This window comes from Psychrobacillus sp. FSL K6-1464 (assembly GCF_038003145.1).
Classification (GTDB): domain Bacteria; phylum Bacillota; class Bacilli; order Bacillales_A; family Planococcaceae; genus Psychrobacillus; species Psychrobacillus psychrotolerans.
In genome coordinates, this window is the sequence record NZ_JBBOOP010000001.1 from 1,153,430 (window position 1) to 1,211,100 (window position 57,671).

General features: G+C 36.8%; 54 protein-coding genes and 1 other annotated feature (2 of these 55 running past the window's edge). Of the genes, 51 read left to right on the forward strand and 3 right to left on the reverse strand.

The window, feature by feature from the left end:
• The 45 genes from MKX39_RS05490 to hprK form a co-directional block, all read left to right on the forward strand.
• On the forward strand, positions 1–748 hold the 3' portion of the coding sequence (locus tag MKX39_RS05490) for an enoyl-CoA hydratase/isomerase family protein (protein ID WP_340768680.1). The gene continues 14 nt to the left of window position 1, outside the view; the window shows 748 of its 762 coding nt (coding positions 15–762); its start codon lies beyond the left edge, outside the window; the stop codon is at positions 746–748.
• A gap of 60 nt (positions 749–808) precedes the next feature.
• Positions 809–1,207: a hypothetical protein gene (locus MKX39_RS05495; protein WP_093535342.1), complete on the forward strand. Its 399-nt coding sequence runs from the start codon at positions 809–811 to the stop codon at positions 1,205–1,207.
• 129 nt (positions 1,208–1,336) lie between these two features.
• Entirely contained in the window at positions 1,337–2,698 is a 1,362-nt protein-coding gene (locus tag MKX39_RS05500) for an acetyl-CoA carboxylase biotin carboxylase subunit (protein WP_340768681.1), read from the forward strand.
• Positions 2,695–2,907: an acetyl-CoA carboxylase biotin carboxyl carrier protein subunit gene (locus MKX39_RS05505; RefSeq protein WP_340761865.1), complete on the forward strand. Its 213-nt coding sequence runs from the start codon at positions 2,695–2,697 to the stop codon at positions 2,905–2,907. Before MKX39_RS05500 ends, MKX39_RS05505 begins: the two co-directional genes overlap by 4 nt.
• A 15-nt stretch (positions 2,908–2,922) precedes the next feature.
• Positions 2,923–4,464, forward strand: coding sequence for an acyl-CoA carboxylase subunit beta (locus MKX39_RS05510; protein WP_340768682.1), 1,542 nt, complete (start codon positions 2,923–2,925; stop codon positions 4,462–4,464).
• Between the two features lie 212 nt (positions 4,465–4,676).
• Positions 4,677–5,567, forward strand: coding sequence for a 2-dehydropantoate 2-reductase (locus tag MKX39_RS05515; RefSeq protein WP_340768683.1), 891 nt, complete (start codon positions 4,677–4,679; stop codon positions 5,565–5,567).
• Positions 5,551–5,937, forward strand: coding sequence for a DUF3397 domain-containing protein (locus MKX39_RS22315; protein ID WP_445678017.1), 387 nt, complete (start codon positions 5,551–5,553; stop codon positions 5,935–5,937). The genes MKX39_RS05515 and MKX39_RS22315 overlap by 17 nt, the downstream gene beginning before the upstream one ends.
• Before the next feature lie 108 nt (positions 5,938–6,045).
• Positions 6,046–7,662, forward strand: a complete 1,617-nt coding sequence (gene bshC, locus MKX39_RS05520; protein ID WP_340768684.1) for a bacillithiol biosynthesis cysteine-adding enzyme BshC — start codon at positions 6,046–6,048, stop codon at positions 7,660–7,662.
• Between the two features lie 399 nt (positions 7,663–8,061).
• Positions 8,062–8,493: a division/cell wall cluster transcriptional repressor MraZ gene (gene mraZ, locus MKX39_RS05525; RefSeq protein WP_093535328.1), complete on the forward strand. Its 432-nt coding sequence runs from the start codon at positions 8,062–8,064 to the stop codon at positions 8,491–8,493.
• A gap of 126 nt (positions 8,494–8,619) precedes the next feature.
• Positions 8,620–9,570 (forward strand): 16S rRNA (cytosine(1402)-N(4))-methyltransferase RsmH, encoded by a 951-nt coding sequence (rsmH, locus tag MKX39_RS05530; protein ID WP_093535326.1) that lies wholly within the window; start codon positions 8,620–8,622, stop codon positions 9,568–9,570.
• Entirely contained in the window at positions 9,571–9,939 is a 369-nt protein-coding gene (gene ftsL / locus MKX39_RS05535) for a cell division protein FtsL (RefSeq protein WP_340768685.1), read from the forward strand.
• Between the two features lie 35 nt (positions 9,940–9,974).
• A complete protein-coding gene (locus MKX39_RS05540; protein WP_340761870.1) occupies positions 9,975–12,140 on the forward strand; it encodes a penicillin-binding transpeptidase domain-containing protein in 2,166 nt (721 codons plus the stop codon).
• 112 nt (positions 12,141–12,252) lie between these two features.
• The gene (locus MKX39_RS05545) at positions 12,253–14,109 is read left to right on the forward strand and encodes a penicillin-binding transpeptidase domain-containing protein (protein WP_340761871.1); all 1,857 of its coding nucleotides are present in this window, start codon (positions 12,253–12,255) and stop codon (positions 14,107–14,109) included.
• 46 nt (positions 14,110–14,155) lie between these two features.
• On the forward strand, positions 14,156–15,127 hold the full coding sequence (mraY, locus tag MKX39_RS05550) for a phospho-N-acetylmuramoyl-pentapeptide-transferase (RefSeq protein ID WP_093535322.1): 972 nt from the start codon (positions 14,156–14,158) through the stop codon (positions 15,125–15,127).
• Position 15,128: 1 nt separating this feature from the next.
• Complete coding sequence (gene murD, locus MKX39_RS05555) at positions 15,129–16,484, forward strand: UDP-N-acetylmuramoyl-L-alanine--D-glutamate ligase (RefSeq protein WP_340768686.1); 1,356 nt, start codon at positions 15,129–15,131, stop codon at positions 16,482–16,484.
• 55 nt (positions 16,485–16,539) lie between these two features.
• Positions 16,540–17,595 carry an FtsW/RodA/SpoVE family cell cycle protein gene (locus MKX39_RS05560; RefSeq protein WP_322788060.1) on the forward strand — a complete coding sequence of 352 codons (1,056 nt, stop codon included), beginning with the start codon at positions 16,540–16,542 and terminating at the stop codon, positions 17,593–17,595.
• 1 nt (position 17,596) lies between these two features.
• A complete protein-coding gene (locus MKX39_RS05565; protein ID WP_340768688.1) occupies positions 17,597–18,394 on the forward strand; it encodes a cell division protein FtsQ/DivIB in 798 nt (265 codons plus the stop codon).
• A gap of 31 nt (positions 18,395–18,425) precedes the next feature.
• Positions 18,426–19,097, forward strand: a complete 672-nt coding sequence (locus MKX39_RS05570) for a DUF881 domain-containing protein (protein WP_093535741.1) — start codon at positions 18,426–18,428, stop codon at positions 19,095–19,097.
• Positions 19,098–19,178: 81 nt separating this feature from the next.
• Positions 19,179–19,901: a DUF881 domain-containing protein gene (locus tag MKX39_RS05575; protein WP_093535314.1), complete on the forward strand. Its 723-nt coding sequence runs from the start codon at positions 19,179–19,181 to the stop codon at positions 19,899–19,901.
• A 1-nt stretch (position 19,902) separates the two neighbouring features.
• Positions 19,903–20,250, forward strand: a complete 348-nt coding sequence (locus MKX39_RS05580) for a small basic family protein (protein WP_093535312.1) — start codon at positions 19,903–19,905, stop codon at positions 20,248–20,250.
• Between the two features lie 103 nt (positions 20,251–20,353).
• Positions 20,354–21,643 (forward strand): cell division protein FtsA, encoded by a 1,290-nt coding sequence (gene ftsA, locus MKX39_RS05585; protein ID WP_093535310.1) that lies wholly within the window; start codon positions 20,354–20,356, stop codon positions 21,641–21,643.
• 42 nt (positions 21,644–21,685) lie between these two features.
• On the forward strand, positions 21,686–22,846 hold the full coding sequence (ftsZ, locus tag MKX39_RS05590) for a cell division protein FtsZ (protein ID WP_093535308.1): 1,161 nt from the start codon (positions 21,686–21,688) through the stop codon (positions 22,844–22,846).
• Positions 22,847–23,804: 958 nt separating this feature from the next.
• Positions 23,805–24,647 carry a sigma-E processing peptidase SpoIIGA gene (locus tag MKX39_RS05595; RefSeq protein WP_093535306.1) on the forward strand — a complete coding sequence of 281 codons (843 nt, stop codon included), beginning with the start codon at positions 23,805–23,807 and terminating at the stop codon, positions 24,645–24,647.
• A complete protein-coding gene (gene sigE, locus MKX39_RS05600; RefSeq protein WP_093535304.1) occupies positions 24,647–25,354 on the forward strand; it encodes an RNA polymerase sporulation sigma factor SigE in 708 nt (235 codons plus the stop codon). The genes MKX39_RS05595 and sigE overlap by 1 nt, the downstream gene beginning before the upstream one ends.
• Before the next feature lie 89 nt (positions 25,355–25,443).
• The gene (sigG, locus tag MKX39_RS05605; RefSeq protein WP_093535302.1) at positions 25,444–26,223 is read left to right on the forward strand and encodes an RNA polymerase sporulation sigma factor SigG; all 780 of its coding nucleotides are present in this window, start codon (positions 25,444–25,446) and stop codon (positions 26,221–26,223) included.
• Positions 26,224–26,508: 285 nt separating this feature from the next.
• Entirely contained in the window at positions 26,509–26,742 is a 234-nt protein-coding gene (locus tag MKX39_RS05610) for a YlmC/YmxH family sporulation protein (protein WP_093535300.1), read from the forward strand.
• A gap of 80 nt (positions 26,743–26,822) precedes the next feature.
• On the forward strand, positions 26,823–27,515 hold the full coding sequence (locus MKX39_RS05615; RefSeq protein WP_093535298.1) for a YggS family pyridoxal phosphate-dependent enzyme: 693 nt from the start codon (positions 26,823–26,825) through the stop codon (positions 27,513–27,515).
• Between the two features lies 1 nt (position 27,516).
• The gene (locus MKX39_RS05620; RefSeq protein ID WP_340761877.1) at positions 27,517–27,990 is read left to right on the forward strand and encodes a cell division protein SepF; all 474 of its coding nucleotides are present in this window, start codon (positions 27,517–27,519) and stop codon (positions 27,988–27,990) included.
• A gap of 18 nt (positions 27,991–28,008) precedes the next feature.
• The gene (locus MKX39_RS05625; protein ID WP_093535294.1) at positions 28,009–28,272 is read left to right on the forward strand and encodes a YggT family protein; all 264 of its coding nucleotides are present in this window, start codon (positions 28,009–28,011) and stop codon (positions 28,270–28,272) included.
• A 48-nt stretch (positions 28,273–28,320) separates the two neighbouring features.
• Complete coding sequence (locus tag MKX39_RS05630; RefSeq protein ID WP_093535292.1) at positions 28,321–29,109, forward strand: YlmH family RNA-binding protein; 789 nt, start codon at positions 28,321–28,323, stop codon at positions 29,107–29,109.
• A gap of 98 nt (positions 29,110–29,207) precedes the next feature.
• Positions 29,208–29,717, forward strand: coding sequence for a DivIVA domain-containing protein (locus tag MKX39_RS05635; RefSeq protein ID WP_093535290.1), 510 nt, complete (start codon positions 29,208–29,210; stop codon positions 29,715–29,717).
• Positions 29,718–29,766: 49 nt separating this feature from the next.
• Positions 29,767–29,988, forward strand: a binding site (T-box leader).
• A gap of 73 nt (positions 29,989–30,061) precedes the next feature.
• Complete coding sequence (ileS, locus tag MKX39_RS05640; protein WP_340768690.1) at positions 30,062–32,812, forward strand: isoleucine--tRNA ligase; 2,751 nt, start codon at positions 30,062–30,064, stop codon at positions 32,810–32,812.
• Between the two features lie 280 nt (positions 32,813–33,092).
• Positions 33,093–33,569: a signal peptidase II gene (gene lspA, locus MKX39_RS05645; protein ID WP_093535286.1), complete on the forward strand. Its 477-nt coding sequence runs from the start codon at positions 33,093–33,095 to the stop codon at positions 33,567–33,569.
• The gene (locus MKX39_RS05650) at positions 33,569–34,495 is read left to right on the forward strand and encodes an RluA family pseudouridine synthase (protein WP_093535284.1); all 927 of its coding nucleotides are present in this window, start codon (positions 33,569–33,571) and stop codon (positions 34,493–34,495) included. The genes lspA and MKX39_RS05650 overlap by 1 nt, the downstream gene beginning before the upstream one ends.
• 224 nt (positions 34,496–34,719) lie before the next feature.
• Entirely contained in the window at positions 34,720–35,259 is a 540-nt protein-coding gene (gene pyrR, locus MKX39_RS05655) for a bifunctional pyr operon transcriptional regulator/uracil phosphoribosyltransferase PyrR (protein ID WP_093535739.1), read from the forward strand.
• A gap of 28 nt (positions 35,260–35,287) precedes the next feature.
• Positions 35,288–36,607 (forward strand): solute carrier family 23 protein, encoded by a 1,320-nt coding sequence (locus MKX39_RS05660; protein WP_340768692.1) that lies wholly within the window; start codon positions 35,288–35,290, stop codon positions 36,605–36,607.
• A gap of 183 nt (positions 36,608–36,790) precedes the next feature.
• Positions 36,791–37,669: an aspartate carbamoyltransferase catalytic subunit gene (locus tag MKX39_RS05665; RefSeq protein WP_093535280.1), complete on the forward strand. Its 879-nt coding sequence runs from the start codon at positions 36,791–36,793 to the stop codon at positions 37,667–37,669.
• A gap of 1 nt (position 37,670) precedes the next feature.
• Positions 37,671–38,951 (forward strand): dihydroorotase, encoded by a 1,281-nt coding sequence (locus MKX39_RS05670; RefSeq protein WP_340768695.1) that lies wholly within the window; start codon positions 37,671–37,673, stop codon positions 38,949–38,951.
• Positions 38,948–40,048, forward strand: a complete 1,101-nt coding sequence (locus MKX39_RS05675; RefSeq protein WP_340768696.1) for a carbamoyl phosphate synthase small subunit — start codon at positions 38,948–38,950, stop codon at positions 40,046–40,048. Before MKX39_RS05670 ends, MKX39_RS05675 begins: the two co-directional genes overlap by 4 nt.
• The gene (gene carB / locus MKX39_RS05680) at positions 40,041–43,238 is read left to right on the forward strand and encodes a carbamoyl-phosphate synthase large subunit (protein ID WP_340768698.1); all 3,198 of its coding nucleotides are present in this window, start codon (positions 40,041–40,043) and stop codon (positions 43,236–43,238) included. The genes MKX39_RS05675 and carB overlap by 8 nt, the downstream gene beginning before the upstream one ends.
• Positions 43,235–44,011, forward strand: coding sequence for a dihydroorotate dehydrogenase electron transfer subunit (locus MKX39_RS05685; RefSeq protein WP_340761883.1), 777 nt, complete (start codon positions 43,235–43,237; stop codon positions 44,009–44,011). Before carB ends, MKX39_RS05685 begins: the two co-directional genes overlap by 4 nt.
• The gene (locus MKX39_RS05690; RefSeq protein ID WP_340768700.1) at positions 44,008–44,922 is read left to right on the forward strand and encodes a dihydroorotate dehydrogenase; all 915 of its coding nucleotides are present in this window, start codon (positions 44,008–44,010) and stop codon (positions 44,920–44,922) included. Before MKX39_RS05685 ends, MKX39_RS05690 begins: the two co-directional genes overlap by 4 nt.
• Entirely contained in the window at positions 44,919–45,629 is a 711-nt protein-coding gene (pyrF, locus tag MKX39_RS05695) for an orotidine-5'-phosphate decarboxylase (RefSeq protein WP_340768701.1), read from the forward strand. The genes MKX39_RS05690 and pyrF overlap by 4 nt, the downstream gene beginning before the upstream one ends.
• A complete protein-coding gene (gene pyrE, locus MKX39_RS05700; protein ID WP_340768702.1) occupies positions 45,626–46,258 on the forward strand; it encodes an orotate phosphoribosyltransferase in 633 nt (210 codons plus the stop codon). The genes pyrF and pyrE overlap by 4 nt, the downstream gene beginning before the upstream one ends.
• Positions 46,259–46,725: 467 nt before the next feature.
• Positions 46,726–47,649 carry an HPr(Ser) kinase/phosphatase gene (gene hprK / locus MKX39_RS05705; RefSeq protein ID WP_093535262.1) on the forward strand — a complete coding sequence of 308 codons (924 nt, stop codon included), beginning with the start codon at positions 46,726–46,728 and terminating at the stop codon, positions 47,647–47,649.
• Positions 47,650–47,790: 141 nt separating this feature from the next.
• On the opposite strand, the gene MKX39_RS05710 is transcribed toward hprK, so the two are convergent.
• Together MKX39_RS05710 and MKX39_RS05715 are read right to left on the reverse strand one after the other, a co-directional pair.
• Complete coding sequence (locus MKX39_RS05710) at positions 47,791–48,588, reverse strand: hypothetical protein (protein ID WP_340768703.1); 798 nt, start codon at positions 48,586–48,588, stop codon at positions 47,791–47,793.
• 154 nt (positions 48,589–48,742) lie between these two features.
• On the reverse strand, positions 48,743–49,015 hold the full coding sequence (locus MKX39_RS05715; protein WP_093535258.1) for an alpha/beta-type small acid-soluble spore protein: 273 nt from the start codon (positions 49,013–49,015) through the stop codon (positions 48,743–48,745).
• A 259-nt stretch (positions 49,016–49,274) separates the two neighbouring features.
• On the opposite strand from MKX39_RS05715, the gene MKX39_RS05720 reads away from it, so the two are divergent.
• Positions 49,275–50,177, forward strand: a complete 903-nt coding sequence (locus tag MKX39_RS05720) for a LysR family transcriptional regulator (protein ID WP_093535256.1) — start codon at positions 49,275–49,277, stop codon at positions 50,175–50,177.
• A 99-nt stretch (positions 50,178–50,276) separates the two neighbouring features.
• Positions 50,277–51,113 (forward strand): YitT family protein, encoded by an 837-nt coding sequence (locus MKX39_RS05725; protein ID WP_093535254.1) that lies wholly within the window; start codon positions 50,277–50,279, stop codon positions 51,111–51,113.
• 718 nt (positions 51,114–51,831) lie between these two features.
• Here the strand turns inward: MKX39_RS05725 and MKX39_RS05730 are convergent.
• Positions 51,832–53,517, reverse strand: coding sequence for an Rqc2 family fibronectin-binding protein (locus tag MKX39_RS05730; protein WP_340768705.1), 1,686 nt, complete (start codon positions 53,515–53,517; stop codon positions 51,832–51,834).
• Between the two features lie 283 nt (positions 53,518–53,800).
• On the opposite strand from MKX39_RS05730, the gene gmk reads away from it, so the two are divergent.
• The 4 genes from gmk to priA form a co-directional block, all read left to right on the forward strand.
• Complete coding sequence (gene gmk / locus MKX39_RS05735; protein WP_340764399.1) at positions 53,801–54,421, forward strand: guanylate kinase; 621 nt, start codon at positions 53,801–53,803, stop codon at positions 54,419–54,421.
• 1 nt (position 54,422) lies between these two features.
• Complete coding sequence (gene rpoZ / locus MKX39_RS05740) at positions 54,423–54,647, forward strand: DNA-directed RNA polymerase subunit omega (protein WP_093535248.1); 225 nt, start codon at positions 54,423–54,425, stop codon at positions 54,645–54,647.
• Positions 54,648–54,723: 76 nt separating this feature from the next.
• Positions 54,724–55,929, forward strand: coding sequence for a bifunctional phosphopantothenoylcysteine decarboxylase/phosphopantothenate--cysteine ligase CoaBC (gene coaBC / locus MKX39_RS05745; RefSeq protein ID WP_340768706.1), 1,206 nt, complete (start codon positions 54,724–54,726; stop codon positions 55,927–55,929).
• On the forward strand, positions 55,926–57,671 hold the 5' portion of the coding sequence (gene priA / locus MKX39_RS05750; protein WP_340761894.1) for a primosomal protein N'. The gene runs 666 nt beyond the window's last position; the window shows 1,746 of its 2,412 coding nt (coding positions 1–1,746); its start codon is at positions 55,926–55,928; its stop codon lies off the right edge, out of view. The genes coaBC and priA overlap by 4 nt, the downstream gene beginning before the upstream one ends.

Below are 57,671 nucleotides of genomic sequence, written 5' to 3' on the forward strand. Positions count from 1 at the left end.
AGTAAAAAAAGATGAAATTATCATTTTTGAAATAAATAGACCTGCCATTCATAATGCGATAAATATGGAAGTCTTAGCAGGTTTTAAAGAATTAGTACATACAGTGAAAAATGATAGTTCCATCAAACTAGCAGTAATTACTGGAGCAGGTGATAAGTCTTTTTGTTCTGGTGGTGATTTATCTGTTCTTCACAAGTTAAAAACAGAGCAAGAATCATTTGAAATGTTAAGTGAGGCGGCAACTATTTTGTATGACGTCGCTACAATGACTATTCCAACATTAGCATTAGTTAACGGAACTGCAGTTGGTGGAGGCTGTGAGATTGCAACCTTATGTGATTATCGTTTAGTAAAGAAAGACGCAAGATGTGGATTCATACAAGGTCAGTTGGCCATTACTTCTGGATGGGGTGGTGGAACCTATTTATGGGAAAAAGGAATGCGTCAGGATCACACTCTCCAAATGCTTACTGAAGCGGTACCTTACTCATCTGACAAACTTCAAACTATTGGGTGGGCAACGGAAATTTTTGAAGGACATAAATATACAGCACTTGAAGCTTTTGTGCAAAGAATGATTGTGCCTCATGAGACTGTATTAAGAGCATACAAAATGCAATTAATACGTAAGTGGGAGCAGTCAAAATTATACGAAAGAATTATGGAAGAGGTAAGAACTTGTTCTGTTCTTTGGGAGCAGGAAGTACATCACGATGCGGTCAATTCATTTTTATCTAAAAAGAAATAATATGAGAGTCTATTTGCACCCACTTTGCATATATTAATAAAAAAGCAAAGGGTGATCCAGATGAATGTGAAATTGAGAAAAGATAGTTGGACTGAGGAAGAAGATAATCTTCTAAAAGAAATAATTTTGAACAAAATTAATCAAGGTCACACGCAAATTTCTGGTTTTCAAGAAGCAAGTGTATTACTTGGTAGATCTAAGCAAGCTTGTGCATTCCGGTGGAACAAAAATCTACGCCCTCAAATTATGAAAAAAGAACATAAACCAACTTCTTATTCTACTAAAGAGGCAGCAGATTCCTCCTCCCTTCAAAACCATTTGCAACTGGCGATGGAAAGTTACGATGAGATGAAGCATTCTTATAATGAAATTTCAAGTGCATACAATTTGTTGAAAAATGATTATGAACAGCTTTTAAACTGGGTTAAACAAGGTATTACGCATATTGAACGCAAGTAAAAGAAGCCTTTTTATAGGGCTTCTTTTGTTGTTCCTGGGGAGACAAAGCAGAATTTAGTTGAAATCGCTTTCAACAATCGTATAGACTAATATAGATGGGGGAAATGTTCAAACGAAGGGGGAAGTAAGATGAAGAAAGTATTAATCGCCAATAGGGGAGAAATCGCAAGACGTATTATTAAAACATGTAAGCGATTAAATATTGAAACAGTAGCAATCTATTCAGAAGCTGATAAAGATTTACCTTATGTGAAAGAAGCGGACTATGCTTTTGAGATTGGCCCGAGTCAAGTTCAGCAATCCTATTTAAAAGTAGATGATATTATCGCTCTTGCAAAAAGAGAAAAAGTGGATGCGATTCATCCGGGATATGGTTTTTTATCAGAGAATGCTGATTTTGCTCGTAAAGCAGAGGCTGAAGGTATAGTTTTTATCGGTCCTAGTCCTGATACAATGGAAAAAATGGGAGATAAAATCGAGTCAAGAATTACAATGATCAATGCAAACGTGCCAGTTGTCCCAGGAACAGAAGCGGGACTTGCTTCTGTAGAAGATGCAATAACGGCAGCTTCTTCGATTGGATATCCAATCATGCTTAAGGCAAGTGCAGGGGGTGGCGGCATAGGGATGATTCGTTGTGACGATGAAGAGACCCTCCTTAAACATTTTGAATCGATTAAAACACGAGCAAAATCGTATTTTGGTAGTGATGTAGTTTTTCTTGAAAAGTTCATTGATTCCTCTAGACATATTGAAGTGCAGATTTTTGGGGATACACATGGTAATATCGTTCATTTATTTGAACGAAATTGTTCGGTTCAGCGTCGTAACCAAAAAGTTCTAGAAGAGGCACCTTCTCCGAACTTCCCACAAGAAGCAAGAGAGAAATTATGGGAAGCTGCTGTGAATGCAGCGAAAGCTGTAAATTATATAAATGCTGGAACGGTAGAATTTATAGTAGATCATAATCATCAGTTTTACTTTTTAGAGATGAATACTCGACTACAAGTAGAGCATCCCATTACCGAAGCTATCACTGGGTTCGATTTAGTGGAATGGCAGTTAAGAGTTGCTGCCGGGGAAGAACTACCTGTGAGAGACCAAGCTTCGATAAAGTCTAATGGACATGCGATAGAGTTTAGAATATATGCAGAGGATCCAAAAACATTTTTCCCATCACCTGGAACTATTACAGTTCAAAATTGGGAAACAGATGAGGATGTCCGGATTGATGCTGGTTATGCGGAAGGTGACAAAGTTACACCATTCTATGATCCGATGATTTCTAAGGTTATTATCCATGCAGAAAATAGAAAATTAGCAATAGAGTCTGCACAAAAAGTATTCTCTTCTGCTAAAATAGAAGGTGTGAAAACAAATATTCCACTATTCCAACAGTTCTTGGATGATGAGAGTTTCATCAGTGGGGAGTATTCAACATCCGTTTTAGGGGAATGGATGAACAAACAAAGGGAGGAAGTTTCAAAATGAAAAATTTAGAATCGACTATGGCAGGTACAGTATTTACCGTAAATGTAGCAATTGGAGAAGAAGTGGCAGCTGGACAAGTAGTAATGGTGTTGGAATCCATGAAAATGGAGATTCCAATTGAAGCAGAAACAGCGGGTAAAATTGCCACAATCAATGCAAATGAAGGCGACTTCGTCAATGAAGGCGATGTATTAGTAACGTTTGAATAAAGGGGGTTTTACAACGTGGGAGAAACAAAAGCGTATAATGATAGATTAGAAGAAAAACTGGCATCTGTTTATTCAGGGGGACAAGCAAAATACCATGAAAAGATGAAAGAGCAAAACAAATTATTTGTACGAGATCGTTTAGCGTTACTTTTTGATAATGGGGAATACATCGAAGATGGTCGCTTTGCGAATGTGGAAGCAGGAGATTTGCCAGCAGATGGTGTTGTGACTGCTACCGGTAAAGTAAATGGGCAAACTGTTTGTGTCATGGCAAATGATTCGACTGTGAAAGCTGGGTCGTGGGGATCACGTACTGTAGAAAAAATAATTCGTATCCAAGAAATAGCAGAAAAAAATAGAGTACCAATGTTGTATCTAGTAGACTCAGCGGGTGCGCGTATTACCGATCAGCTAGATATGTTTCCAAATAGACGAGGAGCAGGAAGGATATTCCATAACCAAGTAAGGCTATCAGGGTTCATTCCACAAATTTGCCTATTATTTGGTCCTTCCGCTGCTGGGGGAGCTTACATCCCTGCTTTTTGTGATATTGTCTTTATGGTTGAAGGCAATGCTTCGATGTATTTAGGCTCACCTCGTATGGCAGAAAAAGTAATCGGTGAAAAAGTGACGCTAGAAGAGATGGGTGGAGCCCGTATGCACTGCACAGTCAGTGGAGTAGGGGACGTTCTTGTTTCAACAGAAGAAGAAGCAATTGCCGAGGCTAAACGCTATTTGGACTTCTTCCCGGCGAATTATACGGAGAAACCAAAACAAGTGGAACCTAAAACCATTAAAGAAGGAAGAACACTAGAAGCAATCATTCCTGAAAATCAAAACGCGCCATTTGATATGTACGAAGCAATTGAAGCCATTATCGATGAAGGTACGTTCTTTGATGTGAAGAAGTTGTTTGCTCCTGAGTTAATTACAGGCTTAGCGCGAATTGATGGCAGAGCAGTAGGAATTATTGCCAATCAACCAAAAGCTAAAGGTGGAGTGCTATTCGTAGATTCAGCGGATAAGGCTACAAAATTCATCTCACTGTGTGATGCGTTTTCAATTCCGCTACTATTCTTAGCGGATGTTCCTGGGTTTATGATAGGAACGAAAGTAGAACGTGCTGGAATTATAAGACATGGGGCGAAGCTTATTGCAGCGATGAGTTCTGCAACAGTTCCCAAAATATCTGTTATAGTACGTAAAGCATACGGAGCAGGTTTATATGCAATGGCTGGTCCTGCATTTGAGCCAGATGTGTGCATTGCCTTGCCTACAGCTCAAATAGCTGTAATGGGCCCAGAAGCGGCAGTAAATGCTGTGTACTCAAACAAAATTGAGGCAATCGAAGATCCAAAAGAACGTCTGAAATTTGTTCAACAAAAACATGCGGAATATAAAGAGGAAATTGATATTTATAAACTTGCTTCTGAAATGATTATCGATGAAATTGTAGCACCAAGCGATTTACGCGCAGAACTAGCAAATCGACTACGTTTTTATGAAGATAAACAAATAGTAAATGCACCTCGAAAACATCCGGTGCTTCCTGTATAATAATGATAAAGCTAAGGTCTACCCCAGAGGTAGACCTTTTTTAAGAGAAAGTATATATAAATTTACCATAACACTGGGTTTATAGAACTTTTAAGAACGGAGCGGAAAGAAACAGCATACCTACGTCTCTGATCTTAGAAGACCAAGAGTCTTTTTTCGGTTTTGCTAGAGTGAAAAAGTACCTGCTTTATTAAAGAACTTGGGGGTGACTTATGAAAATCGGTATTGTTGGTGCAGGAGCGATAGGCCTCCTATTTGGTGCATATTTGTCGGAATCAGATCATGACATTACTTTTTTAGTCAGAAAAACTAGTAAAGTCCATCATTTATACATAGAAAAGAAAACGGAAAATCCGAAACAAATTACTTGTGATATAGTTTCGGACATAACTGATTTAAAACAAATGGATCTTATTATTATTGCAGTGAAGTATCATCATCTTACACATTTAGAAGATCAGCTAAATTCTTTACCAAAGCATATCCCTCTTCTGTTTTTGCAAAATGGTTTATCACACATATCTTTTCTACGGAAGTTACCACAAGAAACTGTCCTTATTGGTTCTGTATTACATGGTGCTACGAAAATAAATAATTCCACGGTTCAACACTTAGGAATAGGTCCAACTTATATCGGGTTTTATAAAGGGCAATGGGCTTCCATTAATAGTTTAATGGGGGGGAATAACGAGGAATTCCCTTTAATCTTTACCGGTGATATCGAACAAATGCTTATGAAAAAAGCTATGTTAAATTGCTTGATTAATCCTTTGACTACTATTGCTCAAGTGACTAATGGAGAGCTAGTTGAAAATGACTCCTATAAAGCTATATTGAGAGGCATGTACGACGAAATGATGTTTGCTTTTGATGACTGGCGAGAAAGGCTTACATGGGAGGAGGTTGTCTCCCTGTGTGAAAATACCAGGGAAAATCGTTCCTCTATGCTCAAGGACTTTGAGAATGGGCGAATGATGGAGTTAGATACCATTGTTGGAGCTATAATAGAAAAAGCCGCTCAAAGAAATAAAACTTTGCCTATTTTACAAGCATTCTATTTATTATTAAGTGAAATAAACAAAGAAGGTGATTACCGTCGTTAATGTTCTTTCGATTTTTGTAATATACCCAGTAGTCGTGTTTTTGCTTACATTTATCATTTGTAAATTTGTTTTACATAAAAGAAAAAAATCAATTGGCATTGCGTCCGATGTTTCGACTTTCTTTTTATACTTTTCTACTGCTAATTTGTTCTCATTCCTTTTCTCGAAAGGGATTGGTTGGTATCTTATTATTTTTTCCATTATATTAGCGACGATTATGACATGTTTAGACTGGCGTTCTAAAAAAGAAATTGAAATAATTCCATTGTTGAGGAAAATTTGGAGAATCCTATTTTTACTATTATGTTGTTTTTATGCATTTTTATGGTTATTCGGAGTTATCCAATATGTTTTAACCTATATAAGCTAATAATTTTTACACATATATAGTAAGTGTTATACTCTTAAAGTATTTAAAATGATAGCTTTGGTGAATTTTCGCCAAAATGAACTTGAAAATAATAGAGGTGGAAAAATAGTGCGATTAGAGCAGTACACACAACCATTCGCTTCCTCATTTTATAAGAAATATTTGGAGGATGTAGCTAATTTATCTTCTTTCTTTCATTATGAATGGAACCAAAAGGCACTTAACAAAAGGGTTAAAGAAGCTAATTTTACTAAACATAAAAGAACTGAGCTTGCTGATGTAATTACTTCTTATATGAGTGAATATGGTATTTCCAAAAAAAGTAGTCAGCATATAAATGAACTTAAAGACAATGGGGTTGTAGTTATAGGCGGGCAGCAAGCAGGGATTCTTTCTGGACCGTTATATTCAATTCATAAAGCAATTTCGGTTATTATATTGGCAAAACAACAAAGAGAAACTCTAGGAGTACCTGTTATACCTGTTTTTTGGATTGCTGGAGAAGATCATGATATCGATGAGATAAATCATGTATACATAGATAGAAGCCGAACACTTCAAAAGCTAGTTTATCCAGAAAAGTCTCGAACGAAAAAAATTGCATCTGAAGCTACTTTTGACCACCAGTTAATAAAAGAGTATTTGGATGAAATTTTCAAAAGTTTACCCGAAACCTTATATACGAAAGATCTTAAATCTAATGTTTTAGAGCTTTTAGATAATAATTTAACGTATACAAGCTTTTTTACAGCCTTAATGAACGAACTATTTCAAGAGGAAGGTTTACTTTTAATAGACGCTGCGTATGAGCCATTAAGAAAATTGGAAAGTGATTATTTTCAACTTCAAATATTACATTCTTCAGAACTAGCTAAAGTAGTATTTGAGCATGAAGAAAAAATAGCACTTGAAGGATTTGGTACACCGATACAAGCAAAAGAGTCAGCGGCTCATTTGTTTTATGTTGAAGCAGGAGAACGTTTCTTATTAGAACGAGTGAACAATCAATTTGTTCATGAGGCAAAGGGAATCTCATTTACATTGGACGAGATGATGGAAATTGCAAGAGAACATCCGGAGAAGTTAAGTAATAATGTGGTAACTAGACCAATCATGCAGGAAATGGTCTTTCCAGTACTAAGCTTTATTGCTGGACCAGGCGAGATTGCATACTGGGGCGCATTAAAAACAGCATTTGAGTTGTTTGACATGAAAATGCCAGTTCTAATGCCCCGTATTAGTATTTCGATAGTCAATGCAAATACGCAATCCTTATTAGAAAAGTTATCCTTTACGATTGAAGATGTGTGGGATGGATCTTTACAAGATGCTAAGTTGCACTATATAAATAGCAATCGTAACGAGGAAGTTCCTCACTTGATAGAGGAAATAAAAGCAGATCTTATAGAAAAGTACGGGAAGTTGGAGCAACTTTTGATGAAAGACGGTTTGAAGTTATCTCCATTAGTACAAAAGAATTTAAAAAATCATGAAAAACAATTGAATTTTATTAATAACGCAATTGAAGATACATTCCTTAGTAAGTTAGATGCGACTACTAATCGTTATGATCGTATTAGTATGAACTTAATGCCTAACGATGGTCTTCAAGAACGAACATATACACCGATTCAATTGATGAATGAGTATGGTCCATCTCTGATTAAACAGCTATTAGAAGTACCATATGAATTTAATGGTAAACATCACGTGATTTATTTATAATTTGTATCCCCACTTTCATTAGTGGGGATTTTTTTCTTGTTTTACAGTTTTCCAACTAGAGAGCCCAAGATTCCAACTAAACGTGCCAAAATCCCAACTAAGGGTACCAATATTCCAACTAACGACTAAATAGAGCTTCCTTCGCTTGGATTCTTGTCACTTGCCCCCACTTTTAAGATAATTCCTTCCTAATTTCACTGGAAATCGCAATAAACACAGGAACTTTTCCAAACTTTTCATGTATCAAAGTTATAGGATTTCTTTGTAGAATTTACTAGAAAACGTGTCTCAACAAGTACTAATTACACATTTTAAAGAAATATCGTCCTGTTTTTAAAAAAACGGTGGAGGAAAGTGGGGCGTTGTGGTATGTTAATGACATAAAGTGGGGTGAGTAGCATGTTCATGGGCGAATATCAACATAACGTTGATGCAAAGGGACGGTTAATAATACCATCCAAATTTCGAGAACACTTAGATGACAGTTTTGTCCTTACACGTGGTCTTGATAATTGCTTATTTGGTTATCCTATGAATGAATGGCGAAAACTCGAAGACAAACTTAAAGAACTTCCTGTAACGAAGAAAGATGCTCGAGCATTTACTCGTTTTTTCTTTTCCGGTGCAACCGAAGTAGAAATAGACAAGCAAGGGCGTATCAACATTCCGAGTAATCTCAGAAGTTATGCGAAGATGGATAAGGAATGTATCGTACTTGGAGTGTCAAATCGGCTTGAAATTTGGGCTAAAGATGCTTGGGAAAATTATTTTGTGGAGTCTGAGGATTCTTTCAATGATATTGCAGAAAATATGATTGGCTTTGATATATAACTCATCTAACTGGGTTTGTCCCGGTGGATTGCATTAAAGTCTAGACAAATGTCTTGGATTTCAGAGTTAAAGTTTAACTAGGAATAAATACGCCAAGATGTATTTTATTAAGAGGAGGAGAAACGCTTGTTTCATCATACGACCGTATTACTAAAAGAAACAGTAGATGGACTAGCTATTCGTCCTGATGGGATCTATGTGGATTGCACGCTAGGCGGAGCTGGCCACAGTGAATACTTAGTACAACAATTAAATGAAAAAGGTAGACTAATTTGCTTTGATCAAGATATGACTGCCATTGAAAATGCAAAGCTAAAACTTGCACCTTATTTAGACAAAGTTACCTTTGTCCATGCAAATTTTCGTTATCTAAAAGATGAACTTAACCAAATTGGTATTGAAAAGGTTGATGGGATTTTATATGACTTAGGTGTATCCTCTCCCCAATTAGACACACCGGAGCGAGGGTTTAGTTATAACTACGATGCCCCGTTAGATATGCGAATGGATCAAACAAGTGAGTTAACTGCTTACCATGTAGTCAATGATTGGCCATATGAAAAATTACTTAAGATATTTTTCCGTTACGGAGAAGAAAAGTTTTCTAAACAAATTGCGCGCAAAATTGAGAAGGCAAGAGAAGTTGAACCAATTGCTACCACTTTCCAACTTGTTGAGCTTATAAAAGAAGGTATTCCAGCTGCTGCTAGAAGAACGGGTGGACATCCTGCTAAACGAATTTTCCAGGCGATCCGAATTGCTGTAAATGATGAATTAGGTGCAGCAGAAGACTCACTAGAAGATGCAATTAAGCTTATAAAAGTAGGAGGAAGAGTAAGTGTTATTACCTTCCATTCCTTAGAAGATAGATTAACTAAAACAATTTTCAAAGAAGCATCTTCTTTACCAGAGTTACCACCAAATTTACCAATGATTCCAGCTGGTATGGAGCCAATGTTAAGAGTGGTTACAAGGAAACCGATAGTCCCTTCGGAAGAAGAGTTGGCAGTAAATAATCGCTCTCGTTCGGCTAAGTTACGTATTGTGGAAAAATTAATCGAAAAGGGAAGTGTCTAAATGGCTTTACGTAAACAGCAATCACAAACATACATACCACGCCCTTCTTACACTGAACAACCACAGGTACAGAAGCAGGCGAAAAAAAATAATAATCTTATTTCTAAAGGAGAAAAAATACTATTAGTCGGGTTGTTAGCAATAGTTACTGCTTTATCTGTCATGATTATTCAAACGGAAAGCGCTGTGCGAGCAACTACTACAGATATTGCACTAATGGAAAAGGAAATTGACTCTACTATAAAAAATAATACTGACTTATCAGTACAAGTAAATGAATTATCTACCTATGACCGTATTTGGAAAAAGGCGGAAGAGCTCGGTTTGAAACTGAATGAGCAAAACGTTAAGGTAGTGCCAGGACAATGAATAAGAAATTTCGTTTTCAATGGGGAGCCTTTCTAATGTTTTTATTATATGGAGGGCTCTTTTTCTTATTACTTAGTCGTTTTGTATTTATACAATATACGGGTACTGCTGAAGGTCAAGTATTATCAACGAAGGCAGAGCACAAGTATAGTAGAGAACAGGTTCTTCAAGCTAGTAGAGGGAAAATAGTTGATCGTAACGGCGAGATAATAGCACAGGATACACTTAGCTATAAAATGATCGCTGTCATTAGCCCGAACGCTTCTAACAATAGTGGTATACAAAGGCATGTTAGTGATCCAGCTAACACGGCCAAAGTTTTAGCAAAATATATTGATATGACAGAACAAGAGATTGCTAGTTTACTAGAGAAAAGTATAAAATCCGAGAAATACCAAGTTGAATTTGGTAAAGCTGGCAGGGATATTAGCAACAAAGTTATGGAAGAGATAAAAAGCAACAAACTACCTGGAATAATTTTTATCGAAGATTTAAAAAGATTATATCCTAATGGTCAGTTTGCTTCGCATTTGATAGGTTTTGCTTTAAAGGAAGAGAAAGAAGATGGAACAGCTGAACCTGTTGGCAAAATGGGTCTTGAATATATTTACGATGAAGAGTTAACCGGCACTCCTGGGAAAGTGGAATTTAAAAGTGATACTAAAGGCTTCTTACTACCGAATGCTGAGAAGATGGTGACAGAAGCTAAAAATGGCTTAGACATCTACCTCACTTTAGATAAAACCATACAAAACTTTTTAGAAGAAGCGATGAATACGGCACAAGAAAAATATAATCCAGAACGGATTACGGCTGTTGTAGCAGATCCAAAAACTGGGGAAATATTAGCTATGTCCCAGCGCCCTTCCTTTGAACCGAATACAAGAGAAGGATTATCTACTAACTGGCTAAATGAAGTAACTGAGCAAACGATTGAGCCAGGATCTACCTTTAAGATATTCACATTAGCCGCCGCTATCGAAGAAGGGGTCTGGGCACCTAATGCTACATATAAATCGGGTTCCTATAAGATCTTTGATAGAACTATAAGGGATCATAATGTAGTAGGGTGGGGGAATATAACGTATTTAGAAGGTTTCCAACGTTCATCCAATGTTTCAATGGCGTACTTGCTTAACCAAATAGGAGAGGAAACGTTCAATGAATATATTAAACTCTTTGGATTTGGAGAGAAGACGGGTATAGACCTTCCCAGCGAAGCAACTGGAATTATAGCAAATGCTGGTCCAGTTGAACGTATAACTACAACATATGGTCAGGGAACAACCGTAACACCTATACAAATGGTGCAAGGAATGACTGCTATAGCAAATGAAGGGAAGATGATGCAACCCTTTATAATTGATAAAATTGTCAATCCTAATACTAATGATGTAGTGGAGAATCATAAAGAGGTTGAAAAGAAATCTCCTATTTCTGCAGAAACGGCGCAGCAGGTAAAAGAAATATTGGCAAGTACGGTAACGTCAGAAAAAGGTACTGCCCAGAAATTTAAGTTGAATGGATATACTTCAGCAGGTAAAACTGGTACTGCTCAAATATCAAAACCTGGAGGGGGCTACTACTGGGGAAGAAATGATTTCCTCTATTCTTTCTTAGGAATGGCTCCAGTAGAGGATCCGCAGTTAATTGTTTATGTGATGGTTCATCGACCAAAATTGGAAATGACGGAAACTGGTTCTGATACAACATCCGAAATTTTCAACGCAGTGACAGAAAGAAGCTTGAAATATTTAAATATTGAGCCGGAAAACTTGGAACTTGCAAAATCAATTGAAATGCCGAATGTAGTTGGGGAAGATTTAATGGCAAGTCAAAGTAAATTGGAAGCACAAGGATTAAAGACAGTAGTTATCGGTCAGTCGGATAAGGTAGAAGAACAATATCCAGCGGCAAAAACAAGTGCTATTTCAAATAGTATAGTCTTTCTAAAGGGACAGGGTGATATTCAATTACCTGACTTTAAAGGTTGGTCGAAAAGAAATATTATGATATATAAATCGTTATCTAAGTTACCAATAGAAATTGTTGGAGAAGGTTTTGTAAATGAACAGAGCTTGACTGGAGGATCGATCGTAACTGCAGATACTCCAATCGTCGTGAAACTTGCAACTCCAGCAGAAGTGACAAATAATAAGGAAAATTTAGACGAATCACAAACTGATTTACCTCAGGACTAAATAGGGATAGAATAGTTAGTGTCATTTTCTCATAGGTTATCTAAAACGGACTAAAGGGGATTTGGCAATTTCAAAGTTAAAACAAATTGTACGTCTGCGCCTGATTTGGATTATGATTATTTTTTTGTTCGTCCTAGTTCTTCTCAAATTAGTTCAGCTTCAATTTTTCCAATTTGATGAGCTTACGACAAAGGCAAAAGAAAGCTGGGATAGAGAACTACCTTATGCTTCTCTCCGTGGGAATATTTTAGACCGTAATGGAGAAGTTATCGTAGGAAACAAGCTTGCACCGACATTATTTTATATGCCTTCTCAAAATGAGAATCCAGAGCAAGTAGCTGAAGAAATTGGTTCCTTAATAGGGATGGACAAAAGTGAGCTTTTAGAGCAAATAAACAAAAGAGCATACTTGGTGAAAATTGCACCTAAAGGAAAAAATATCTCGAGTGAACTTGCTATGGAAATACAAGATAAGAATATTAAAGGTTTATATGCAGGAGTCGATTATTTAAGAGACTATCCATATGGCAATATGTTATCTAGATTAATAGGTTTTACTGGTTATGATGCACAAGGGCTTGCGGGAATCGAGTACCAATATGATTCTATTTTAAAAGGCAAATCCTCTGCTGTACGAATGTTTACCGATGCAAAAGGAGTACCACTTCCACATGTGGACGATGGATGGAAAAATGGTGTAAAAGGCAATCATGTACAGTTGACAGTGGATTTAGATATTCAGCAAGTAGTGGAACGTGAATTATCGCAAGCTATGCAGAAATATGAAGCGACACAAGCGATTGCGATTGTTATGAACCCCAAAAATGGTGAAATATTAGCACTTGCTTCTGCTCCTAATTTCGATCCGTCGGACTATCAAGAGGTGGATTCGACCGTTTACAATCGTAACTTACCAGTCTGGATGACTTTTGAACCTGGTTCAACTTTTAAGATTATTACATTGAGTGCGGCATTAGAAGAGAATGTAGTAGACTTACAGAATGATCACTTTCATGATAAAGGATATACCATGGTAGAAGGCTCTAGGCTTCGTTGCTGGAAAAGATCAGGACATGGAAATCAAACATTTTTAGAAGTTGTTGAAAATTCTTGCAACCCTGGTTTTATTGAGTTAGGAAATAGAGTAGGCGCAGAGAAGTTACAAGAATACATACGTAACTTTGGGTTCGGTAAATCTACAGGTTCAGGGATGGCAGGGGAATCCTCGGGTATTCTATTTAGTAAAGAGAACTTTGGACCAGTTGAACACGCCACAACCTCTTTTGGTCAAGGTATTTCAGTCACCCCTATTCAACAAGTGCAAGCTGTAGCTGCGGCAGTAAATGGTGGGTATCTATATAAGCCATTTATTGTAAAAAATACAATAGATGGTGAAACAAACGAAATCTTATCAAGTAGTGAACCAGAGATGAAGCGTCAAGTTATTAGTGAGGAAACTTCAGCCATTGTGCGAGATGCTCTGGAACATGTAGTTGCGGAGGGGTCGGGTAGAAATGCTTATCGTGATCAACTTCGAATTGGTGGCAAGACAGGTACAGCGCAAAAAGTTCAAAATGGCCGGTATATGGATGGAGAGTACATTGTATCCTTTATAGGTTTTGCACCAGCAGATAATCCAGAACTTATCGTATATGTTGCCATCGACAACCCTAAACACAGCACTCAATTCGGGGGAGTAATAGCAGCCCCTATTGTTGGTCAAATTTTGGAAGATTCACTGAAGACAAAAGGAAGCGGCACCCAGATAGAAAAAGAGTATAGATGGGGAGATGTAGAGCAAGTACGTACACCGAACCTGGTAGGAACAAAAAGGAAGGAAATAACGTCCTATATGTATCCTTTCAATATTGTTTGGCATGGTGATGGAGACGAAATAATTTCTCAGCTGCCAAAAGAAAATGGGCTCATCCCATTAGATGGAACAATTCATGTATACACAAATAAATAAAATAGTACATTCATTAATAGTTGATCGTATTTAAGGAGATTTTTTTATGACATTGTCTACAACGGTTATTACACTTATTGTTAGTTTTATACTTACAGTTATTCTTGCTCCAATTGTTATTCCTTATTTAAGAAGGATGAAATTTGGTCAAAGCATAAGAGAAGAAGGGCCTCAGTCGCATCAAGTAAAGGCAGGTACACCTACAATGGGAGGGCTGATTTTCTTAACCTCCATCATTATTTCAACACTTGCTCTATCCCTTTATTTTGATAAATTAACGACTCAGTCCATTGTTTTGTTAGTTATCCTAGTAGGTTTTGGTGTTATTGGATTTTTGGATGATTTTATAAAAGTCGTTTTAAAAAGAAATTTAGGCTTAACATCTATCCAGAAACTAATTGGTCAAATTATTATTGCGATCATTGCCTACTTCTTATTAAAACAAGGACCCTTTGATACAAATATAGTTATACCATTTACAGAAATGGAACTTCAATTAGGTCAATTGTATATTGCATTTCTTATCTTTTGGCTAGTTGGTTTTTCAAATGCCGTTAATTTGACAGATGGCTTAGATGGATTAGTTGCAGGAACAGCAACAGTTGCCTTTGCAGCATTTGGTGTTCTAGCACTTGCTTATGAACAGAGTGATATAGCTATATTTACATTCTGTGTATCAGGAGCACTTTTAGGGTTTTTATTGTTTAACAAATATCCAGCAAAAGTGTTTATGGGAGATACGGGTTCTCTTGCATTAGGTGGTGCGCTGGCCATGGTATCTATTCTAGTGAAACATGAATTATTATTGCTAATTGTTGGGATTATCTTTGTAATTGAAACGTTATCGGTGATATTACAAGTGATTAGCTTTAAAACAACTGGCAAGCGTATATTCAAAATGAGTCCGATTCACCATCACTTTGAATTGTCGGGTTGGAATGAACGTAAAATAGTTACTGTGTTCTGGGCAATAGGTTTCATAGCTGCAATGATTGTAGTCTGCTTGGAGGTTTTGTGAGATGAAGAAATTACCACATGTAGTTCATAAAAAAATACTTGTTTTAGGTTTGGCAAAAAGCGGTACTGCAGCAGCTGAAACGCTACATGACTTAGGAGCATTTGTTACTGTGAATGATGCAAAGCCATTCGAGCAAAATGAAAATGCTCAGTACTTGTTGTCAAAAGGTTTAACTGTTATTTGTGGAAGTCATCCGGAAGATATCTTAGATGAAGGCTTTAGTTTAATCGTCAAGAATCCTGGAATACCTTATAACAATCCAGTTATTACAGAGGCAAATAAAAGAGGAATACCTGTATGGACAGAAGTAGAACTTGCGTATCGTATTAGCGATGCTCCAATGATCGGAATAACCGGTTCAAATGGAAAGACTACAACTACTACATTGATATTTGAAATGCTTGCAGCTGCCGATAAAAAGCCCAAAATAGCTGGTAATATTGGTACAGTTGCAACTACTGTTGCAAAAGAAGCGACAGCAGAGAATATTATCGTAACCGAATTATCTTCATTTCAGCTTATGGGTACAGAAGAGTTAAAGCCAAAAGTTTCTGTACTACTTAACTTATATGAAGCGCATTTAGATTACCATAAAGATTTTCAGGAATATACAGATGCTAAATTTAAAATTACCCAACAACAAGATGCTACTGATTGGCTAGTTTATAATGGAGAACAGCAAATAGTGAAAGACTATGCTCAAATGAGTAAGGCAGCCAAAATACCTTTTTATGTTAGTAGTAAGACAAAAGAGGGTATAAGTGCAGATGAGCTATACGTCTACTGGAACGGTGAACGATTATTTGAACGATCTATTATTGCGCTGAGAGGTAAGCATAATTTAGAGAATGTACTTGCTGCGACAGCGACAGCATTACTGATGAAATGTCCTATTGAAGCTATTATACAAGTATTATCAACATTCCACGGGGTTAAACATCGTACTCAATTCATCAGGGAATGGAAAGGCCGTAAATTTTATAATGACTCAAAAGCTACAAATGCACTTGCAACTAAAAGTGCTCTAGAAGGTTTTACAGAGCCAGTTATATTAATAGCAGGTGGTGTGGACCGCGGCCATTCATTTGATGAACTAATACCTTACTTAGATCGTGTGAAAGCATTATTCCATTACGGAGCAACTAAAGATCGATTGCAAAAGTTTGGAGAAGAGCAAGGAATCTCCTCGGTAGTTAGCACAGAAACCTTAGGTGAAGCATTTAAAATAGCATTAGCGACTTCATCCGAAGGGGATATCGTATTGCTTTCACCTTCATGTGCAAGTTGGGATCAATATGAAAGCTTTGAGATTCGTGGAGATGAATTTATCGACCATGTTACATCTTTAAAAGAGTAATGAAAGGATGACCTAAACGAAAGATACAAGAAAATTTATTTTCCTATCTTCTGTATTGTTTTTATCCATCATTGGTATATTCTTTGTCCACTCAGCGGGTTCCTATTGGAGCGAAGTCCATTACAAAGGACAAATGCCATTTGCATTAAAACAAGCAGCATATCTTATTGTAGGGATAGTTGGAGCCTTCATTATTCAAAAGGCAAGTTTCATACGGTCTGATGGATTTTGGAGAGGATTATATATAGTTGCAATTCTCATGCTAATCGGCGTTTTAATCCCTGGTATTGGAGTGGTTCGAAATGGATCACAAAGTTGGATTTCTCTTGGATTTATGAATTTTCAACCAGCAGAGTTAGCTAAAATAGCAGTATTAGGAGTGTTAGCTAACTCTCTAGCAAATGTAAAAAATTCTAGAATGAAAATGTATATTCAAAGTGGCCTTTTGTTATTATTGCCAATTGGCTTTATCATGGTTCAACCAGACTTTGGTTCCGCTTTTGTATTGGTTGTTGCTGTATTCTTTTTATTGTTTGCAGCAGGACTTCCGTTCAAGTTCTTTCTTTGGATAGGTATGAGTGGCATTATTGCTTTTGTACTGCTAATTGTTTCTGCTCCATACCGACTTGTGCGAATACAAGCCTTTCTAGATCCTTGGAATGACCCACTGGGATCCGGATTTCAAGCAATACAATCATTGCTTGCAATAGGTCCAGCAGGATTATTTGGTTTTGGGTATGGAAATAGCCGCCAGAAGTTTTTGTATTTGCCTGAACCACAAAATGATTTCATCTTTTCTATTTTATTGGAGGAGTCAGGTTTCATCGGTGGGTTCATAATCGTATTAGCATTTTTAACGTTTTTTTCAACCAGTTTTTCGATGGCTGCGCGTGCAAAAACACGTGAACGTCAGTTAATGATTATTGGATTTACCTCTCTATTAGCAGTACAAACATTTTTAAATATGGGGGTAGTTACAGGTCTATTGCCAGTGACTGGGGTAACCTTGCCATTCATCAGTTATGGAGGTTCTTCGTTAGTGATGACCTGGGGGATTATTGGAATTATTTTAAACTTAGCTCAAGAAACTGAAAAAGAAGGGAGGCGGTAGAATGGAAAAAATCATCGATATTGAAGATCGTATACCTACCTTAAAAGAACGCAGAAGACGTAGAACAAATAAAAAATTTTCCATTCTACTTTTTCTCTTTGTTACTACGTTATTAATAGTTTTATATTTTCAATCCTCTTACAGTCAGGTTCAAAAGATTACAGTGAACGGTGAAAAACTAGTACCTAAAGAATTGTACATAGAGGAGAGTACCTTGAATATTGGCGAGTCGATGTGGAGTTTTAATGAAAGTAAAATTGAAAACCTCTTGGCTAAGAACGCATGGATAGAATCAGTTCAAGTTAAGCGAAAGTGGTTAACATCCGTTCATATTCAAGTTAATGAGTTTCATCAAATAGGTTATTTAGAGGATGGAGATTTTCTTCATATAATTTTAGAAAATGGACAGATTATTAAAACAGATGGACAAGTTTTACCAAAGGATGGACCTATCTTTTCAGGTTTTGACAATGAAAAAAACCGTTTGAGGATGATAAAAGAATTAAAAGTATTGGACAGCGAAGTGTTAACAGGTATTTCTCAAATTAAATATGCACCAACTGAAAATGATGCATACTCTATCCAAGTATTTATGAATGATGGAAATGAAGTTAAGGCGATCATTCCGTCATTCGGAGAAAAAATGAATTTTTATCCTTCCATTGTTTCTCAGCTAAATCCCGAAGTGAAGGGTGTTATTGATTTGGAAGTAGGGACATTTTTCCAACCATTTAAAGATGTGTATAATGTACCAGTAGAAGAGGAGGTTGTGGAAAGTGAAGAAGACCAAACTCCTTAAAGTACCATCTAGAGGGCTTATTACTATATCGATGGTAAGTTTAGTGTTAGGATTTATACTTGCATATTCGTATAGTATCTCATCTGAAGATAACGAAAAAAACGCTTCAAATCTCTCGAATTTCCAAGAACAAGAAAAGTATAGAGAAAAATTAGTGGAACAAAAAGAACGCAATAAAGAGCTAACAGAAGAAATTACTGATAAGCAACAAAAAATCCGTGCTTTTGAACATTCTTTTGTAGAGAGTGAAGAAAGTGTAGAAGAATTAGTAGAGGAAGCAGAAATACTTCGATTATTGATTGGAGATATTCCCTCACAAGGAAAAGGTATTACTGTTTCATTGGAAGACGGAGCTTATAATCCTTCTCAAGAAAATCCAAATGACTATATAGTACATGAAAGTCACGTATTCAAAGTGATTAATGAGCTTAAAATATCTGGTGCAGAAGCTATATCTATTAATGGCCAAAGACTTCATGCAAACTCTTATATAAGATGTACAGGCCCAGTGATTGTAGTAGATGGAAAGACCTTTCCAGCACCATTTACGATTGAAGCAGTAGGAGATCCGAAAGTATTGCTTTCTTCCGTAAATCTAGGAGGAGGTGTTGTTGACCAACTTACTAGTGATAATATAGTGGTGACTGTAGGAGAAAAAGATTTAATAACAATGCCTGCTTTACGTGAAGATGATTATAGCTAACTAATATAGTAATGCTACTCAACTGGGTGGGGTTTCTTCAATTCCCACTGGTAGTAAAACGGGATTTAAGGAGGCCGAATAATGAGAAAAACCGTCTATATTCGGTTTACTATAGTTTTGTTAATAATTGGATTTATGTTAGCGATACAATTTAACACAGTTCAAAATCCTGAAACAAGAGATACACGAGATATATGGGCTATTCGTCAAGAATTATCCAAAGAAACCGAAACACATTCCGAGCTGCTTTCGGAAATTTATGTATTAGATCAAACAATCTTGAAATATGGAAACATGGTAAGCGAAAGTGCAGAACTTGCTTTACAGGATACAGTAGAACAATTAAAAAAAGATATAGGTCTGGTTGAACATACGGGTCCAGGAATTATTATTAAAGTGGAGCCATCCTTAGAAAGCGTAGCACTTGGACAACCTGTGGAAGGTATTTCACCAGATTTGCTCATCCGACTTATCAATGAAATCAATCGTTTTAAAGCAAATGATATTGAAGTGGATGGTAAACGAATTATCTATTCTTCCCCAATTAGAGATGTAAATGGTAAAACTACAGTGAATAATATACCAGTAAGAAATGCACCATTTACTATTAAAATTGGAACCTCCACTTTTGAGGATGCGCAAAAAATGTATAATCAGTTAGAGGCCTCCACAATCGGAGATGACTTTTATATTGATAATTTAAAACTGAAGATTGGTAAGCCCGAGCAAAATATCACGATTTCCTCTTATGACCAAGCTCTAAATAACCAATTCTTAAAAGAAGTACCGGAAGGGGAGTCATGAAATGTGGTTGCCATTATTAGGGCTGATACTTGGGATTTCCCTCGGTTTATTAACGGAAATACAAATCCCTGAAATATATGAAAGCTATTTGTCTATAGCGGTATTGGCAGCACTTGATACTCTATTTGGAGGCATACGTGCACATCTACAGCATGTCTATGATGACAAAGTATTCGTTTCAGGATTTTTCTTCAATATAGCCCTTGCTGCAGCTTTAGCATTTTTAGGTGTACACTTAGGGATAGATTTATACCTAGCGGCGATTTTTGCGTTTGGTGTACGATTATTTCAGAATATAGCAGTTATCCGTCGAATTTTGCTCACAAAATGGTCAGAAAGAAAAAATTAATAAATTATTAGGTTTAAATTGACTATTTCTTTAGAAAATTTTAGACTTTATACTATTTTTACACTAGAATAATAAATAAAGAGTTCTTAGGAGGTGCCACGGGTTGAATCAATCAGAATTATACGTATCACTAGATATTGGGTCGTCTTCCATTAAGGTCTTAATAGGCGAAATGAATGAAGACTCGCTGCACGTAATTGGTGTTGGAAATGTAAAATCAAACGGAATTAGAAAAGGCACCATCGTAGATATAGATGCAACAGTTCAATCAATTAAAAAAGCGGTAAGTGAAGCCGAAAGAATGATCGGTATGTCTATTAATGAAATTGTATTAGGTATTCCGGCAAATATGGCAAATATACAAAATGTTAAGGGAGTAGTGGCTGTTAATCGTGATGATAGAGAAATAACTGATGGTGACTTAGAACGTGTTATAGAGTCAGCTCAAGTTATGTCTATTCCTCCTGAGAGAGAGCTTATTAATATAGCACCAAAACAATTCATCGTCGATCACTTAGAAGAAATTAAGGATCCACGTGGAATGATCGGGACACGTTTGGAGCTTGACGGTATTATGATGACTACATCCAAAACAATTTTACATAACGTGTTAAGATGTGTGGAAAGAGCTGGCCTTCAAATTAGAGAGATTTACTTACAGCCTTTAGCTGGTGGACACTTTGCATTAACGGAAGACGAAAAAAATCATGGGACAGCTTATATCGATATAGGTGGTGGTTCCACGACGATTGCTATTTTCAATGAAGGCCATTTAGTCAGCACTTCCGTTATTCCAGTTGGCGGTGACCATATTACAAAAGATTTATCGATTGTCTTAAAAACACCAACTGAACAAGCTGAAATGATTAAACTAAAATATGGACATGCTTTCTATGATGATGCTTCAGATGATGAACTATTTGAAGTACCAGTAATAGGTGCAGATATGAAAGAACAATACTCACAACGTTATATTGCGGAAATCATTGGAGTTCGACTAGAGGAATTATTTGAAATGGTTCTAGAAGAATTTTATCGACTTGGGTTACAAGACTTACCAGGCGGAGTAGTTATTACTGGTGGAGTTTCTAAACTAGAAGGCTTAGGACAGTTAGCAAGACATATCCTTCAAACAAGAGTGAGACTATATACTCCAGATTACATTGGGGTTCGAGAACCTCAATATACAACTGCAGTTGGTCTTATAAGATATGCCTATAAAGAAGATCTTTTCTATGGTAAAATTGGTGATAGCCATGCGTTAGCGCATTCGGTTTCAAATGAAGCAGTTGCCGTTTCTAAAAAACAAAAACAGTCTGCTCAATCGACTAATGAACACAAGGATAGCGCCATGACAAAAGCAAAGAGATTTTTTGACAAGTTTTTTGAATAACAAACCATTTATCATAGCAGATAGAACATAGGAGGCAATAGCATGTTAGAATTTGAAACAAATGAAGATCAATTAGCGATCATTAAAGTTATTGGAGTAGGTGGTGGCGGTAATAACGCTGTAAATCGTATGATTGAACATGGTGTTCAAGGTGTAGATTTTATCGCTGTTAATACGGATGCGCAAGCACTTAATATGTCAAAAGCCGAAGTGAAATTACAAATTGGTGGAAAACTAACTCGTGGACTTGGTGCAGGAGCAAACCCTGAAGTCGGGAAAAAAGCAGCTGAAGAAAGTAAAGAGTTAATCGAGGAAGCTCTTAGAGGAGCGGATATGGTATTCGTAACAGCCGGTATGGGTGGCGGTACTGGAACTGGTGCAGCACCAGTTATTGCTCAAATCGCACGTGATTTAGGGGCATTAACAGTAGGTGTTGTAACACGTCCATTTACTTTTGAGGGGCGTAAACGTGCTACTCAAGCAGTAGGTGGAATTAGTATGATGAAAGAATCAGTAGACACATTAATCGTCATTCCAAATGATCGTTTGTTAGAAATCGTTGATAAAAACACGCCAATGCTAGAAGCATTCAGAGAAGCGGATAATGTTTTACGTCAAGGGGTTCAAGGTATTTCTGATTTGATCGCTGTACCTGGTCTTATCAATCTTGACTTTGCAGATGTTAAAACTATTATGTCTAACAAAGGTGCTGCTCTGATGGGTATCGGTATTTCTGCAGGAGAAAATCGTGCAGCTGAAGCGGCGAAAAAGGCTATTTCAAGTCCACTGCTTGAAACTTCAATAGACGGTGCGACAGGAGTCTTGATGAATATTACTGGTGGATCTAACTTAAGTCTATTTGAAGTGCAAGAAGCAGCTGATATTGTTGCCTCTGCATCCGATGAAGAAGTTAATATGATCTTCGGTTCGGTTATTAATGATAACTTAAAAGATGAAATAGTTGTAACTGTAATTGCAACAGGATTCAATGAAGAGTTAATCACACAAAAACAACCGCGTAGCACAGGATTTGGTGGAAACAGAGCACCACAACAACCAACAACAGCACCTATTAGAGAACAACGTAAAGAAGAAGTGCCGCAACAACAAGCGCCTCAACAAGAACGTCATGTTTCTCATAACCAACAAGAGGATGCGTTAGATATCCCAACTTTCTTAAGAAATCGTCAACGCAGAAACTAAATTAATATGCAAAAAGCAATCACTTCGGTGGTTGCTTTTTTTTTTTGAGTAAGTATATAAAAGTTATCGTTAATACTGGGTTCATGATAACTTCTTTGAATGGATTATCCTGCTGATTTCCGTTTCAAGTGGGGTTCAAAGACTAAGAGCGCCACATCGTGTGGCAATGCCTTCGTGACCAACATCTTTTTGTCCTCCGTGGGGTGAGCGATGAGCTATCACCGTCGCTAACGCGTCGATGTGATATCTCATCTGTCTCACTCATCCCACTGGAGTCGCCACCTGCCACTGCAATCAAATATAAGTAGTACTCCACTATAAGGGTATAGCATTGTTTTTCGCTTAGATGATCAGGTTGGTCAAAAATTAGAAAGTAACCAATTATTTGTAATCGCTTTTCAATTAGAAATACTATAATCCAAAGAAGGATGAAGAAAGTAGATTTTCTTTCATACTGGTGGAAATTAAGAGAAATAATAAGTGTTCATTAAGTAAAACAGCAAAATTGCAAACGAAATTACATCTTCGAGAGCTTTCTCTATTAATAGTTAGTATTTATTCTCTAGTTATCCAAAACCGAACTAACCTGTTTCTAAAAGTTGTAGGAGGGCGGCGGAAAGACAAATGCCAAAGATTACTGAGAAAAAGGGATGGTGTTCGTGACGTCAGTCACGAACACCATCTTAAAAAAAATCAATCGGTAATCATACAGCAAAACTTCTGTCCAAAGCACTCCAGAAACGATAGAAACAGGTTTTTACCTTCAAGGACCGTGTATCTTTTGCCCGGTTTTTCTTATGCATTACAAAGATGGAGGATATAAACTTTACACGACTTTTTGTTAAATCAAAATTTTTCCTAGTTATTATTATGTCGTAAAAAAAGAACGTTTTTGAACGGTCTTTTGACAAATTTCTTACACTTTAGATGCTAAGCTTTAATCAAAAGGAGGGAAGTTATGTATGCGGAAGTAATGATTGTAACCAATACTTTTTTCAATTACACCGTTTTAGCATTTGCCAATAAAATTGGGTGGATTGAAAATCAGAAAAGGTATTTATTTCTTTCTGCTCTAACAGCTGGAGTAATTACAGTCGTTTTCTCTCATTCTTTATTCGCAATATTTTTATCGTTTTTTGTAATGATTTCAATCGCTTTTTGGAAAAAACGTTCACAGATAATTAAAGCAATTATATTAACATTACTTGCTAGTGTCTTTGCTGGAGGATTGCTTACAGCTATCGCACCTTTGTATGACAATAGTGGTAATTTGTTTATGATTATTAATTTTGCCTTAATAGCGACTGGTGGTTTATATTTTTTGACAAAAAATGTATTGCATTTAAATATAGCAAATTCCGAAAGAGAGCTATTATATTCATCCAACGTTACGTTATTTGGAGTTTCTCAAGAATTAACCCTTTTTATAGATTCGGGAAATGTGTGTACAGAACCATTATCCAATGATCCTGTTCACTTTGTAGCGGCAGAAATGTTGCAAGAGATATTACCATATGAGTTATTTAAAGCAATTAGTGAATGGGAGTTTGAGGGAAGTGCTAGTTTGGATAAGATACCAAAAGAGTATGTTAGCAAATTACGATTAATACCAATTGCAACGATACAAAAACATAAAACATGGGTTATTGGTATCAAGTATGATCAGTGGTTGGTTGACGGTCAACCGTTACCTAAAGGATATATTGTGATGACGAAAGCAAAAGAAAAGTTTCCACATGAGGCGGATGGAATACTGCAAAGTTCCTCATATTTTCACTTGAAGAAAAGGAGTGTAGGCTAATGCTGATGAAATGGTTCCGTAAAGTTTATTATTGGGTACTATCTTTTAGACGAAAAAGTGTACATTATATTGGAGGCAATGAATCATTACCTAAACCATTATCGAGAGAAGAAGAAAGAGAAATGTTACTCGCATTTATGGATGGCGATGATCATGCAAGAGATGTACTAATTGAAAGAAACTTAAGGTTAGTTGTTTATATTGCGAGAAGATTTGATCAAACAAATACAAATATAGAAGATCTTATAAGTATTGGTTCTATAGGTCTTATAAAGGCAGTAGAAACATTTAATCTAGATAAAGGTATCAAGCTTGCCACTTATGCATCTAGATGTATAGAGAACGAAATTTTAATGCATTTACGAAAGACGAACCGTATGAAGTCAGAGGTTTCTTTTGATGAACCTTTAAATTCGGATTCAGATGGCAATGAACTATTATTATCAGATATTTTAGGGACTAGTGAAGATTTAATCATTGAAGATGTGGAAAAAAAACTAGAGCGCCAACATGTGTTCGAAGCAATAAATTTACTTGGAAATAGAGAAAAATATATAATGCAATGTCGGTTTGGGTTAAACGGCAAGGAAGAAATGACTCAAAAAGAAGTTGCTGATCATTTAGGTATTTCACAATCATATATATCCCGATTAGAAAAGAAAATAATATTGGATTTAAAGGAGCTCTTAAACGAACCTATTGCTTAATGGGTGAAATTGGATAGTATCATAAAGAATAATCTTACCTATACCGGACAAACTGACTTAGAACAATTAAAAAGTCCGGAGGAAGATCTATGACGAGAACAAAAGTTGAATTATGCGGCATTGATACATCTAAGCTTCCTTTACTTAAGCATGAAGAAATGAAAGAATTATTTATCCGATTACAAGCTGGTGAAGAATCTGTTAAAGACGAACTAGTAATGTGTAATTTAAGGTTAGTTTTAAGTCTAGTACAAAGGTTTGCTTACAGGGGAGAGCAAGCTGATGATCTGTTTCAAGTTGGTTGTATTGGACTCATCAAGTCTATTGAGAACTTCGATCTAAAGCATAACGTCCGTTTTTCTACGTATGCAGTTCCTATGATTATTGGAGAAATAAAAAGACATTTACGTGATCACCATTCAGTACGAGTATCAAGATCTTTGAGAGATATTGCATATAAAGCTATGAAAGCAAAGGAACAGTTTATAAACGAGCATTTACAAGAGCCAACCTTGGATGATTTATCCAAAGAGCTAGATATTCCGGTGGAAGATATTTTAATTGCTTTAGATGCCATTCAGGATCCAGTGTCTTTGCAAGAACCGATATTCAGTGACGGTGGCGATGCTATTTATATGATGGACCAATTATGCGACAATGATGTATCGGAAGATCAATGGGTCACTTATTTTACTGTGAAAGAAAGTTTTCAGAAGCTAGATACAAGACAAAAGAAAATATTAACGAAGAGAATTTACTATGGTGCAACGCAAACAGAAATAGCGATGGACTTAGGGCTATCACAAGCGCAGATATCTCGATTGGAAAAGAGTGCTTTATCAACTATTCAAAGTCAATTGAATCCATAATATTACTTCAGCAAAGACAGACGTTTTTTTCTTTATAGAAAAAAACGTTTTTCTGTTTCATAAATTTAGAAAACGACAATAGTTAATACGTTTTGCAAGTCCCTGGGTTAATATTTCCCGGTTTGCGTGTAAAACTTTGACGAAAGCATGTTGTTGAAAGTGTGTATTCATCCTAACAAAGCTAGTAAAAGAGTTCCCTTATGAGTAAATCCAAACAAAGGTTTCATCATAATGGAATGGGTTTTTTTCCTATTTCGTTCATATACTAAATAAAGGGGGTTAGTGATGAAATTTTCAGATGCACAGCAAAAAGAAGTAATAGAAGCGAAAAGTGGTCAATTATTAGGCTATATCGTGGATGCAGAAATTGATAAAGACACTGGTTTTATTATTTCATTTATAGTAGAGGAAAATGGCGCTTATCCAACTTTTTTTAATAAAAAAAGAGAAACGAAGAAAATAGCAGTACAAAATATAGCGATAATTGGAAAAGATGTTATAATTGTCTCAAAAATATAGTCTTATAATGTTCTTCATTGATAAAACAACTTTTCATTGATACAATAAATATAAACAATTGATGAAAAGTTGGGTTTCGAATGACAAATGTAAAACAAAATTTAGAACAAATTCAACAACGTATGCAAAGTGCTAGCAATCGAGCAAATAGAAAGTTAGAAGATATAACTCTAATTGCAGTTACAAAGGAAGTTTCTGTTAATCGAACAAATGAAGTAATCGAGAATCGTGTTATGCATTTGGGTGAAAATAGACCAGAGGGTTTAAAGAAGAAGTTAGATGCCATTTCTAGTGATGTTCAATGGCATTACATAGGGTCACTTCAAACAAGAAAAGTGAAATCAGTAATTAATCATATAAAATACCTCCATTCATTGGATCGGATGAGTCTTGCAGATGAAATTGAGAAAAGAGCTACCTCTACGAAGGATTGTTTTGTACAAGTAAACGTATCGCAAGAAGAGTCAAAGCATGGTCTTCCTTATGATGAAGTAGAAGCATTTATAGATCAACTCCACAACCATGAAAAAATTCGTGTTATTGGACTTATGACGATGGCTCCTAATACAGAAGATGACACAATCATCCGAAATGTTTTTCAAAAATTGAAGCAACTTCAAAGTAAAATAGCAGCTAAACAAATAGTTAACGCACCTTGTACAGAACTTTCCATGGGAATGTCTGGAGACTATGAAATAGCAATAGAAGAAGGTGCTACCTTTATAAGAATTGGAACAGCATTGGTTGGAAAAGAGAAGGAGGGTATTGAATAGCATGAAAAACTGGATGAAAAATTTCTTTTACTTAGATGAAGAAGAGGAAGCATCAGAAACGCAGCAGTCAAGACCTCAACAACAAAAAACGGCAGATAACAATATAAAGCAACAAACAGCAAAGTCAGTACCTAAAGAACGTAAATTCAATACCACGCCTAAGGAAATAAATACTCCTAATCTTGTTAGTATTCAAAATGTCCAAAAGTCTTCCAAAGTAATATTAATAGAGCCAAGAGTATATGCAGAAGCACAAGATATATCTGAACACTTAAAAAGTAAAAAAGCAGTGATTGTAAATTTGCAACGTATTGACAAGGAACAAGGAATTCGAATTATCGACTTTTTAAGTGGAACAGTGTACGCTTTAGGTGGAGATATACAAAGAATAGGTACGGATATATTCCTTTGTGCACCCGATTCAGTAGAAGTCGATGGAGCAATATCGGATTATTACTATAACGACCTAGATTAACAGAGGAGTAATTATACTATGGCATTAGTTTTAACTTTATTAAGTTTAGGTGTTCGAATTTATTCGTATGCATTAATTGCATATATTTTAATGTCTTGGGTACCTAGCATTCAACAATCGAGTTTCGGGAAGTTTTTAGGTAGAATTTGTGAACCATACTTAGAACCGTTTAGAAAAATTATTCCACCACTAGGAATGATTGATATTTCACCAATCGTTGCAATTTTTGTATTAAACCTAGCAATGACGGGTATATATTATATAGCTAATATAGTTCTCTAACCTCACTTCCGTGGGGTTTTTTACTATAATTGAAAGGGAAATATTATAATGGAAAATGTATTGCAACATTTTAGAAAAGAAGAACAGCCTTTTATTGAGCAGGTTGTAAGTATGATGCGGGAAGTAGAGGACCGATATGCACCTAAGTTAACGGACTTTCTAGATCCTAGGCAACAATTTATAGTAGACTCGATTCGTAGACAATATGAAGATATTGGTTCTAGCGCTGAAGGTGCATTAGAGGATGCGGAGAGAAGAAGAGTTCTATTGTTTCCTTCCTATTATGTGCCATCGGAAATTGATTTCTCTATGAGAGTAGTTGAGGTCCATTACCCTACTAAATTTGTAACGTTAAAACATAAGGACGTGCTTGGTTCGATGATGTCCTTAGGAATTGATCGGAGTAAATTTGGAGATATACGTGTACAAGATGGTGCCATTCAGTTCGTGGTAGCTTTAGAGGTACTGGATTATGTACGAGCTAATTTTACATCTATTGGAAAAGTGAAAGTTCATATCGATGATGTAGGAAATCCACAAGACTATTTTGTTCAACAGGAGGAATGGATGACTGAGACCTTAACGGTAAGCTCACTCCGTTTAGACACTGTAATTGCCTCAATTTTTAATATTTCTCGTCAAAAGTCTGCATCTCTTATTCAAAGTGGGAAAGTGAAAGTGAACTGGTCCGAGAAAGATCAAGTATCCCTTGAATTACAAGAACTCGATCTCATTTCTATAAGAGGACATGGAAGAGTGAAATTAATCATGATGGAAGGCAGGACAAAAAAAGATAAAATTCGATTACAAATAGGTAGATTAGAACTAAAAAATTAATTTTTATAAGAATATTTCAAATATAGATGTATTCAATCTCGTAGAAATGTATAATGGGAGAAAGAATATAAGTTTAGTAAAGTGAAGGAGATGTTAAAATGCCACTAACACCACTTGATATACATAACAAGGAATTTAGTAAAGGATTTAGAGGGTACAATGAAGATGAAGTAAATGAATTCCTTGACCAAATAATGAAAGACCTTGAAATTTTGACGAAAGAAAAAAAAGAATTAGAAACAAAGCTTAAAACATCAAGCGAACAGGTTGGTCATTTTACTTCGATTGAAGAAACACTACATAAATCCATTGTCGTTGCTCAGGAGGCTGCAGAAGAAGTCCGTCGCAATTCACAAAAAGAAGCGAAGCTGATTGTGAAAGAGGCAGAGAAAAATGCTGACCGAATCGTTAATGAAGCTTTAACGAAAGCTAGAAGAATTGCGATGGAAATAGAGGATCTCAAGAAACAATCAAAAGTTTTCCGCAATCGCTTTAAAATGTTAGTAGAAGCACAGTTAGACTTAATCAATACTGATGATTGGAATCATTTAATGCAATATGATGTGGATACAGAAGTAATTGATCGACTATCTGTAACAGAAGATTAACATTTCTTGACTCATCGCCATACTTTACCTATAATAATTTCATATCATATAATATGCGTAGAAAAAGACGTCTAAATTTGTTTTTGATAAAGCGACCTGAGGATGGTGAGAGCTCAGGAATATAAACTCTTTAGATTATCACTTTGGAGCAAGGGCACTGAACTTTTTAGTAAGTGTCTTCGGTTAGTGCCCCGTTATGGCATTCTAAGCGGCGATTTTTTGAGAAATCGCAAGTAGGGTGGTACCGCGAGCATAACTCCTCGTCCCTTTTTGGGATGGGAGTTTTTTTGTTTACGTGTAGATTAATACAATTTTTACGTTTTTACTAATTAGGAGGTAATAAGATGGAATACAAAGATACGTTATTAATGCCTAAGACAGCTTTCCCAATGCGTGGAAACTTACCAGTGAAAGAGTTAGAAATCCAAGCGAAATGGGCAGAGCAGGATATCTATAAAAAAGTACAGGATCATACTAAAGATCGACCATTTTTTGTACTGCATGATGGACCACCGTACGCAAATGGTGATCTTCATATGGGTCACGCATTAAACAAAGTATTGAAAGATATGATTGTCCGTCATAAGTCTATGACAGGTTTCCACGCACCATATGTTCCAGGTTGGGATACACATGGTCTTCCAATCGAGCAAGCATTAACAAATAAAGGTGTGAAACGTAAAGAACTGTCTTTAGCAGAGTTTAGAAAGCTTTGTGAAGAGTATGCTTATCAACAAATTGATAATCAACGCTCGCAGTTCAAACGTCTGGGTGTTCGTGGTGACTGGGAAAACCCATATGTTACATTGACTTCTGATTTTGAATCACGTCAAATCGAAGTATTCGGTGCGATGGCTAAAAAAGGATACATTTATAAAGGATTAAAGCCTGTTTACTGGTCACCTTCTAGTGAATCAGCATTAGCAGAAGCTGAAATTGAATACCAAGATAAAAAATCACCATCTATCTATGTAAGCTTTAAGGTAACGGAAGGTAAGGGAGTTCTTGAAGAAGGAACAAAGTTTATCATTTGGACTACAACACCTTGGACTATTCCTGCGAACTTAGCTATTTCTTTACATCCAAAAGTGGAGTATGCAGTTGTCGAAACGAATGGTTCTAAGTTTGTTGTTGCATTAGATTTAGTAAAAGCTGTTGCAGAAGAATTAGGCTGGGAAGAATACACAGTAGAGCGTACACTATTAGGTCAAGAAATGGATCGCTTAGTTGCAAAACATCCTTTATACGATCGTGATTCTCTTATCATTCTTGGGGAGCATGTAACAACTGAATCTGGTACTGGTTGTGTTCATACAGCGCCTGGTCACGGGGAAGATGACTTTTATGTTGGTAAAGCTTATGGATTAGATGTCCTTTGTCCAGTGGATGACCGCGGTGTTATGACTGCTGAAGCACCAGGTTTTGAAGGATTATTTTATGATACAGCTAACAAAGCAATTACAGAAGCTCTAGAAGCTGCTGGTGCACTTGAGAAACTTACATTCTTTACGCATTCATATCCACATGACTGGCGTACAAAAAAACCAGTTATTTATCGTGCTACTGCTCAATGGTTTGCTTCAATTGAGGCATTTAGAGATGAATTACTACAAGCAATTCGAGATACAAAATTTACTCCTGCATGGGGAGAGACTCGTCTATTTAACATGATTCGTGATCGTGGAGACTGGTGTATTTCTCGACAACGTGTATGGGGAGTTCCAATTCCGGTATTTTATGGGGAAGATGGAGAACCAATCCTGACAGAAGAGACGATTTCACATGTTTCTAAACTATTCCGAGAGCACGGATCGAATATTTGGTTTGAAAGAGAAGCGAAGGAATTATTACCTGAAGGATTCACTCATATTGGTAGTCCAAATGGTATCTTTACGAAAGAAACAGATATCATGGATGTATGGTTTGATTCGGGTTCATCTCATCAAGGTGTTCTAGAAGAACGGGATGATTTAGTATTCCCAGCTGACTTATACCTAGAGGGATCAGATCAGTATCGTGGTTGGTTTAATTCTTCTCTAATCACAAGTACTGCTATGTTTGGTCATGCTCCTTATAAAGGATTGTTAAGCCATGGTTTCACATTAGATGGCAATGGTCGTAAAATGAGTAAATCCTTAGGTAACGTTATCGTTCCTTCCAAAGTGATCAATCAGTTAGGTGCGGACATTGTACGTTTATGGGTAGCTTCCGTGGATTATACAGCAGATGTACGTGTTTCTGATGCGATTTTCAAACAAGTATCCGAAGTATATCGTAAAATTCGTAATACTTTCCGATTCTTGCATGGCAATATCAGTGATTTCCATCCGGTTAATAATCGTGTGGAATTTAAAGATCTACGTGAAGTCGATCAATATATGTATATGAAACTTCAAGAAGTAATTTCTACAGTAAGAGCGGCATATGATCGCTATGATTTCGCAAGTGTATATCATACGATTAATAATTTTGTATCAAGTGAGCTAAGTTCATTCTACTTAGACATTGCAAAAGATGTTGTGTATATCTATGGGGAGGATCACCCAGATCGTCGTGCAATGCAAACAGTTATGTATGATACGCTACTAGCGCTATTAAAACTATTAACACCTATTCTGCCTCATACAACAGATGAGCTTTGGGCTTACTTAGAGCATGAAACAGCAGAAAGTATTCAATTAACAGATATGCCAGAAGCCGTTAATTATCCTGAATTTAAAGAGTTAGCAGCTAAGTGGGATAAAATTATGGAATTACGTGATGATGTTCTAAAAGCATTGGAAGAAGCACGTAATGCAAAAACTATTGGTAAATCATTAGAAGCTAAAGTAGCTCTATATGTAAATGATGACTATAAAGAATTATTTGAAACAGATGCGATCGACTTTGCTCAATTGTTTATCGTTTCTAAGTTTGAATTAGGCGGGGCTCCTTCTGACGCACCTGCTAACAGCTTGGCATTAGAACATGCTTCCGTTGTAGTAGAAAAAGCAGATGGTGAAAAATGTGAGCGTTGCTGGACAATTTCCGAAACAGTGGGAACAGTAGAAGCACACCCAACATTATGTGCACGTTGCGCAGAGGTTGTGAAGTAAATAGTCGAAGAAATGTGGTCCTATTTTATATAGGGCCACATTTTTAAATATTTCGTTTTAATGAAGATAGCCCTTAAATTCAACAATATACCTCATAACTGTAATGGAAGTCTATAATACAGCCGATCTAGTGCATAATATAAATACTCCTCATAAGCTGAAGAACATTTTCTATATTGAAATTTCTCTGCTCTTTTACGAATTGTATGGTTCTGTGTTAAACTAAGTGGAGAGTGTTCAATTTTTTACTGTAAAGAATTTGTTATGTGGGGGAAATAATGTGTGGAAATTTTATGGACTAGCTGCTTTTTTCATTGCGTTAGATCAATGGACCAAATGGCTTGTCGTTAAGAATATGTCACTTGGTGAACGAATTATTTTGTGGGACCCTTACCTAGCGCTACTTTCTCATAGAAATAAAGGAGCAGCCTGGGGCATTCTGCAAGGAAAAATAGGATTCTTTACCATAGTCACTATCATTGTTATCATTGGAATTATCTATTACTTCCATAAAGAAGCAAAAGGAAAACCGATGTTTCAAGTCGGTTTGATGTTACTGCTTGGTGGAGCAATTGGGAACTTTATTGACCGACTTTGGAGAGGCGAAGTAGTAGATTTCGTCGATGTTTTAATACCTATTATCAATTATGATTTTCCTATTTTTAATGTGGCGGATGCTGCACTAACTATCGGAGTTATAATTATAATAATATTTGTATTTCAGGAAGAACGAGCTGAAAAGAAAAAGGTGAAGTAATGGAAGATTTAACATTTATTATTGAAAATGAACAAGCAAAAGAGCGTATTGATAAAGCAGTGGCATCTTTTGAATCAGATTGGTCACGTACGCAGATCCAAAACTTTATAAAAGATGGACATGTTACTGTAAACAATGAACCAGCCAAGTCCAATTATAAAGTGAAAGTAGGAGATGTTATTGTCGTAACACCTCCCGATGCTATACCACTGGATATCCAAGCAGAAAACCTAAATTTAGAAATTATTTATGAAGATGCGGATGTCGTAGTAGTTTATAAACCTCGTGGAATGGTAGTACACCCTGCACCAGGGCATACAACTGGGACCCTCGTTAACGGTTTAATGCATCAGATTAAAGATTTGTCGGGTATTAACGGAGTTATGCGACCTGGAATTGTGCATCGTATTGACAAAGATACAACAGGTTTACTGATGGTAGCTAAAAATGATGTTGCACATGTCTCTTTAGTAGATCAACTGGTTAAGAAAACAGTTACTCGTAAATACACAGCAATTGTGCACGGTCGAATAGCGCATGATAAAGGGACAATAGATGCACCTATCGCTCGAGATAAAAGAGAAAGACAAAATATGGCAGTAGTGGATAACGGCAAACATGCTGTTACACATTTCCGCGTATTAGATAGATTTGATAAATTTACGTTAGTTGAATGCCAATTAGAAACTGGACGTACTCATCAAATTCGTGTGCATATGAAATATATTGGTTACCCACTTGCTGGAGATCCAAAATATGGTCCGAAGAAAACGATTAACTTTGATGGACAAGTTTTACATGCAGGATTATTAGGTTTCATTCACCCGAAAACGGGAGAATACTTAGAGTTCTCATACCCACTTCCAGATGATTTTACTAATTTGATACAAAATTTAAAAAATCAAACGTTGATTAATGAGGAATAGTACTCTATACTAAAAACAAGCAAACATTTACTTGCTAGTAATTTAAAAACTATATAGCTTCACCTTTAATAACAGTCCAGAGAGGCTGAGAAGGTACATGTGAACGTGACTCACTATCAATCTGCGGATTTTTAGGAATCACTCTACTTAATAACGCATTTACAACCTTCTAGGCTCTCGAGTCTAGAAGGTTTTTTATTTTGTTCAAAGGAGATGAGAAGGAAATGGGAGAAAAAGCAAATATTCTAGATGAGAAAGCGATAAATCGAGCACTCACAAGAATTGCACATGAAATTATTGAACGTAACAAAGGGATTGATGAGTGTATTCTAGTGGGCATTAAAACTAGAGGAGCGTTTTTAGCGAAACGTTTAGCAGATCGGATCGAGGTAATTGAGGGCAAGCCGATAAAAACAGGAGAGCTCGATATTACACTTTATAGAGATGACTTATCGTTAAAAAATAATACCGATGAACCTTTAGTACAGCAAGTGGATATTACGCATGATGTGAAAGATAAAAAAGTTATTCTAGTGGATGATGTTTTGTACACAGGTCGAACAGTACGAGCGGCAATGGATGCAGTTATGGATCTTGGAAGACCAGCTCAAATACAGTTAGCGGTATTAATCGATAGAGGGCACCGCGAGCTACCTATTAGAGCAGATTATGTTGGCAAAAATATACCCACTTCTAGTGGGGAGAGAATTGTCGTCAAAGTAACGGAAACAGACGAGGTAGATGCAGTATCCATTTACGAATAAGAATCTATTTAAAAGGTAGGGAAAATTCATGTCAAATGCCATTTTAGATGTAAATGATAAGCCATCAAGTGGACAGCTCATCACTTTAAGTTTTCAACATATGTTTGCAATGTTCGGATCGACTATTTTGGTACCGCAACTAGTAGGTTTGAGTCCTGCAATTGCATTATTAACAAGTGGGATTGCAACAATAATCTTCTTACTCGTAACTAAATTTCAAGTGCCGGCATATTTAGGATCGTCGTTCGCATTCATCGCACCAATTCTTGTGGCAGTAAATGGCTTGAATGAAGCGGGGGAAGCTATTAATCCGGGTAATGCAATGATCGGTGCGGTTTTCGTAGGATTGGTTTACGGAATTGTGTCGCTCGTAATTTGGAAAAGTGGCTATAAGTGGATTATGAAGCTGTTACCAGCAATCGTTGTTGGACCAGTCATCATGGTCATTGGATTAGGACTATCTGGTGTGGCAGTGGATATGGCGATGAATATAACAAATGCAGATTCAGGCTTAAAAGAATATAGCTTCTTACATTTCTCAGCGGCATTAGTGACATTGTTTACGGCAATTATCTGTACGGTTTTCTTTAAAAATATTATTAGTACAATGCCAATCTTAATAGGTTTAGTGGTGGGTTATATATATTCCATTATTATTGGGATTGTTGACTTTGCCCCAATTAAAGAAGCAAAATTATTTGCTTCACCAGACTTTATGCTACCTGGGCTACATTATGACTTTGTCATTACTACGAATATTTTACTAGTAATGGTGCCAATCGTCATCGTTACTATATCCGAGCATATTGGACATCAGCTCGTATTAGGAAAAGTTGTAGTGAGAGACTACATAAAAGAACCAGGGCTGCATAGGTCATTATTAGGTGATGGCTTAGGTACTTTAGTAAGTGCACTTATCGGTGGTCCACCTAAAACTACCTACGGGGAGAACATTGGAGTTTTAGCCATCACTCGTATTTATAGTGTCTATGTGATATTGGGTGCTGCTGTTGTGGCAATTCTACTATCATTCTTTGGAAAAGCGATGGCAGTTATATCAACGATACCAACAGCAGTCCTAGGTGGCGTATCTATTCTGTTATTTGGGATAATTGCAGCAAGTGGTTTACGGATGTTAGTTGATGCAAAAGTAGATTTCGGCAATAGTCGAAACTTAGTTATTGCATCCGTCATTCTCGTAATAGGAATTGGAGGAGCAAAATTCATCGTTACGGAAGCACTTAGCATTGAAGGTATGGCTTTAGCAGCAATTATCGGAGTTATACTAAATCTCATCCTACCTGGAAGAAAGCAAGCAGAAAGTACGGATTTATATCAAACTAAATAATTGGCCTTTTAAGAAGTTGAACAGTGAGTCAGCAAAAGGTTCGGATAGCAAGTTGGGATATTTCATATGATCCTGCTACTTGTCTATGCTTAAACGAACCTTCTCGAGACTTTTTCGAGGAGGTTTTCCTATTATTTGGATATTATCAAAAAATGCTTGGTGAGAAAGAAAGGTAGATGTTAAATGAAAAATTTGGTATCAATGAAAGAATTATCGACAGATCAAATACTTTCCATATTAAATCAAACAAAAGCGTTTCATGATGGTACTTCCTCAACCTTGAGGAATAATTACATGGTTTCAAACCTATTTTTTGAGCCTAGTACCAGAACGAAGATGAGTTTTGAAATGGCAGAAAGAAAGCTAAATTTAGAGGTCCTTCCATTCGATGCTGGATTCTCAAGCACCCTTAAAGGGGAAACACTTTATGACACAGTAAAAGTTTTAGAATCTATCGGTCTAGATGTATTAGTAATTAGGCATGAACAAAATAATTATTTTGAGGAACTCGTTGGAAAAGTAAAACCTGTAATTATTAACGGGGGAGACGGTACAGGAAATCATCCGACGCAAAGCCTTTTGGACATTTATACTATTTGGCAAGAGTTTGGGACCTTGCAAAATAAAGTAATAACAATTGTTGGGGATATTAGCCATAGTCGTGTTGCCAGATCAAATGCAGATGCACTTACAAGACTAGGCGCACAAGTCCGATTTGTATGTCCACCAGAATGGCAAGGAGAATTCGAAGCATTTAATAATTTCGACGAGGTAATAGAAGATAGTGATGTTCTCATGATGCTTCGTGTTCAACACGAAAGACATGATGGGAAGACAATATTTTCTAAAGAGCAATATCACCAAGCGTATGGTCTCACACTAGAACGAGAGAAAAAAATGAACAAAAGTGCAATTATCATGCATCCAGCACCATTTAACAGAGATGTGGAAATAGCCACTGAATTAGTTGAATGTAATCGTTCAAGAATCTTTAAACAAATGGAAAATGGTGTTTTTGTTCGCATGGCTGTCATTGAAATGATTTTGAAAGGGAGAGAATAACATGACAATAATTATTCAAAACGTTCAAATAGTTAACAATGAAGGGGAATTTGAAACGACTGCTGTTTTAGTTGAAGATGGTAAGATTGCTGCAATCGGAGCCAATGTCACATCAACTGTAGCACAACAAATAGATGGTAAAGGTCTCTTGCTCTCTCCGGGGTTTATTGATGTTCATGTACATTTACGTGAGCCAGGTGGAGAGCAGAAGGAAACGATAGAAACAGGAACAAATGCTGCCGCTAAAGGGGGCTATACAACTATTTGTGCTATGCCAAATACAAGACCAGTGCCTGATACAGCCGAAAACTTCTCACATGTTTTAGATTTAGTAGAGAAAAACGCACTTGTACGTGTCTTGCCATATGGTTCTATTACTATTCGACAAGCAGGTAAAGAAAGAACAGATATTAAATCGTTGAAAAATCTTGGAGCCTTTGCTTTAACGGATGATGGTGTTGGTGTTCAAGCTGCAGGTACAATGCTGGAAGCAATGGAAGAAGCTGCGAAATTTAATATTCCAATTGTTGCGCATTGTGAAGATAACTCGTTAATCTACGGTGGAGTTATGCATAAAGGAAAACGAAGTGAAGAGCTTGGATTGAAGGGGATCCCATCAGTTTCAGAATCCGTACATATTGCGCGTGATATTTTACTCGCAGAAGCAGCAGGGGCTCATTATCATGTATGTCATGTAAGTACAAAAGAATCTGTACGAGTAATACGAGACGCTAAAAAAGCAGGTATTCACGTAACAGCGGAAGTAAGTCCTCATCATTTAATACTTTGTGAGGATGATATTCCATCTGATGAAGCAATTTGGAAAATGAACCCACCACTTAGAGCTAAAGAAGATATGATGGCACTACGAGCGGGGTTAGTAGATGGAACTTTAGATTTTATCGCCACTGATCATGCTCCTCATACAGAAGAAGAAAAATCAAATGGATTTGAAAAAGCGCCGTTCGGAATTGTCGGTTTAGAGACAGCATTCCCATTATTATATACTCACTTCGTAAAACCTGGTGAGTGGACATTACAGCAACTATTGGATTACCTAACTATTAAACCAGCCAAAGTATTCGGATTTGAGTTTGGGAAGCTAGAAGTAGGATCACCAGCGGATTTGGTTTTAATAGACTTAAAAAAAGAACAAAAAATAGATAAAGAAACATTTATATCTAAAGGAAAAAATACACCGTTTAACGGAATTGTTTGTAATGGTTGGCCACAACTGACAATGTATAACGGAGAAATCGTATGGCAGGAGGAACAAATATGAAAACAAGATATTTAATATTAGAAGACGGTACGGTGTTTAAGGGAAATGCATTTGGTAGTGATGCAGGGACAATTGGTGAAGTGATTTTTACAACTGCCATGACAGGCTATCAAGAATCTATATCAGATCCTTCTAACTGTGGACAAATATTGACGTTTACGTATCCAATGGTTGGTAACTACGGTGTAAATCCTGATGATTTTGAAGCTATTAAAATAGGTCTTTCCGGAGTGGTTATAAGAGAGCTTGCGGAACAACCATCAAATTTCAGAAGTACAGGTACTTTGAGTGAATTTTTAAAAGGGAAAAACGTTCCAGCAATTGAAGGAATCGATACGAGAAAGCTTACTCGTATTATTCGTAAGCATGGTTCTCTAAAAGGCAGACTTACAAATGCTGGTGAAGAAGTGAATGTGGATCAAATTGTAAAAGAACTTCTCGCTACGGAAATCCCCAAAAATGTAGTGCAACAAGTTTCTATAACTCGTCCATATCCAAGTCCCGGACGAGGAAAGAGAGTCGTACTTGTGGACTTTGGTATGAAACACGGCATATTAAGAGAGCTAAATAAAAGAGATTGCGATATTATTGTTGTCCCTTATAATACATCAGCAACTGAAATTCTAGGTATGTACCCTGATGGTGTCATGCTATCTAACGGACCTGGAGATCCAACTGATATTCCAGAAGCAATTGAAATGGTCAAAGGAATTATTGGGAAAGTGCCGATTTTCGGAGTATGCCTTGGACATCAACTTATTTCACTTGCAAGTGGCGCTACATCCTTCAAGTTAAAATTTGGACATCGCGGAGGAAATCACCCAGTAAAAGATCTCAGAACTGGAAAAACAGAGTTAACTTCTCAAAACCACGGTTATGCAATTGATGCAGATTCCATCGCACAAACAGATTTAGAAATAACACATATAGCGTTAAATGATGGCACGGTTGAAGGAGTAAGACATACTAAATTCCCGGTATTCTGTGTTCAGTTCCACCCAGAAGGATCATCGGGACCAGAAGATTCAAAACATCTATTTGATGAGTTTATCGAACTAATGAATGCTGAAAGCAAAAAGGAGAGTTCACATGCCTAAACGTAAAGATATAAAAACAATACTAGTAATAGGTTCTGGTCCAATTGTAATCGGCCAAGCAGCGGAATTCGATTATGCGGGTACACAAGCATGTATCTCACTAAGAGAAGAAGGTTATAGTGTTATTTTAGTGAATTCAAATCCTGCAACTATTATGACAGATACAGAAATTGCAGATAAAGTTTATATTGAACCTCTCACGTTACCATTTGTTAGTAAAATCATTCGTAAAGAACGTCCAGATGCCATCTTACCAACACTTGGGGGACAAACTGGACTAAATATGGCAATTGAACTCGATGAGTCCGGCATTTTAGATGAACTAGGAATTGAAATATTAGGTACAAAACTGGAAGCTATTCACAAAGCGGAAGACCGAGATTTATTCCGTACGTTGATGAATGAATTAAATGAACCAGTTCCCGATAGCGATATTATTCATAATCTGGAAGAAGCAAAAGCATTTGTTGAGCGAATTGGTTATCCAGTTATTGTCCGTCCGGCATTTACAATGGGTGGAACTGGCGGGGGTATTTGTTATAACGATAACGATTTAGCTGAAATAGTGACAAGTGGTTTAAAATATAGTCCGGTTACACAGTGTTTACTCGAGAAATCCATTGCTGGATATAAAGAGATAGAATACGAAGTAATGCGTGATTCTGCGGATAATGCAATTGTTGTATGTAATATGGAAAACTTCGACGCTGTTGGGATCCATACTGGGGACTCAATTGTTGTTGCTCCTACACAAACATTGTCAGACCGAGAAAACCAAATGCTTCGAAATGTATCTTTAAAAATTATTCGTGCACTTAAAATTGAGGGTGGATGTAATGTACAGTTAGCACTGGATCCACATAGCTTCAATTACTATATTATTGAAGTGAACCCACGAGTTAGCCGTTCTTCTGCATTGGCATCAAAAGCAACTGGCTATCCAATTGCAAAACTTGCCGCTAAAATTGCTGTTGGTCTTACATTGGATGAGATGATGAATCCAGTTACCCAAAAAACCTACGCTTGTTTCGAGCCAGCATTGGATTATATTGTTGCCAAAATTCCTAGATGGCCATTCGATAAATTTGAATCGGCAAAACGTAATCTAGGAACACAAATGAAAGCTACTGGAGAAGTAATGTCTTTAGGCCGTACATTTGAGGAAGCAATTCTTAAATCAATACGTTCACTGGAAACTGGGCACTTCCATATCGAAATGAAAAATAGTGAATCAATTACAGATGCGTGGATGGAAAAACGCATTCGTCGTGCGGGTGATGAAAGATTATTCTTTATAGGAGAAGCACTCCGCCGTGGAGTATCTGTAGAAACGATACATGAGTGGAGTCAGATCGATCAATTTTTCTTAAACAAGCTTCAAAATATCGTGAAGTACGAACAAGTAATCCAAGCAAATCCTTTCGATCAAGAAGTGTTATATAAAGCAAAACGTATGGGCTTTGCAGATAAAACTATTGCAAAATATTGGCATGTAACTGAATTAGAAGTTTATAAATTTAAAAAAGAAAATGGAATTGTACCAGTTTATAAAATGGTCGATACGTGTGCAGGGGAGTTTGAGTCTGAAACACCTTACTTTTATGGAACATATGAAGAGGAAAATGAATCTATTCGTACGGAAAAGGAAAGTGTGATTGTGTTAGGGTCAGGGCCGATCCGTATTGGTCAAGGGGTTGAGTTTGACTATGCAACTGTACATTCTGTATGGGCGATAAAAGAAGCGGGCTATGAGGCTATTATTATTAATAATAACCCTGAAACAGTTTCAACCGATTTCTCCATTTCAGATAAATTATATTTTGAACCACTCACATTAGAAGATGTTATGCACATCGTAGACTTAGAGCAGCCAAAAGGGGTAGTTGTTCAATTTGGAGGACAAACGGCTATCAACTTAGCTGCTGGGTTGGAAGAAAGAGGAGTGAAAATTTTAGGTACAACGCTAGAGGACATTGATCGTGCAGAAAATCGTAATAAGTTTGAAGCAGCTCTTCATGAAATAGATATTCCACAGCCACTCGGAAAAACTGCTGTGTCTGTAGAAGAAGCAACGACCATTGCCAATGAAATAGGATACCCAGTATTAGTGAGACCTTCATACGTACTTGGTGGGCGTGCCATGCAAATTGTCTACACCGAAGACGAGATTAAACAGTATATGGAGAATGCGGTGGAAGCAAGTCCTGAAAAACCAGTTTTGATTGACCGCTACTTAACTGGAACAGAAATAGAAGTAGATGCAATTTGTGATGGTGAAAATGTGTTAATACCAGGAATCATGGAACATATTGAACGTGCAGGAGTCCATTCTGGTGACTCAATTGCTGTGTATCCTCCACAGAAGCTTTCGCAATACCAGATGGATACATTGGTAGATTACACAACAAGACTTGCAAAAGGATTGAAAATTGTTGGATTGATGAATATTCAATATGTTATTTCAAAAGATGAGGTTTATGTTATTGAAGTAAATCCACGTTCAAGTCGTACTGTACCATTCTTAAGTAAAATCACATCAATTCCGATGGCGAATATCGCAACAAAAGCGATTTTAGGTCAATCAATTATAGAACAAGGTTATACACCAGGACTTGCTCCAACTAGCCCAGGTGTATATGTAAAAGTACCAGTGTTCAGTTTTGCGAAACTTCGTCGTGTAGACATTACACTCGGACCTGAGATGAAATCTACTGGTGAAGTAATGGGCAAAGATATCACGCTTGAAAAAGCATTATATAAAGGTTTAGTAGCAGCGGGTATGGAAATTAAAGATCATGGCACAGTGCTAATGACTATCTCAGATAAAGATAAAGCAGAAGGCATCGAAATTGCGAAAAGATTCTATGCAATAGGATTCCGCATTATGGCTACTCAAGGTACTGCTGAAGCAATTAAAAATGTTGGGATTCCAGTAGATATCGTTGATAAAATAGGTTCAAAAGGAACTACTTTACTAGATGTAATTCAAAAAGGGGAAGCACAATTTATCATTAATACGTTAACAAAAGGAATGCAGCCAGAACGTGATGGATTCCGTATTCGTAGAGAATCCGTAGAAAATGGCATCCCTTGTTTAACTTCATTAGATACTGCAGAAGCAATGCTGCGTGTCATTGAGTCAATGACATTCTCAACTGAAACGATGAAACATCAGGAGGTAAAGGCATGATTAGACAAGAACAAATGCAAGTCGTAAAACAAAGTGCTATTGCGACGAACATTTTTGAACTCACATTGACTGGACAGTTAGTACTGGATATGAAACAACCAGGTCAATTTGTCCATCTAAGAGTGTCTGATCAAATGGAACCTTTGCTAAGAAGACCAATAAGTATTTCATCTATAAATGAAAAAACTTTAGAATTTACAATGATATACCGCGCAGAAGGCAGAGGGACTACACTTCTTTCTGAAAAGAAACCAGGGGACCAAGTGGATGTACTTGGACCCCTTGGAAATGGTTTTCCGATTGATAAAGTAGAAGTGGGTCAAAAGGCTTTGCTAATAGGTGGCGGAATTGGTGTGCCACCTCTATTTGAACTATCTAAAAGACTTGTGGAAAAAGGTGTAAAGCCTATTCATGTATTAGGATTTCAGTCGGAAGATGTTGTTTTTTATGAAAAACAATTTCAAGAACTTGGAGAAACTTATATTGTGACAGTGGACGGTAGCCATGGCTCTACTGGTTTCGTAACAAATGTGTTAGAAAAGCTAGAAGATGATTTTGCAGTTTACTATAGCTGTGGACCAACACCGATGCTAGCTGCTCTAGAAAAACTATACCCAGAAAAAGAAGGTTATTTATCTTTTGAACAACGTATGGGTTGTGGAATAGGAGCATGTTTTGCTTGTGTTTGCGATACAACAGAAAAAATAGAGGCTGATTATGTGAAGGTTTGTTCAGATGGTCCAGTGTTCCCGTCAGGAGTTGTTCGAGTATGAATAGATTAGCTACCCTTTTACCGGGTCTTTCTTTGAAAAATCCAATCATGCCAGCTTCTGGTTGCTTTGGGTTTGGTAAAGAATATGCGAAGTTATATGATTTATCGCAATTAGGTGCCATTATGATAAAGGCCACAACTCCTGAAACAAGATTAGGTAACCCTACACCACGTGTGGCAGAAACGCCGTCAGGAATGTTAAATGCAATTGGCCTGCAAAATCCAGGCCTAAAGAAAGTATTAGAAAATGAACTGACTTGGCTCGAACAATACGAAGTGCCAATTATAGCAAATGTTGCAGGCTATACTACAGAAGATTATGTCACGGTAGCAGAGGCAATCTCTCAAGCACCAAATGTTCATGCGCTTGAGCTAAATATTTCTTGTCCAAATGTGAAGCAAGGGGGAATTACATTTGGAACAGATCCTTCTATTGCTGAGGAGTTAACAAAAGCGGTGAAAGCTGTTTCCGCTGTCCCTGTATATGTGAAGCTATCTCCAAATGTAACGGATATTGGAGAAATTGCAAAAGCGGTAGAAGCAGGCGGAGCTGATGGTATTACGATGATTAATACATTATTAGGATTGCGCTTGGACACTAAAACTGGTCGTCCAGTAATTGCAAATGTAACTGGTGGTCTTTCCGGTCCAGCTATTAAGCCAGTAGCACTTCGTATGGTTTATGATGTAGCCCCAAAAGTGTCTATCCCCATTATTGGAATGGGTGGTATTACTAACATTGATGATGTCGTGGATTTCTTATCGGCAGGAGCAAGTGCGGTTGCGATAGGGACAGCAAACTTTGTTGATCCATTCATTTGTCCTAATTTAATCGAACAGCTTCCAGCAAAATTAGATGAACTAGGATTTAACACCGTAACAGATTTAGTTGGAAGGAGCCATCGACTATGAAAAACAGTCCAATTATTGCATTAGACTTTGCTTCTGCAGAAGATGCATACCAATTTCTCACTCCATTTGAGCAGTCATTATTTGTAAAAGTAGGGATGGAATTATATTTACAAGAAGGGCCTTCTATTGTGTATAAACTAAAAGAGATGGGTCATGATGTTTTTCTTGATTTGAAGCTACATGATATTCCAAATACAGTAGGGCATGCGATGAAAGGTCTCGCTCGTTTAGGAGCAGATTTGGTGAATGTGCATGCGGCAGGTGGAGTAGCAATGATGATTGCAGCGCGTGAAGGATTAGATGCTGGTACCGCTGCTGGTAGTAAAAGACCTTCTATTATTGCTGTAACGCAACTAACTTCCACTTCTGAATTGCAAATGCAGCAAGAACAGCTGGTACAAACAACGATAGACACATCAGTTGTTCATTATGCAGAGCTAGCTAAAACAGCAGCGCTAGATGGAGTCGTATGCTCCGTTTTAGAAGCCAAGAAAATTGCATCTGTCTGTGGTGAAGAATTTTTACGTGTTACTCCTGGTATTCGTTTAGCAGAAGGAGAAGCGCATGATCAGGTACGTGTTGCAACTCCAGTGAATGCTCGACTCCTTGGTTCTTCTCATATTGTGGTAGGTCGTGCAATAACAAAAGCGAATGACCCAGTACAAGCATATGAAACTATTTTAAAAATGTGGGAGGAAAATGCATGAGCTTAGAAAACAAAATTGCCAAGGCACTTCTAGAAGTTGGTGCAGTTGCATTAAAACCGAACGATCCATTCACATGGGCTTCTGGTATTAAATCTCCAATATACTGTGATAACCGTATTACGATGTCATCACCTGCTATTCGAAAAGAAATTGCTCAGGGATTAGCAGAAGCCATCGACAAAAACTTCCCAGGAACTGAAGCAGTAGCTGGTACGGCAACTGCGGGGATTCCCCATGCTGCTTGGGTGAGTGATGTACTGGAACTTCCGATGATGTATGTCCGTTCAAAAGCAAAGGAACATGGTCGTGGCAATCAAATTGAAGGTAAAGTAGTCGCAGGACAAAAAGTAGTAGTCATTGAAGATCTAATCTCGACAGGTGGAAGCAGTCTAGTGGCAGTAGAAGCCCTTCAAAAAGAGGGTCTAGAAGTACTAGGTGTTGTTAGTATTTTTACTTATGGACTACTAAAAGCAGATCAAGCATTTAAAGAAGCAGGGATTTCGTTCGTCAGTTTAACAAATTACGATGCTTTAACAACTGCTGCAAAAGAAGCAAGAATGATTAAGGCAGAAGACATTCCTATGCTTGCTAAATGGCATAGTGATTTAAAAAGTGGACTACTACAATAGACTAAGTTGTAAACGATCTCTCTACAAAAGAGGGATCGTTTTCTTATAGACAATTTTAACTTGAAACTAATTCTATTCTTACTCGTATATTTAGAAGGCTTTTTGTTAAGAGGAATTATGGGGAATTCAAAAGTTATTCATGAGTATACTGAAAAAAGGATAGAGCTATTTTGGTGGATTTTTTATCTGGTTGTTTTAACAGTAGGCTTTATTATGGCGTAACATTAATAGTTTTTCCGGTATATTTGCTTATTCAATTCGGTCACCTTGGTTACTTATCTTATTTACTTTTATTCCTTTAGGGGTTTGGATAGTAGATATCAAATTAGTTAACTATACCCCCAAAGTGCTTTGGAATAATAATCATCTTTCCTCTTATACTTTGCTTGATTGAAACGAAATGAATAGTTATGCACTTATTTTTGTTATATGATGAGTTAATGATATGGAGAGAGCGAGTGTAAGCGATGAAAATTTTAACAGTGATGGACCTTGTGAATAGATTTTCTCTAGAAGTTTTATCTGGTCACAATCAATTCCATCGGGTAGTAAAGAAAACAAAAGTTCGACGTCCAGGCTTGGAGTTTATGGACAAGTTCGATTTTATAGCAACGGAACATATTCAAATCCTAGGGAAAAATGAAATAAATTATTTACACACACTCCAGATTGAAGAGTGTAAGTTACGTATAGGTAACATTATTCAATACGATCCACCTTGTATAATAATTACCTCCAACCAGGCCGAGCCTCCCGGTCTAATACAATATTGTGTAGAAAATGATATCCCACTATTGCGCACTCCTGATTCTACAAGCGCAGTAAGTGCAAAACTAGATGCATTTGTTGTAAAAGCGATGGCTCCAGAGATTTCAATTCATGGTGTTTGTGTGAATGTATCTGGTATGGGCATTTTGTTGCGGGGGAAATCTGGTGTCGGTAAAAGTGAAACAGCACATACACTAATAGGGCGTGGCCATAGGCTAGTAGCAGATGATATCGTTGTGTTAAAAAAGCTAAGTCCACAGACTCTTTTAGGTTCCCATAATGAGAAAAACAAAGAATTTTTGGCGCTACGAAGTATTGGTTTGTTGAATGTAGTCCGCCTATATGGCCGCACTGCATTTCAAGAGGAAACTCGAATCGCATTAGATATTGAGTTAACTAAATGGGAAAGCAATACATTAAATAATGAATTAGAATTAGAAACAAAATTTATAGATTATATGGGTGTTCAAATACCGCATATGCAAATCCAATTACAACCTGGCCGTGATGTTGCGGGACTTATTGAGGCGGCGGCAAATAATTGGTATTTAAAACAGCAAGGATATAGTGCTGCAGAAGAGTTTGTAAAGCGATTAGAGGAAGATTTTGAAGAGGAAGGTTAATATTAATTGTTGGTTACATCATATTAGCAATAGGACTATAATACTTGGTGGGATAACTGAAAACGTGCTATGTAGTCACTCGAAGTTTTCGACTGGTACTAAGCACGTTTTCAGTTTGAAGAAAGTATAGTCAAATATTGCTTATTGTAGAATGTTTGGTGTAGTTGAATTCTTATGACTTGATTTCGATACTTCTACTATGATGGATGAGTCTATATTCGAATTGTTAGATTTCCCGTTTGTATCAGAGTTTGCTTTTGCGGGAGCAGCTTGCTTATCATTAGTACTAGAAGCTGATTTTGAGTTGTTTCCACTTGATGTAGCATTTTTCTTACTAGTTCCCTCACTAGTTCCGGAAGCTTGTTTTTGCTCATTTTTAGTACCTGATGATTGTTGTGAACTTGCCATATTCGTTACTTCTTTGACTGCTTGACTTAACTGAGGGGCAATAGTTTGAGCGAGGTTACCGATTGATGATGAATTGCTCCCCATATTACTTTGGTCAGCCGAATTGCTAGTCTGATTTCCTCCTGCGTTCTGTGAGCCAGAAGTATTTTGAGACGAATTAGCATTTGTTAGTTTTTGTGCAAGACTTCCAACCATTTGCATGATCCCACCATGCTGGTTATCAGTATTCCCACCTGATGCATATTGTCCTGTTTGAGTTCCATTAGCCATCTGATTACTGGGATTGGCTTGTGCACCTGATTTAGCATTTTCATTTGCTAAATTATCCATCACCGTACCAATCGCTTTTGTCGGACAAAACTTTGTTGCTCCTTCAGCAGCTTTCATAGAACCAAAAAGGACGAGCATCTTCCCGCTTCTGCTTTTAGGTTCATGTAAAAGTCGTACAGTTCCATAAGTGGTCATTACTGAACCTAACATGAACCGAAAAAAAGCAGTTCCTGGACTAAGGTTTTGTTGGTTAAATGCCATTTGTCATGACCTCCTTTTTTCATTTTTTATTTCTCGGGAAATACTTTAATGTCAAAAAACAGATAATTAATTTAATCTTATCTGTTTCAGCATTATAATCCCCCCATCTACAGGTTTTATGCTATTGAATTGTTTTCCTTATCGATAGAGGGAATTATCTTTTCATCATTTGATCTTGCGCCATTCTAACCATTTCTTTCACCATACTCCCACCAATTGGTCCACCAATTTTGCCTGCTTGTGCTGAAGTAAGTTTACCGTTATATCCATTATTTAAGGGAATACTTAACTCTTCTGCAACTTCGTATTTTACATCGTCCGGATTATTGCTTTTTAGCTTATAACCTTGCTCCTTCATAACTCGCAACTTTAATTTATCTAACTCCTCACGTGCAGAAGGTACTAGTATTTTATTTTTTTGCGCCATTTTGTTTCACTCCTTTTTGGTAGTCTTTCCGCAAAAGGAATGCTTATTCTTTTAAAGATAATGCCCGATGCATAAAGAATTATATATAAATAACTAGGAATTCACTTTACCCTAATATTTTAAATGATTTTAATTAATATAATTAATTTCATTAATATTGAAAAAGATACTATAATATCATTTGGCGGTAAAAATTATCGCCATTTAAATAGGATTCCTATACAATATGAGGAATATTATTCGTATGGGGGAATTGACTATGGAACTTCGCAATCTAAAGACCTTTTTAGTTGTAGCTGAATGTGGAGGATTTACTCGAGCTGGTGAGCAGTTGGGATACACACAGTCGACAGTTACAAATCATGTAAGGGCATTGGAGGAAGCTGTTGGAAATCGCCTTTTTGACCGGCTAGGAAAAACAGTTGTTCTAACAGATGCAGGGAACCATTTAGCATCGTATGCAAAGGAAATATTACATCTTTATCAGGAAGCGGTCGATTCTTCCCGATTAAATACAGAGCCTTCCGGTACAGTATTGATCGGAGCAAATGAATCTTTAATGGTATATAGACTGCCAACTATTTTATATGAATTCAAAAGGCTGTATCCAAAAGTCCAACTTATATTACAACCTTCCGAAAGTCAGGAGCTTAATAATGAGTTGAAATCTGGGAAATTTGACTTGGCTTTATTTACAAATCCTGAAAAATTAGGACCTGACATTGTTACGAATGATTTAGTAAGAGAGACGTTGGTAATGATTGCACCTGCAGGACATCGATTATGTGGTAAAGCGATGATAACTCCAAACGACTTGGAAGATGAAGTATTACTTTTAACAGAGACCGGAAGCTATCGCGATTTGCTAGAAAGATGGATTAAAGAGGAGGGTGTTGGTTGTTCACGAATAGCTTTTTGGAATATCGAAGCTATTAAACAATCTGTGAAGTGTGGATTAGGTCTTTCCTATCTCCCTTTGATGACGGTGAGAGAAGAACTAGAACGAGGCAGCTTAGTTGCTTTACCTTGGGTGCACAGTGATGAGTTTGTGACTACTCAACTAGCGTATCACAAAGATAAATGGCTTACCCCAGCAATGAATAAATTAATAGAAATAATCGAGAAGCACGCAAAGAAATGGGAGTCGGAAGACCGACAGTAAACTACATAGAGTGAAACCTCCATCCATGGAGGATTACAGCCTGTAAAAAGGGATAGAGTAGAATTTTTGCCTGGTTATTCGTAGGAGGATATACATAATATGGCACAACAACGTATGAAAGAAATATTGTTAATCATTATTGGATCATTGTTATTCGCAGTTGGGATTAACTATTTTGCAATTCCGTACAGATTATCCGAAGGCGGGGTAATTGGGGTAACGGTAATTACCTATTATCTATTTGAATGGTCACCAGGGGTTGTCAACCTGATGATTAATGCGGTCCTTTTGGCTATTGGTTATAAATTTTTTGACAAAAAGACAATGATATATACAGTAATTGGAATTGTTTTTTCTTCTTTGTTTCTGTTTCTAACAGAAGATGTAGGTCATCAATTGAATGGCGATACATTGCTAGCTGCTCTTTTCTCTGGTGTGTTTGTAGGTCTTGGTCTGGGTTTAATGTTCAGAGCAGGCGGAACTTCCGGAGGATCAGCCATTTTAGCTCGGTTAGCCAATCAGTATTTAGGATGGAGTCTAGGAAAAGGTGTTTTAGTTATTGATATTATTGTTATTGCGGGATCTGTATTTATCATTGGACAGGAAAAAGCAATGTACACGCTTGTTGCCGTATTTTTAGGTTCAAAAGTGATTGACTATGTAATTGAAGGATTAAATAGTCGAACTGCAGTGACAATTATCTCTGAACATTCGGAGGAGATTCGCCAATTTATAGTGTCCAATATGTCGCGTGGTGTAACAATTCTAGAAGGTCGAGGCGGGTACAGTCAAAACCAAAAAGAAGTTCTCTATATTGTTATAAACCAACCTGAACTAGTACAGCTGAAGCAAACTGTCAGTAGCGTAGATAAAAATGCGTTCGTTGTTGTTCACGAAGTCCGTGATGTATTAGGTAGTAGTTTTAGTGTCAATTAAAATAAAAGAAGATTTGGGTTAATAATTTTAAAGGCCACTTGATGTTAACACATCAAGTGGCCTTTCCCATTGGTATTGATATTTCCCATATAACGTTTGGAATGAACAAGGAAAGACTAAATTATTTATGTCTTGGTTAAGCTTGTATTGAGTCTCTAATGGTTGGTTCTTAGAAAGGTTGAAAATTAAAAGTCTTACTCTATAGGAAGTGTATTATCCGCTTGTATTATGAATATGGTATGTAAAGACTATTTTGGCTTAAGTAAAATATTTTCCTTATTTTCGGAAAGAGGTGTTCAAGATGAGTTTTAAGATAGCAATCTTAGTATGTATAACTCTAATGTGTCTCATTGCTATAATAACTTATTATTTAGGGAAAAAGGTATCAACGAACTTATTCAAATATATCCCTGTTTTTGCTTTGGGTTTTGGTTCAATCTTTTTTTACACTAGGCTAAAATTTATATCGTACCCAAACTCCTTCGAGAGTATTTTCGATAAAGTAGCTATTTTTTTACTTCTAGTCGTGTTCACTATCGCTTTGTTAGAAGCAATCATCATAGAGATTGTAGCTAATACAGAATTATTTCGAAAAGGTTTTCTAGTTATGCGAAAAAGATTAAAATTATTAACTATAAAAAAAGAACAGGTCTGACAGAAGTAAAGATTTACTTCCAACAGACCTTTCTTTTAGCTTTTTTTAGAGATTAACATCTTTCTACTTCTTCATATTTCTAATCTTTTCTTCGTCCGGTGTGATAAATAAGGTGGTCTGTTCAAAATAGATGACAAATCCAGGTTTTGCCCCATTTGGTTTTTTCACTTGTTTAATTACGGTATAATCTACCGGAACTGAGGAAGATTCGCGTGCTTTACTAAAATATGCTGCAAGATTTGCCGCTTCTAATAGTGCTTGTTCTGACGGATTCTCTGAATGTATAACTACATGGGATCCAGGGATATCCTTTGTATGAAGCCATGTATCCGTTTTACGAGCTAATTTAAAAGTTACAAAATCATTCTGTTTATTGTTTTTGCCGACCGATATCTCGGTACCATCCGAGGCGATAAATCTTTCTGGTGTTGGCTTAACGGGCTTTTTCTTCTTTTTCGAAGCACGCATTTTCAGTAATCCTTGCTCCATTAACTCTTCTCGAATTTCTTCAATATCAGTTGGAGAGGCTTGCATTACTTGTTGGAGCAGCAACTCAAAGTAAGCAATATCATCTTTGGTAATTTCAAATTGCTGTTCTATTTTTAATAATGCAGTTTTAGCTTTTGTATAACGGCTATAATACTTTTGTGCATTTTGCGTAGCAGTTTTTCGGACATCTAAAGGAATCACAATTGTTTTTTCATTTTCATCGTAATAATTTACTAGCTCTACTTCTTTTAATCCTTTTTCAATCGCATGTGCATTTGCCATGACTAGCTCACCAAATAGTTGATAAGTTTCTAAGTTCTCTGCTTGTTCAAAGTCTTTTTGGAGTTTTTTCATTTTTAACTTCAATTTGTTTAATTCGTTTTGAAGCCATTTTTCTAAATCTCCTGCTTGCTGCTTCACACGGTCGCGTTCTGCTTTTGCAAAATAGACCCGATCCAATAAATTACCTAAACTTGCTTCATCGAATTTGTCGCCTTCCAAATGAGTTAATGCATTTGGTGAATAATAGGATTTTCCATTTACTTCTACAATTTGTTTTGTAGAGCCACCATGCGTAATCTCTTGGATAAACTCCTTATAAATCTCCACTCTATCCGTTGAACTTTGGAATCTATACATGATTTCCTTCGCATGTAATGGAGAAAAACCAGAAATTTGATCCATAATTTCTTTCGAATCATTAGCCGATTTAAGTACTGCTTCTAGTTTTTCTGAAACATCGAGTGGATTCAGCTTGTTTTGAGAAGGAGGAGCAATATAGGGCTGTCCTGGTAAAATAGTACGATAACTATTCATAGAAGGAGAGAGATGCTTTATACTTTCTAAGAGTAAATTGCGAGTTGGATCTACTAAAAGCAAATTACTGTGACGTCCCATTATTTCCATATGAATTTCACGGGAAATATCATCACCGATTTCGTTTTTACTTTGTATTTGGAAAATAATAATTCGATCACTTTCATGTTGATGAATTCCAGTAATAATTCCACCTTCTAAATGCTTACGCAATACCATACAAAATAGTGGTGGTTGGGCTGGATTGTCAATTGTTTCGTGTGTAATTTGTACACGTGAATAAGATGAATGAACTGAGAACAAAAGTTTGTAATTTTTACCTTGAGCTCTAATATGCATTAATATCTCTTGTGAATTGGGCTGGTGTATTTTAGAAATACGTCCGGACACGAGTTGTTGTAATTCTGTTGTCATAGATATAGTAAATAAACCGTCAAATGCCATAAGTACTCCTCTTTCAAATCATTATTTTTATTGTGCTGCGTGCGCCTTCTATATGTCGAGCTCGAGCACCTAGTGCCTAAAGTTACTTCAAAATATCGAGGTCGTAGAATGTAGGTCATTTATTCGTTGTGACACGACGTCACTAAATTAGACGACTTCTAAAGCATCGGCGCTTGCACTTATCTAATATATCTTATCATTTTCCAGTACACTTGTGTTATAATAAGTTAAGTATGTAATTGGAAGAAGTCGTTGTAGTATGACTGTATTTGAAGGAGACGTTATGCGAAGAGAAAAAGGTATATTGATCGTTTTATCAGGTCCATCAGGAGTAGGTAAAGGGACAGTTAGAAAAGAGTTGTTTTCCGAACCCGGTACAAACTATGAGTACTCTATTTCTATGACTACAAGAAGCCCTCGTGAAGGTGAAGTAGACGGAGTAGATTATTTCTTTAAACAAAAAGAAGAATTTGAACAACTGATTGAAGAAGGTAAATTGTTAGAGTATGCAGCATATGTGGGGAATTATTATGGAACTCCTATCGACTATGTGAATGCTACGTTAGATTCGGGACGCGATGTTTTCTTGGAAATTGAAGTTCAAGGAGCAGCGCTTGTTCGCGAGAAAGCTCCAGAAGCTTTATTTATATTCCTTGCGCCTCCAAGCCTTTCTGAACTCCAACAAAGACTTATTGGCCGAGGAACGGAAACAGAAGATGTCATCAGTTCACGTATTCAAGCTGCACGACAAGAGCTTGAAATGATGCATTTATATGATTATGTAGTAGAAAACGATGAAGTGTCTAAAGCATGTGCGAAAATTAATGCAATTGTCGTAGCCGAACATTGTCGTCGTGAACGTGTAGAAAAAAGATATTCAGCTATGCTGGAAGGAGAAATTTAATATGTTATATCCATCTGTAGATTCTTTAAAAACGCAAATCGATTCAAAATATTCTTTAGTGACGGTCGCATCCAAGCGAGCTCGTCAGTTACAAGAAGAAGGCGGAGAACGTCTAACTTCATATGTGTCCTATAAAAAAGTAGGAAGAGCGTTAGAGGAAGTTGCAGCTGGTGAGTTAACTATATTATCATCAAATGATTCTGTAGTTTATGAAGACGAAGTTTAAATATTTTTGTTAGCAATGACCTCCCAAAGAATGTACGTTTCTTTGGGAGGTTGTTGTTTAGAGGAGAGAATTCATAATGTTAACTTCTAAAAAAATTCTTATCTGTGTTACTGGTGGAATTGCTGTATACAAAGCAGTTGCGCTGGTTAGTAAATTGACTCAAGCAGGCGCAAATGTAAAAGTAATGATGACAAAATCAGCAATGGAATTTGTGCTGCCGTTAAGCTTCCAAGCAATGTCTAGGAATGATGTGTATTTTGACACATTTGATGAAAAGGATTCTAGTGTAATTGCACATATAGATTTAGCAGACTGGGCTGACCTGGTAATTGTAGCACCAGCAACAGCTAATGTAATTGGTAAGTTAGCAAATGGTATTGCAGATGATATGGTCACTACTACTTTATTAGCGACTACTGCTGATGTATGGATAGCACCTGCGATGAACGTACATATGTATGATAATGCTGCGGTTATTCGCAATATTGCCCAACTTTCAAAAGATGGATTTCATTTTATAGAGCCTTCTGAAGGTTTTTTAGCATGTGGATATGTTGGGAAAGGTCGTTTAGAGGAACCAGAGAAGATTGTACAGTTGGTGGAGGGATATTTTGTCCCGAAAGAACTACCTTTAAAAGGGAAAAAAGTTGTAGTTACAGCCGGACCAACAAGAGAGAGAATAGATCCTGTTCGTTTTTTAACTAACTTTTCTAGTGGGAAAATGGGTTACGCTATGGCAGAAGCAGCAGCTAGTCTAGGAGCTGAAACAATTTTGATATCAGGACCTGTCAGTTTAAGTCCACCACCAAATGTAACACTTGTTTCTGTAGAAAGTGCCAAAGAAATGTTAGATGCCGTTTTACTTCATTTTGATACAGCAACAATGGTTGTCAAAACTGCTGCTGTGGCAGATTACAAACCAAAGGAAGTTCATTTGCAAAAGATGAAAAAACAACCAGGGGAGTCTGTAATTGTATTAGAAAGAACTACTGACATTCTTTTGGAGTTAGGGGAACGAAAAAAAGACCAATTATTAATAGGTTTTGCAGCAGAAACAAATGATGTGATCCACTATGCTAAAAGCAAGTTAGATAAGAAAAATGCAGATTATATTATTGCTAATGACGTGACGGAGGAAGGATCTGGATTTGGAACAGATACGAATGCTGTTACGTTAGTAGGTAAAAATATAGAACAGTATTTTGGACATCAAACTAAAAAAGTGCTCGCTCTACAATTACTGCAAACTATTATTCAATTGGAGAAAGATGATGCCAAATGATAGTAGAAGTTATCGTAGATGTATCAGCCTATCCTATTGATCGCCCTTTTGACTATATAGTTCCTGATAAATTAGAGACAGTGATAGAGCGCGGAAGTCGAGTGCATGTACCTTTTGGAAATAGAAAAGTACAGGGGTTTATAACGAATATTAAAGAAAAATCTGATTTAGATATGTCCAAGCTAAAAGCGATTATCTCAATAATCGATGTGGAGCCTGTTATAACCGATGAATTATTACAGCTTTCCAAGTGGATGACACAAAAAACACTCTGTTATGAAATAGATGCACTTCAAGTGATGTTACCCGCCGCTCTTCGTGCTTCATATAAAAAAGAAATTCGATTAGTAGAACATGATGGTATAGATATAGAAACATTAGCTCTGTTTGGGTCAAAAGAGTCTATATCATACGAAATTTTTGAAAAAGCCGGCATGCTAAAACAGATGAAAAAATATCTGGAACAAGGGAAGTTCCAGTTAGATACTGTCATTAAGCAACAAGGTAAGGTAAAAACAATTACCAAGTATCGTATGGTACAGGATGAGGAATTAGTTCTATCACAACTAAATACGCTACCAAAAAATGCAATCAAACAAAAAGAACTTATTGAATGGCTTTTACTTAAGAAGCAACCCTCGTATACAATGCTAGAACTTAAAGATTCTACGCAAACAAATAATCATACGGTTAAAGCTTTAATAGACAAAGGGATCTTAGAAACAAAAAACAAAGAAATATACCGTGAAATAAACAGCCTAGAGTATAACGATCAGGATCATAGATTTAAATTAACAGACGAACAACAGGAAGCACTTTCTAAAATTAACAATGCACAGGACAATAATGAACATACTACTTTTCTGTTACATGGCATTACGGGTAGCGGAAAAACGGAAATTTATTTGAATGCTATTGAAAAATCAATCAATGAAGGCAAACAGGCAATTATGCTTGTACCTGAAATATCATTGACTCCCCAAATGACTAGAAGATTTAAATTGCGTTTTGACGATCAAGTAGCTGTTATGCATAGTGGGCTATCAGTCGGAGAAAAATTTGATGAATGGCGAAAAATTTGGCGTGGGGAAGTTAAGGTTGTTGTAGGAGCAAGATCTGCCATTTTTGCACCTTTTAAAAATTTAGGTTTGATAATTCTCGACGAGGAGCATGAATCTACATATAAACAAGAAGATACACCAAGATACCATGCAAGAGATGTTGCTATATGGAGAAGTAATTTTCATCAATGTCCCGTTATTTTAGGAAGTGCAACACCTTCACTTGAATCATATGCACGAGCTTCCAAGGGTGTATACAGTTTGTTAACATTACAAATGCGTGCAAAAGAACAGCCCTTACCAGTCGTGAATATTGTAGATATGCGTGCAGAGTTGAAAAATGGTAATCGTTCCATGTTCAGTGTAGATCTTGCGGATGCTGTAAGAGAAAAGCTAGAGAAAAAAGAACAAATTGTATTATTTTTAAACAAAAGAGGATTTTCATCATTCGTACTTTGCAGAGATTGTGGAACTGTAGTTGAATGCGATAATTGTGATATTTCGTTAACTTATCATCGAGAAGGCGAGCAACTGAAATGTCATTATTGCGGACATGAAGAACCTGTACCGAAGCAATGTCCAGAATGTCAAAGTGAGCATATACGATTTTTCGGAACGGGAACTCAAAAAGTAGAAGAGGAAATCACTAAATTATTTCCTTATGCAAGAGTTCTACGGATG

What these genes read in the sequence shown, in the direction of transcription:
- MKX39_RS05685 (WP_340761883.1), top strand. Translation starts at nt 43,235, where the DNA reads ATGATTAGACAAGAACAAATGCAAGTCGTAAAACAAAGTGCTATTGCG.
- MKX39_RS05575 (WP_093535314.1), top strand. Translation starts at nt 19,179, where the DNA reads ATGAGAAAAACCGTCTATATTCGGTTTACTATAGTTTTGTTAATAATT.
- MKX39_RS05595 (WP_093535306.1), top strand. Translation starts at nt 23,805, where the DNA reads ATGTATGCGGAAGTAATGATTGTAACCAATACTTTTTTCAATTACACC.
- MKX39_RS05675 (WP_340768696.1), top strand. Translation starts at nt 38,948, where the DNA reads ATGAAAACAAGATATTTAATATTAGAAGACGGTACGGTGTTTAAGGGA.
- ftsL (WP_340768685.1), top strand. Translation starts at nt 9,571, where the DNA reads ATGGCTTTACGTAAACAGCAATCACAAACATACATACCACGCCCTTCT.
- hprK (WP_093535262.1), top strand. Translation starts at nt 46,726, where the DNA reads ATGAAAATTTTAACAGTGATGGACCTTGTGAATAGATTTTCTCTAGAA.
- MKX39_RS05710 (WP_340768703.1), bottom strand. Translation starts at nt 48,588, where the DNA reads ATGGCATTTAACCAACAAAACCTTAGTCCAGGAACTGCTTTTTTTCGG.
- MKX39_RS05720 (WP_093535256.1), top strand. Translation starts at nt 49,275, where the DNA reads ATGGAACTTCGCAATCTAAAGACCTTTTTAGTTGTAGCTGAATGTGGA.
- MKX39_RS05725 (WP_093535254.1), top strand. Translation starts at nt 50,277, where the DNA reads ATGGCACAACAACGTATGAAAGAAATATTGTTAATCATTATTGGATCA.
- MKX39_RS05580 (WP_093535312.1), top strand. Translation starts at nt 19,903, where the DNA reads ATGTGGTTGCCATTATTAGGGCTGATACTTGGGATTTCCCTCGGTTTA.
- MKX39_RS05730 (WP_340768705.1), bottom strand. Translation starts at nt 53,517, where the DNA reads ATGGCATTTGACGGTTTATTTACTATATCTATGACAACAGAATTACAA.
- MKX39_RS05515 (WP_340768683.1), top strand. Translation starts at nt 4,677, where the DNA reads ATGAAAATCGGTATTGTTGGTGCAGGAGCGATAGGCCTCCTATTTGGT.
- MKX39_RS05540 (WP_340761870.1), top strand. Translation starts at nt 9,975, where the DNA reads ATGTTTTTATTATATGGAGGGCTCTTTTTCTTATTACTTAGTCGTTTT.
- MKX39_RS05650 (WP_093535284.1), top strand. Translation starts at nt 33,569, where the DNA reads ATGGAAGATTTAACATTTATTATTGAAAATGAACAAGCAAAAGAGCGT.
- MKX39_RS05495 (WP_093535342.1), top strand. Translation starts at nt 809, where the DNA reads ATGAATGTGAAATTGAGAAAAGATAGTTGGACTGAGGAAGAAGATAAT.
- mraY (WP_093535322.1), top strand. Translation starts at nt 14,156, where the DNA reads ATGACATTGTCTACAACGGTTATTACACTTATTGTTAGTTTTATACTT.
- MKX39_RS05670 (WP_340768695.1), top strand. Translation starts at nt 37,671, where the DNA reads ATGACAATAATTATTCAAAACGTTCAAATAGTTAACAATGAAGGGGAA.
- pyrE (WP_340768702.1), top strand. Translation starts at nt 45,626, where the DNA reads ATGAGCTTAGAAAACAAAATTGCCAAGGCACTTCTAGAAGTTGGTGCA.
- sigG (WP_093535302.1), top strand. Translation starts at nt 25,444, where the DNA reads ATGACGAGAACAAAAGTTGAATTATGCGGCATTGATACATCTAAGCTT.
- MKX39_RS05665 (WP_093535280.1), top strand. Translation starts at nt 36,791, where the DNA reads ATGAAAAATTTGGTATCAATGAAAGAATTATCGACAGATCAAATACTT.
- MKX39_RS05620 (WP_340761877.1), top strand. Translation starts at nt 27,517, where the DNA reads ATGAAAAACTGGATGAAAAATTTCTTTTACTTAGATGAAGAAGAGGAA.
- mraZ (WP_093535328.1), top strand. Translation starts at nt 8,062, where the DNA reads ATGTTCATGGGCGAATATCAACATAACGTTGATGCAAAGGGACGGTTA.
- sigE (WP_093535304.1), top strand. Translation starts at nt 24,647, where the DNA reads ATGCTGATGAAATGGTTCCGTAAAGTTTATTATTGGGTACTATCTTTT.
- MKX39_RS05545 (WP_340761871.1), top strand. Translation starts at nt 12,253, where the DNA reads ATGATTATTTTTTTGTTCGTCCTAGTTCTTCTCAAATTAGTTCAGCTT.
- MKX39_RS05505 (WP_340761865.1), top strand. Translation starts at nt 2,695, where the DNA reads ATGAAAAATTTAGAATCGACTATGGCAGGTACAGTATTTACCGTAAAT.
- pyrF (WP_340768701.1), top strand. Translation starts at nt 44,919, where the DNA reads ATGAAAAACAGTCCAATTATTGCATTAGACTTTGCTTCTGCAGAAGAT.
- MKX39_RS05690 (WP_340768700.1), top strand. Translation starts at nt 44,008, where the DNA reads ATGAATAGATTAGCTACCCTTTTACCGGGTCTTTCTTTGAAAAATCCA.
- ileS (WP_340768690.1), top strand. Translation starts at nt 30,062, where the DNA reads ATGGAATACAAAGATACGTTATTAATGCCTAAGACAGCTTTCCCAATG.
- MKX39_RS05610 (WP_093535300.1), top strand. Translation starts at nt 26,509, where the DNA reads ATGAAATTTTCAGATGCACAGCAAAAAGAAGTAATAGAAGCGAAAAGT.
- murD (WP_340768686.1), top strand. Translation starts at nt 15,129, where the DNA reads ATGAAGAAATTACCACATGTAGTTCATAAAAAAATACTTGTTTTAGGT.
- pyrR (WP_093535739.1), top strand. Translation starts at nt 34,720, where the DNA reads ATGGGAGAAAAAGCAAATATTCTAGATGAGAAAGCGATAAATCGAGCA.
- MKX39_RS05565 (WP_340768688.1), top strand. Translation starts at nt 17,597, where the DNA reads ATGGAAAAAATCATCGATATTGAAGATCGTATACCTACCTTAAAAGAA.
- MKX39_RS05625 (WP_093535294.1), top strand. Translation starts at nt 28,009, where the DNA reads ATGGCATTAGTTTTAACTTTATTAAGTTTAGGTGTTCGAATTTATTCG.
- MKX39_RS05630 (WP_093535292.1), top strand. Translation starts at nt 28,321, where the DNA reads ATGGAAAATGTATTGCAACATTTTAGAAAAGAAGAACAGCCTTTTATT.
- rpoZ (WP_093535248.1), top strand. Translation starts at nt 54,423, where the DNA reads ATGTTATATCCATCTGTAGATTCTTTAAAAACGCAAATCGATTCAAAA.
- MKX39_RS05635 (WP_093535290.1), top strand. Translation starts at nt 29,208, where the DNA reads ATGCCACTAACACCACTTGATATACATAACAAGGAATTTAGTAAAGGA.
- carB (WP_340768698.1), top strand. Translation starts at nt 40,041, where the DNA reads ATGCCTAAACGTAAAGATATAAAAACAATACTAGTAATAGGTTCTGGT.
- MKX39_RS05715 (WP_093535258.1), bottom strand. Translation starts at nt 49,015, where the DNA reads ATGGCGCAAAAAAATAAAATACTAGTACCTTCTGCACGTGAGGAGTTA.
- MKX39_RS05660 (WP_340768692.1), top strand. Translation starts at nt 35,288, where the DNA reads ATGTCAAATGCCATTTTAGATGTAAATGATAAGCCATCAAGTGGACAG.
- coaBC (WP_340768706.1), top strand. Translation starts at nt 54,724, where the DNA reads ATGTTAACTTCTAAAAAAATTCTTATCTGTGTTACTGGTGGAATTGCT.
- MKX39_RS05500 (WP_340768681.1), top strand. Translation starts at nt 1,337, where the DNA reads ATGAAGAAAGTATTAATCGCCAATAGGGGAGAAATCGCAAGACGTATT.
- MKX39_RS05570 (WP_093535741.1), top strand. Translation starts at nt 18,426, where the DNA reads ATGGTAAGTTTAGTGTTAGGATTTATACTTGCATATTCGTATAGTATC.
- MKX39_RS05615 (WP_093535298.1), top strand. Translation starts at nt 26,823, where the DNA reads ATGACAAATGTAAAACAAAATTTAGAACAAATTCAACAACGTATGCAA.
- gmk (WP_340764399.1), top strand. Translation starts at nt 53,801, where the DNA reads ATGCGAAGAGAAAAAGGTATATTGATCGTTTTATCAGGTCCATCAGGA.
- ftsZ (WP_093535308.1), top strand. Translation starts at nt 21,686, where the DNA reads ATGTTAGAATTTGAAACAAATGAAGATCAATTAGCGATCATTAAAGTT.